This is a genomic window from Zunongwangia pacifica (genome assembly GCF_023499215.1).
GTDB classification, from domain to species: Bacteria; Bacteroidota; Bacteroidia; order Flavobacteriales; family Flavobacteriaceae; genus Zunongwangia; species Zunongwangia pacifica.
This window is the reverse complement of the sequence record NZ_JAKHSK010000004.1, coordinates 173,015-230,685: the sequence shown is the minus strand read 5'-3', so window position 1 is coordinate 230,685 and position 57,671 is coordinate 173,015. Positions and strand designations below refer to the sequence as shown.

General features: G+C 37.0%; 33 protein-coding genes and 1 riboswitch (2 of these 34 running past the window's edge). Of the genes, 10 read left to right on the top strand and 23 right to left on the bottom strand.

What is annotated here, in order from left to right; genetic code table 11:
- On the bottom strand, nucleotides 1–110 hold the 5' portion of the coding sequence (gene bshC, locus L1967_RS04495) for a bacillithiol biosynthesis cysteine-adding enzyme BshC (protein WP_249600528.1). The gene continues 1,507 nt to the left of window position 1, outside the view; only the first 110 of its 1,617 coding nucleotides appear in the window; its start codon is at nucleotides 108–110; its stop codon lies off the left edge, out of view.
- 193 nt (nucleotides 111–303) lie between these two features.
- Between bshC and L1967_RS04490 the strand changes: the two genes are divergently transcribed.
- The 6 genes from L1967_RS04490 to L1967_RS04465 all read left to right on the top strand — a co-directional run bounded on the left by L1967_RS04490 (nucleotide 304) and on the right by L1967_RS04465 (nucleotide 17,588).
- On the top strand, nucleotides 304–2,775 hold the full coding sequence (locus L1967_RS04490; protein WP_249600527.1) for a M14 family metallopeptidase: 2,472 nt from the start codon (nucleotides 304–306) through the stop codon (nucleotides 2,773–2,775).
- 122 nt (nucleotides 2,776–2,897) lie between these two features.
- Nucleotides 2,898–5,714, top strand: a complete 2,817-nt coding sequence (locus tag L1967_RS04485; RefSeq protein ID WP_249600526.1) for a M16 family metallopeptidase — start codon at nucleotides 2,898–2,900, stop codon at nucleotides 5,712–5,714.
- Nucleotides 5,715–6,216: 502 nt separating this feature from the next.
- Entirely contained in the window at nucleotides 6,217–10,140 is a 3,924-nt protein-coding gene (locus L1967_RS04480; RefSeq protein WP_249600525.1) for a hybrid sensor histidine kinase/response regulator transcription factor, read from the top strand.
- Between the two features lie 101 nt (nucleotides 10,141–10,241).
- Nucleotides 10,242–12,623, top strand: a complete 2,382-nt coding sequence (locus L1967_RS04475) for a glycoside hydrolase family 31 protein (RefSeq protein WP_249600524.1) — start codon at nucleotides 10,242–10,244, stop codon at nucleotides 12,621–12,623.
- 328 nt (nucleotides 12,624–12,951) lie between these two features.
- Complete coding sequence (locus tag L1967_RS04470) at nucleotides 12,952–15,975, top strand: SusC/RagA family TonB-linked outer membrane protein (RefSeq protein WP_249600523.1); 3,024 nt, start codon at nucleotides 12,952–12,954, stop codon at nucleotides 15,973–15,975.
- A gap of 17 nt (nucleotides 15,976–15,992) precedes the next feature.
- Complete coding sequence (locus tag L1967_RS04465) at nucleotides 15,993–17,588, top strand: RagB/SusD family nutrient uptake outer membrane protein (RefSeq protein WP_249600522.1); 1,596 nt, start codon at nucleotides 15,993–15,995, stop codon at nucleotides 17,586–17,588.
- A gap of 305 nt (nucleotides 17,589–17,893) precedes the next feature.
- Here the strand turns inward: L1967_RS04465 and L1967_RS04460 are convergent, their stop codons facing one another.
- The 6 genes from L1967_RS04460 to L1967_RS04435 all read right to left on the bottom strand — a co-directional run bounded on the left by L1967_RS04460 (nucleotide 17,894) and on the right by L1967_RS04435 (nucleotide 26,187).
- Nucleotides 17,894–20,116, bottom strand: coding sequence for a TonB-dependent receptor (locus L1967_RS04460; RefSeq protein ID WP_249600521.1), 2,223 nt, complete (start codon nucleotides 20,114–20,116; stop codon nucleotides 17,894–17,896).
- A 195-nt stretch (nucleotides 20,117–20,311) separates the two neighbouring features.
- A complete protein-coding gene (locus L1967_RS04455; RefSeq protein WP_249600520.1) occupies nucleotides 20,312–22,168 on the bottom strand; it encodes a glycoside hydrolase family 2 protein in 1,857 nt (618 codons plus the stop codon).
- Between the two features lie 269 nt (nucleotides 22,169–22,437).
- Nucleotides 22,438–22,971, bottom strand: coding sequence for an NAD(P)H-binding protein (locus L1967_RS04450; RefSeq protein WP_249600519.1), 534 nt, complete (start codon nucleotides 22,969–22,971; stop codon nucleotides 22,438–22,440).
- On the bottom strand, nucleotides 22,962–23,099 hold the full coding sequence (locus L1967_RS04445) for a Rossmann-fold NAD(P)-binding domain-containing protein (protein ID WP_249600518.1): 138 nt from the start codon (nucleotides 23,097–23,099) through the stop codon (nucleotides 22,962–22,964). The genes L1967_RS04450 and L1967_RS04445 overlap by 10 nt, the downstream gene beginning before the upstream one ends.
- Before the next feature lie 384 nt (nucleotides 23,100–23,483).
- Nucleotides 23,484–25,178 carry a ribonucleoside-diphosphate reductase subunit alpha gene (locus L1967_RS04440; RefSeq protein ID WP_249600517.1) on the bottom strand — a complete coding sequence of 565 codons (1,695 nt, stop codon included), beginning with the start codon at nucleotides 25,176–25,178 and terminating at the stop codon, nucleotides 23,484–23,486.
- A 34-nt stretch (nucleotides 25,179–25,212) separates the two neighbouring features.
- Nucleotides 25,213–26,187, bottom strand: coding sequence for a ribonucleotide-diphosphate reductase subunit beta (locus tag L1967_RS04435; protein ID WP_249600516.1), 975 nt, complete (start codon nucleotides 26,185–26,187; stop codon nucleotides 25,213–25,215).
- 138 nt (nucleotides 26,188–26,325) lie between these two features.
- A riboswitch (cobalamin riboswitch) is annotated at nucleotides 26,326–26,464 on the bottom strand.
- 845 nt (nucleotides 26,465–27,309) lie between these two features.
- Here L1967_RS04435 and L1967_RS04430 point away from each other — a divergent pair.
- Genes L1967_RS04430 through L1967_RS04420 form a run of 3 tightly spaced genes read left to right on the top strand, consistent with a single transcriptional unit; the run spans nucleotide 27,310 to nucleotide 31,717 of the window.
- Nucleotides 27,310–28,914: an ABC transporter transmembrane domain-containing protein gene (locus L1967_RS04430; protein ID WP_249600515.1), complete on the top strand. Its 1,605-nt coding sequence runs from the start codon at nucleotides 27,310–27,312 to the stop codon at nucleotides 28,912–28,914.
- 15 nt (nucleotides 28,915–28,929) lie between these two features.
- The gene (locus L1967_RS04425) at nucleotides 28,930–30,312 is read left to right on the top strand and encodes an HlyD family secretion protein (RefSeq protein WP_249600514.1); all 1,383 of its coding nucleotides are present in this window, start codon (nucleotides 28,930–28,932) and stop codon (nucleotides 30,310–30,312) included.
- A gap of 1 nt (nucleotide 30,313) precedes the next feature.
- The gene (locus tag L1967_RS04420; protein WP_249600513.1) at nucleotides 30,314–31,717 is read left to right on the top strand and encodes a TolC family protein; all 1,404 of its coding nucleotides are present in this window, start codon (nucleotides 30,314–30,316) and stop codon (nucleotides 31,715–31,717) included.
- A gap of 168 nt (nucleotides 31,718–31,885) precedes the next feature.
- On the opposite strand, the gene L1967_RS04415 is transcribed toward L1967_RS04420, so the two are convergent.
- The 8 genes from L1967_RS04415 to L1967_RS04380 form a co-directional block, all read right to left on the bottom strand.
- Complete coding sequence (locus tag L1967_RS04415; protein ID WP_249600512.1) at nucleotides 31,886–32,827, bottom strand: glycoside hydrolase family 43 protein; 942 nt, start codon at nucleotides 32,825–32,827, stop codon at nucleotides 31,886–31,888.
- Nucleotides 32,828–32,832: 5 nt separating this feature from the next.
- Nucleotides 32,833–33,747, bottom strand: a complete 915-nt coding sequence (locus L1967_RS04410; protein WP_249600511.1) for an alpha/beta hydrolase — start codon at nucleotides 33,745–33,747, stop codon at nucleotides 32,833–32,835.
- A gap of 2 nt (nucleotides 33,748–33,749) precedes the next feature.
- Nucleotides 33,750–34,871 carry a glycoside hydrolase family 88/105 protein gene (locus L1967_RS04405; RefSeq protein ID WP_249600510.1) on the bottom strand — a complete coding sequence of 374 codons (1,122 nt, stop codon included), beginning with the start codon at nucleotides 34,869–34,871 and terminating at the stop codon, nucleotides 33,750–33,752.
- A gap of 12 nt (nucleotides 34,872–34,883) precedes the next feature.
- Entirely contained in the window at nucleotides 34,884–37,589 is a 2,706-nt protein-coding gene (locus L1967_RS04400) for a glycosyl hydrolase (protein ID WP_249600509.1), read from the bottom strand.
- Between the two features lie 349 nt (nucleotides 37,590–37,938).
- The gene (locus L1967_RS04395) at nucleotides 37,939–40,668 is read right to left on the bottom strand and encodes a hypothetical protein (protein ID WP_249600508.1); all 2,730 of its coding nucleotides are present in this window, start codon (nucleotides 40,666–40,668) and stop codon (nucleotides 37,939–37,941) included.
- Nucleotides 40,669–41,036: 368 nt separating this feature from the next.
- Nucleotides 41,037–44,432 carry a VCBS repeat-containing protein gene (locus L1967_RS04390; protein WP_249600507.1) on the bottom strand — a complete coding sequence of 1,132 codons (3,396 nt, stop codon included), beginning with the start codon at nucleotides 44,430–44,432 and terminating at the stop codon, nucleotides 41,037–41,039.
- A 624-nt stretch (nucleotides 44,433–45,056) separates the two neighbouring features.
- Nucleotides 45,057–46,085 carry a DUF4861 family protein gene (locus L1967_RS04385; protein WP_249600506.1) on the bottom strand — a complete coding sequence of 343 codons (1,029 nt, stop codon included), beginning with the start codon at nucleotides 46,083–46,085 and terminating at the stop codon, nucleotides 45,057–45,059.
- Between the two features lie 134 nt (nucleotides 46,086–46,219).
- Nucleotides 46,220–46,624, bottom strand: a complete 405-nt coding sequence (locus L1967_RS04380) for a carboxypeptidase-like regulatory domain-containing protein (RefSeq protein WP_249600505.1) — start codon at nucleotides 46,622–46,624, stop codon at nucleotides 46,220–46,222.
- A 404-nt stretch (nucleotides 46,625–47,028) separates the two neighbouring features.
- Here L1967_RS04380 and L1967_RS04375 point away from each other — a divergent pair, with 404 nt between their 5' ends.
- On the top strand, nucleotides 47,029–48,051 hold the full coding sequence (locus L1967_RS04375; RefSeq protein ID WP_249600504.1) for a LacI family DNA-binding transcriptional regulator: 1,023 nt from the start codon (nucleotides 47,029–47,031) through the stop codon (nucleotides 48,049–48,051).
- Here L1967_RS04375 and L1967_RS04370 read toward each other — a convergent pair.
- The 8 genes from L1967_RS04370 to L1967_RS04335 form a co-directional block, all read right to left on the bottom strand.
- Nucleotides 48,046–49,662: a UxaA family hydrolase gene (locus tag L1967_RS04370; protein ID WP_249600503.1), complete on the bottom strand. Its 1,617-nt coding sequence runs from the start codon at nucleotides 49,660–49,662 to the stop codon at nucleotides 48,046–48,048. The genes L1967_RS04375 and L1967_RS04370 overlap by 6 nt on opposite strands.
- A gap of 153 nt (nucleotides 49,663–49,815) precedes the next feature.
- Nucleotides 49,816–51,258 carry a tagaturonate reductase gene (locus L1967_RS04365; protein WP_249600502.1) on the bottom strand — a complete coding sequence of 481 codons (1,443 nt, stop codon included), beginning with the start codon at nucleotides 51,256–51,258 and terminating at the stop codon, nucleotides 49,816–49,818.
- A 23-nt stretch (nucleotides 51,259–51,281) separates the two neighbouring features.
- Nucleotides 51,282–52,571: a TRAP transporter large permease gene (locus L1967_RS04360; RefSeq protein WP_249600501.1), complete on the bottom strand. Its 1,290-nt coding sequence runs from the start codon at nucleotides 52,569–52,571 to the stop codon at nucleotides 51,282–51,284.
- Nucleotides 52,568–53,035, bottom strand: coding sequence for a TRAP transporter small permease (locus tag L1967_RS04355; RefSeq protein WP_249600500.1), 468 nt, complete (start codon nucleotides 53,033–53,035; stop codon nucleotides 52,568–52,570). Before L1967_RS04355 ends, L1967_RS04360 begins: the two co-directional genes overlap by 4 nt.
- A 9-nt stretch (nucleotides 53,036–53,044) precedes the next feature.
- Nucleotides 53,045–54,031, bottom strand: coding sequence for a TRAP transporter substrate-binding protein (locus L1967_RS04350; RefSeq protein WP_249600499.1), 987 nt, complete (start codon nucleotides 54,029–54,031; stop codon nucleotides 53,045–53,047).
- Nucleotides 54,028–54,699, bottom strand: coding sequence for a bifunctional 4-hydroxy-2-oxoglutarate aldolase/2-dehydro-3-deoxy-phosphogluconate aldolase (locus L1967_RS04345; RefSeq protein WP_249600498.1), 672 nt, complete (start codon nucleotides 54,697–54,699; stop codon nucleotides 54,028–54,030). The genes L1967_RS04350 and L1967_RS04345 overlap by 4 nt, the downstream gene beginning before the upstream one ends.
- A gap of 839 nt (nucleotides 54,700–55,538) precedes the next feature.
- Nucleotides 55,539–56,693 (bottom strand): alpha-hydroxy acid oxidase, encoded by a 1,155-nt coding sequence (locus tag L1967_RS04340; RefSeq protein WP_249600497.1) that lies wholly within the window; start codon nucleotides 56,691–56,693, stop codon nucleotides 55,539–55,541.
- A 737-nt stretch (nucleotides 56,694–57,430) separates the two neighbouring features.
- Nucleotides 57,431–57,671: the 3' end of a sugar kinase gene (locus L1967_RS04335; RefSeq protein ID WP_249600496.1), read on the bottom strand. The gene runs 782 nt beyond the window's last position; the window shows 241 of its 1,023 coding nt (coding positions 783–1,023); its start codon lies beyond the right edge, outside the window — the gene reads right to left on this strand; it ends in the stop codon at nucleotides 57,431–57,433.

Genomic DNA, 57,671 nt, shown 5'->3' with positions numbered 1-57,671 from the left:
TCAGGAAAACGATTATAAAATGGTGATAATTCTTCCTTTTTATCCAGATAATCCAAAATGAGTTTGGAAAAATAATTGGTTTCGGAATACGAAATACAATCTATCGGCATACACTTTTTTTGAGATTGCAAAGATACCGAAGATATAACTTTTATACACTAAATTTTAGTTAATTCGCCCGTGTGCTCTATCTTTACTCGATAATCGAGAGTTAAATGCCCCGGTACCCTCACAGGATCGGGGTGGCTCATGGGTTTACCCTCAGGCCATTTACTAAAATTAATTAAACCTCTTACCAATTTTATGAAGAATAAAATACTCTTAATTACCTTTGCGGTCCTTAGCTTTTTAAGCGGAAATGCGCAGCTAAAATCGCCTTCAGAATTTTTAGGGTACGAACTTGGAAGTCAATTTTCAAGACATGCCGATGTGGTAAATTATTTTGAATATATCGCCAAAAATTCTCCTTTAGTGACTTATCACACCTACGGGAAAACCAATGAAAGACGCCCACTTACCTACGCGGTGATTTCTACGGAAGAAAATCTTGGGAACATCGAGGAAATTAGAAAAAATCACCTACGCCAAACCGGAATTTTAGAGGGCACCGCCACAATCGATAAAGCCATCGTCTGGTTAAGTTATAACGTACATGGTAACGAAGCTTCCAGTACAGAAGCTTCGATGAAAACACTTTATCACCTTATTACAGAGAAGCAAGATTGGTTAAAAAACACCATCGTTATTATAGACCCTTGTGTAAACCCAGATGGTCGTGATCGTTATGCCAACTGGTACAATCAGGTGAAACAAACGCCTTTTAACACGTCACAAGATGCCGCAGAACATTACGAACCCTGGCCGAGTGGCCGACCAAACCATTATTTATACGACCTAAACCGTGACTGGGTTTGGGCTACACAGGTAGAAACCCAAAACCGTTTAAAAATCTATAATCAATGGATGCCACATATTCATGTCGATTTCCATGAGCAGGGAATTAATAATCCTTATTACTTTGCTCCGGCAGCCGAGCCGTTTCACGATATCATCACTCCATTTCAGAGAGATTTCCAAACAAGAATTGGTAAAAACAACGCTAAATATTTTGATAAAGAAGGATGGCTATTTTTTACAAAAGAGAGTTTTGATTTGCTTTACCCAAGCTATGGCGACACCTACCCTACCTACATGGGAGCAATTGGGATGACGTATGAGCAGGCTGGGCATGGCCGTAGCGGATTGGGAATTGAAACCGACCAGGGCTACACATTAACTTTAAAAGATCGCATTGACCACCATTTTACTACTGGAATATCTACCGTAGAAATGGCTTCAAAAAATGCGGAAGAACTCTCAGAAGAATTCAGTAATTATTTTAGCGATCTTGATCGAAAATATCAAACTTTTGCGCTGAATGGCAATAAAGATAAAATTGATGATTTAAAAGAATTATTAGATCGCCACGATATTAAATACACTACAGCAAATAAAGGTGAAAGAATTTCTGGATATAGTTTTACTGAAAATAAAGATGGAAATTTAACCACTACAGATAACACCTTACTGGTAAGCACACAGCAGCCAAAAGGCCACATGGTTGAAGTTCTTTTTGAACCTACAACAGCGCTAAACGACTCGGTTACCTACGATATTACGGCCTGGAGTTTACCCTATGCTTATGGTTTGGATGCCGTTGCAAGTAAAAAAGCATATGTTGGAAAAAACACTACGAAAACACCGAATATTAATAATACTGTAAATGCTGAAGGTGCCGGGTATATTGTGCATTGGAATAGCCTTAAGGATGCCGAATTTTTAGCGGCCTTATTAAAACAGGAAGTAAAAGTTAGATTTAGTGAACTTCCTTTTTCTTCAGAAGGGGAAAAATTTAATGCCGGTAGCTTAATTATTACCAAAAGTGACAATAAGAACCTTGAGGATTTCAATGAAATTGTGGTTGAAACCGCAAATAAATTTAAAAGAGAATTAACCGTAGCGAATACCAGTTTTGCAACCAGCGGGCCCGATTTTGGTTCTCCAGATGTAAAATTAATCGGTACTCCTAAAATTGCCGTACTTAGAGGTGAAGGGACTTCTTCGCTAAATTATGGGGAGCTCTGGTATTTCTTTGAGCAGGAATTAAACTATCCGGTAACCGCAATTGGCACAGAATATTTCAATAGAATCGATCTTAGTTCTTACGATGTTTTAATCGTTCCTGAAGGGTTTTACAGCGAAGTTTTAGGCGATGCCGGTGTAAATAAAATTCAGGACTTTGTGCATAGTGGTGGCAAATTAATCACCATTGGCAGAGCGGTTGGTTTCTTTGCCGGTAAAGATGGTTTTAGCATTAAAGAAAATAAAATTGAAACCGATAAAGAGGATACTGATACCCCAAATCTTACTCCGTACAACATGAGAACCAGGGAGAGTATAAAAAACAACAGCCCGGGAAGTATTGTTAAAGCTACAGTTGATAATACACATCCTCTTGCTTTTGGGTACGATGACACATATTTCAGCTTAAAATTAAGCAGTAGCAATTTTGGATTACTGAGCAACGGGTACAATGTTGCTTACATGCAGAAGCCAAAAGTTGTTTCAGGATTTGTTGGTAGCGAAGCTTATAAAACGCTGGAAAACTCGGTGGTATTCGCACAGGAAAATATAGGCAGGGGTAGCGTAATTTATATGGTAGATAATCCATTATTCAGATCGTTCTGGCAAAATGGGAAATTGTTTTTTGCCAACGCTTTATTTATGGTGAAGTAGAGTTCTAGATAATAGAGATGAGATTTAAGATATTAGAGCTTAAAGTCTAACCAAGCTTGCTGAATGCTGAATGCTGAATGCTGAATGCTGAATGCTGAATGCTGAAAATTAAATTGTAAGAAATGAAATTCAAAAAAATAGTTACTTTTTTGTGTTTTTTGACTGTTTTTACAGCAAAAGCGCAGGAAGATAATTCACTAAAAGTAAACTTCGAAAGTTTCACACTGTCTAATGGCCTTACCGTGATCCTGCATACCGATCATTCAGATCCTGTAGTGGCCGTTGCGCTTACCGCGCATGTAGGATCGGCCAGGGAGAAAGAAAACCGTACCGGTTTTGCCCATTTATTCGAGCATTTATTATTTCTGGAATCTGAAAATCTTGGTAAAGGCGGGCTCGATAAAATGAGTGCGAGAATTGGCGGTTCTGGTGCTAATGGTTCTACCAGTCGGGATCGTACCAACTTTTTCCAGACCGTCCCTAAAGATGCACTGGAAAAAATGATCTGGGCAGAAGCCGATAAATTAGGATTCTTTATCAATACCGTAACCGAGCCGGTTTTAGCCAAAGAAAAGCAGGTAGTTAAAAATGAAAAACGCCAAAGTTATGATAACCGTCCTTATGGACATACCATGGTTGTGATCGACAAAAATCTATATCCAAAAGATCATCCCTATAATTGGCAGGTAATTGGCAGTTTAGAAGATTTACAAAATGCTACACTTCAGGATGTAAAAGATTTTTATAATCAATGGTATGTTCCTAATAATGTAATCTTAACAATTGCCGGCGATTTTGATAAAGAACAGGCAAAAAAATGGGTGCACAAATATTTTGATGAAATCCCTTCAGGCAAAGAAATAGAAAGACAGGAAAAGCAGTTGGTTGATCTAAAAGAGACCAAAAAACTTTATTACGAAGATAATTTTGCGCGGCTACCCGAATTAACCATGGCCTGGCCCAGTGTTTATTCTTATCACGAAGATTCGTATGCCCTTTCTATTCTTGCTGAATATTTAAGCAGCGGTAAAAACGCTCCGCTTTACAAAAAGTTAGTAGAAGAAAAAGAACTAACAGGATCGATAGCAATGGATAATTATACCGATGAACTTGCCGGAGAACTTATACTACAGGTTAGAGCTTACGAGGGCAAAGATCTAGATAGTGTAGCTGCGGCCATTAAAGAAACTTTTGCTGAATTTGCCAAAAGCGGAATTTCAGAAAAAGACCTTAAACGCATAAAAGCCGGGCAGGAAACCAATTTTTACAATAGCATTAGCAGCGTACTTGGAAAAGGCTTTCAATTAGCCCAATATCAGATTTTTGCTAACGATCCTAATTTTATTAATAAAGAAATGGATAAGCTCCTGGCGGTAAGTCAAGACGATGTAATGCGCGTGTTTAATATCTATATTAAAGACCAAAATTATGTGGCTACGAGTTTTGTTCCAAAAGGAGAAAAAGCATTAGCACTGGAAAATTCTGAACCTGCAGAAATTGAAGAAGAGGAAATCGTTGAAGATGCTGAAGAGGATTTTAATGCATCCCAACAAGCCGATTACGAAAAAACACCTTCCAACTTCAATAGAAGTTTAGAGCCGCCTTATGCCGCAACACCTCAGCTTACAACTCCTGAAGTTTGGAAAGATTTTATGCCTTCTGGCATGCAGGTGTATGGGATCACCAATAACGAAGTTCCTTTAGTAAAATTTGAATTTCAGATGGATGGCGGATTACTGTTAGAAAACCCAAACAAAACGGGAGTCTCTAATTTACTGGCAAAAATTTTAGGAGAAGGCACTGCGAATAAAACTCCGGAAGAATTAGAAGAAGCCATCGCTTTACTAGGTGCCAATATTAGCATTAATGCGGGCAAAACGCAAATTAGTATTTCTGGCAGTACTTTAGCTAAAAACTTTATAGAAACCATTGCGCTGGTTGAAGAAATCCTCTTGCAACCCCGATGGGACGAAAAAGAATTTAAACTTGCAAAACAACAGGTACTTAGTGAGCTGGAAGAAGAAAAAGCAAACCCAAATGTTATTGCGAATCTCGAATTTCAAAAACTGATTTATGGGGAAAGAAGCATATTATCAAAAAATACGCTTGGAACAAAGTTGAGTGTTGAAACTATTAACCTTCAGGATATAAGAGATTATTACAAAGAGAATTTAACTCCGCAACGCACCAAATTTTTAGTGGTTGGTGCGGTAGACCAACATCAGGCTACCGATGCTTTAAAATCACTTTCTGCCAACTGGCCGGCTAAAAATGTGCAGTTGCCTAAGATTCCTGAGCCTGAGCTTCCACGAAAATCGAAGGTATATTTTTACGATATGCCAGGAGCAAAACAGTCTGTTTTTAGATTCGGATCACCGGCAATGGCCGCGACAAATAAAGATTTTTATCCCGCCGAAGTAATGAATTATCGTCTAGGTGGTGGTAGTTTTGCGTCACAGCTTACGCAGCAATTACGGGAAGGTAAAGGTTATACTTACGGCATTAGATCTGGATTTTTTGGAGATAAATATGTAGGCCCGTTTATGGTTTCTACCGGCGTGAGAACCAATATTACAGACGATGCGGCTAAGCTTGTAAAGGAAATATTGAAGGATTATCCAGAGAGTTTCAATCAGTATGATCTCGATGTTACCAAAAGCTACATGATAAAAAGTAACATGCGTAAGTTTGAAACCTTAGATGCTAAACTAAATATGCTAAGTGAAATTAGTAATTACGACCGTGATTACGATTATATTAAACAACGAGAAGATTTAGTGAATAATCTGGATATTCTCGAAATTCAGGATCTGGCAAAAAAATACATCAATCCCAACAGAATGTATTATCTAATTGTGGGTGATGCCGAAACGCAATTAGACAAATTAGAACAACTGGGCTTTGGAAAACCCATCCTTTTAAATCCTAAACAAGAATAATTTTACCAACATCTTACAACTTATACCCCATTCTTAAATTGATAAGAATGGGGTTTTTATTTAAAACCAGATTATAGGATTAATTTTATATAATAACCCGACTTCGATTTAAAATGATCCCGGAGGCTGAGTGAAATATTTGCAAAAGAATTTATATCGAAGCTTCCATTTTGGCAGCATTTCGATACAATTTTTCCTTGAAAATTCACTCAATGATCCAAAATGATTATAATAATCGAATTCAGGCTAATCGTAAACTCCCTAACGCCAAATCCAGGAGGCATTTGTGCTAAAATCATTTTCATTTCGGGGCATCCTGATCCCTATTTTCGAGTAAAAATAAATGTTCAAATAACATTTGTATATTTAACCTAAACAATTAGATGATTTTATGAATCATAAAATAAAGCGCTTCATAAAAACCGCTATCTATTTTTGATTCCATTTTTGCGCTACAACTTAACAGAACAAATTTAAAGTGCATATTTCTAACCCTACACGAATGTATCTTCTTAGAGACTGGTTTCGCCGGACTTTAAAGGTTTTTATCTTTCTAATTTTTTCTGTTGAATTTTTATACCCACAGTCGTCACAGTATGTTTTTTCAGAAATAAATGCAAGCGACGGTTTATCTGGAAACAGGGTACGCAGCATTGGTCAGTTAAGTGATGGCAGGATGGTGATTGTTACAGAAGGGCTGGTAGACATTTACAATGGCACCTCTTTTACCTATATGCATTATAATGAGGATAAAGATTATGAACTTTCAGATTATTCTGGCTATCACCGTCTTTACATTGGCCCTAACGATGGTATTTGGCTGAAAAATACGCATTCACTTAAGTATATCGACATGAAAAAAGAAAAATTTGTAACCCATGTGGAACAAATTTTTCGGAAAATGGGAGTAACTGAAAAAGTGACCGATTTTTTTATAGATCCCAATAAAGATTTCTGGTATAAAGGAGAAAGTGGAAAGTTGTTTTTTAAACCCAAGGATAAAGAAAAGGCTTCGGTTTTTATTAATAAATTACCCGAAGGTGATCCACTTTACGATCTTACGGTGGCTAAAAACCAGGTTTTTCTATTTTATCGTTCAGGGCAGGTAGAAGCTCACAACCTAACTTCCAAAAAAATTAAGGTTTTTCAAAATTCAATCAAAAATGAACCTTATCACAATACCTTACTGGTCGTTCCAGATAAAGAGTACATCTATCAATTAAGAAATGGTGATAGTTTAGGTATTGCGCACCGCTTGAATATAAAGACCGGAAAATGGGAAATGCTTCTTAAAACAGATCATTTTCTAAATACATTAAGCATCGATTGGAACCGTAATATTTGGATTACCACCCCTAAAGGGATTATGAAAATAGATACGTCCTTATCTAGCAAAAAATCCATAGAAAAGCTAAAACTGGTCAATGGAGAAGTTATTAATTCTGAACTCAGCACAATATTTTTTGATAAGAATAAAGGGATATGGATTGGTACATTAAACAGGGGACTTTTATATTATCACCGTGACCGATTTAAATTTAGAAATATTGGGCATCAATTCTTTCCTTTTGCTTCAGAAAAAGATATTGTTATAAACGGTTTTTCTCAATTTAAAAATAACGTTTTAGTAGCTACCGATAACGGACTTTTTTCATACGACCCAAAAATCATGAAAATAGAACGGTTTTCTGGATTTCCAACAGAGATAAAATGCCGGTTTATTTTTACTGAAGGGGATAATTGTTGGATGGGTACTACCAATGGGCTTTATGTGGCTAATGAGCATACTTTCAAAAAATTAAAAACCCCTTTCTTACAAGCTTACCAGTATATCCTCACTCCAGATCATCAATATTTATTAGCCACCAACCTGGGGTTGTTTTTATTAAATCCTAAAAACAATTCAATAGAACCGGTAACAGAAAAATTAGCCCCCATTTTTGATATTTCCAGGATTGATTCTAATCATTATGCCGGGGTTTCTAGAGAAGGCTTATTTATTTTCAATCTTAAAGAAAATAGCATCCAAACAGCCAAAACCAACCCTGAAATTCGTTTTTTTCGCCAAAATAACCAAAAAATAAACGATTTGTATACCGATAATCGTGGGTGGATTTGGACGGCTACGCAGGATGGATTAAGCGTTTGGAAACCAAAACAAAATAAGCTTAAACATTTTTATGCCAAAGATGGATTGGTAAATAACAGTATCCAATCGATCATAGAAGACGATAAACGGCAAATTTGGGTAGCCACTTCCAACGGGCTGTCTTGTGTTCATATTGATGATGAAGAAAAAAATCCTGCCTTCTTTTTTACAAATTATAACCAATATGACGGTGTTGTAGATTTTGAATTTGTAGAAAAATCGGTATTAAAAATGGAAAATGGTCATTTGTTATGGGGTGGGTTGGATGGCTTTAACATTTTTGATCCTGCAAAAAACCGCTTAGAAAAAACAAAATTAGCAAAACCGGTTTTCACCCAATTAGATTTATTTGGAAAACCCGTATCGCCCGGGCAGGAGTTTGATGGAAAAACCATTTTAGACCAAGCCATACAGTATACTTCAGGAATCACTCTTAAGCACAAACAAAATTTCTTCTCGTTAAGTTTTTCAGGATTAAATTACACCAATGTATCCAAAACAAAATATAAATATCAACTTGAAGGGATCGACGAAAACTGGCAGGAAATAGCTCCAGATAAAGGATTAGGGAAAGCTTCCTATACCGGTTTAAGCCCTGGTAATTATATTTTAAAAGTAGTCTCTTCTTCTAACGGAACATTATGGAGTGATGTGGCTCTACTACATATTCACATTTTACCCCCATGGTGGAAAACCTGGCCGGCCTATGTAAGCTACTTCTTATTGATTTTGTTGATCATTTATTTAAGCTTCAGCTTACTCTTAAAATTTCAGAAGGAAAAATTAAAAACAAAACAATCGGAAGAATTACGGGCTTTAAAAGATCAGTTTTTCACCAATGTAAGTCATGAACTAAAAACGCCACTTAGTCTCATCATCACACCTTTAACTTCGATTTTAAAAACCGAAAATGGCACAAACCGTTCTAAATTGGTAAAAATTCATCAAAGTGCTACTGAACTATTGCAATTGGTAAATCAATTACTGGATGTTCGCAAAATTGAAACCACAGGAAAGTTATCTATAAATTCTGACTGTTGCCAGCTTCACCAGCTTTTAAAAAATACCACGCAGCCTTTTAAAGAATTAGCACGGCATAAAGGATTAAATTTCAAAAGAGAAATCCCTAAAGAAGAAACTTTAATTTTTATAGATAATGATAAGTTTAAAAAAATAGTAAGCAACCTGTTATCGAATGCATTTAAATTTACACCGCAAGATGGAAAGGTAACTTTTACCGCCAAATTAGATGGAGATATCCTTAAAATAAAGGTTATAGATAATGGGAAAGGGATTGCAAAAGAAGAAATACCAAAAATCTTTGACCGCTATTATCGATCTGCTCCTGAAAGCGAAAATACCGGAACCGGTATTGGCCTGCATCTAGTAAAAACTTATATCGAATTATTACGGGGAACTATAGAGCTCGCCAGTACGCCCGGTAAAGGAAGTACGTTTGCCCTAAGTATCCCCATCAAGATAAATATTCCTGAACCACCTAAATTCCCGACTTCTTATAAAAATGTGGAGGAACGTTTTTCTATCCTCATTGTGGAAGATCATCCAGATTTTCAGGATTTCTTATTTACTGAACTTCAGGAGGATTTTAATATCTATACCGCAAAAAACGGATTAGAAGGTTTAGAACTGGTGAAAAAACACCATCCCGACCTTGTTATTAGCGATATTATGATGCCCGTAATGTCTGGAATAACATTATGCCATACCATTAAAAATGATATTGAAATCTCACATATTCCGGTTATTTTGCTTAGTGCCAGATCTTCCGAAGAGTCTAAACTAAAAGGTTTTGAAGCGAAGGCCGATGCCTACATTGGCAAACCCTTTAACCTGGAAATCCTGAAACAACGAATTCAAAATCTGGTACAGGAACAACAATCCCGAAAAGAAGTTTTTAAAAATTCGCCTAAAATCAAGCCCGACGAAATAACGATAGGAAAAACGGATAGCCTATTCATGGAAAAAGCGCTTCAGCAGGTTCATAAAAATATGGAGAACTCCGCATATTCTGTTCAGCAATTAAGTAGTGATCTAAATATGGACCGTACCGGCCTTTTCAGAAAAATAAAAGCCATTACTGGCTTATCTCCTACTGCCTTTATCCGCTCTATAAAATTAAAACATGCCCGCCAACTGTTGGAAGAAGGAAAATCGGTTTCTGAAGTCTCTGTTAAAGTAGGTTTTTCAAGTCTTAGTTATTTTGGGAAATGTTTTCAGCAAGAATATGGGAAAAAACCTTCAGATTATAAAAACTGAGAAAATATACCTAAAATTCAACCAATATGATAATTGTTGCAACATTTGCACTACCCATTTTAAGCATTTACAAATAAATTTGAGTCATAAAATTATTCTAAATGACTCATATTAAATACTTTTTAATGGGAATAGCATGTATTGCTTTCACCTGTACTTCCCTTGCTGTTAACAATGATCCTAATTACGAAAAAACCGAATTAGGTATAAAATTAAGCCTAAAAAACGCTAATATCGAGATTCAGTTTTATACCCCTTCTATGGTTAGGGTTATTAAAACACCTAAGAATTCTTCTTTTAAGAAGGAAAGTCTTTCTGTTGTTTTAAAACCTAAAAAAACACCATTTAAAATTGAAGAGGAAAAGAATGAACTCACTTTAAAAAGTGAACGCCTGGAAATTGCTATTAATACCCAGACAGGGAATATAAGTTATACTTTACCCGATGATTCACTTCTTTTAAAAGAGCAAACGGGCAGTCCCCTATTTACTCCGTTTAAAGATGTAGATCAGGACACTTATACAGTAAGCCAAAGCTTTAGTTTAGACCCTAAGGAAACTATTTATGGTCTTGGAATCCTACAAAATGGTAAAATGTCTCAACGCGACCTGGAAGTTAAAATGATCCAGGCCAACCGCGAAGATTATATTCCTTTTTTCCAATCGGTTAAAGGCTATGGCCTATTTTGGGATAATTACTCTCCTACCACCTTTAGCGACAATACCAATGCTACTTCTTTTACATCTGAAGTTGGCGATGGTATAGACTATTATTTTATGTACGGCGGAAATGCCGATGGTGTAATCGCCAACATGCGCCAACTAACAGGTCAGGCTCCTATGTTCCCGCTATGGACTTATGGATACTGGCAAAGTAAAGAGCGCTATAAAAGTCAGGAAGAAACCGTTGGTGTAGTTAAAAAATATCGTGATTTGGGAGTGCCATTAGATGGTATTATTCAGGATTGGCAATATTGGGGAGATAATTACCATTGGAATGCCATGGAATTTTTAAATGAGGAATTCCCCAATCCGCAAAAAATGGTAGACGATATACATGCATTAAATGCACATATTATCATTTCTATATGGGCTTCCTTTGGTCCAAAAACCCAACCTTATAAAGAATTGGAAGCAGGAAACATGCTATTTAACTTTACTACCTGGCCACAGTCAGGTAAAAGTGACTGGCCACCAAATATGGATTATCCTTCGGGCGTAAGGGTTTATGATCCTTATAATCCAAAAGCTCGTGACATCTATTGGAAATACCTTAATAAAGGTTTATTCTCCTTAGGCATAGATGGCTGGTGGATGGACTCTACAGAACCAGATCATTTAGATATAAAACCTGAAGATTTTGACGAAAAGACCTATTTAGGCTCTTTTAGAAAAGTGCGCAATGCTTTTCCTTTAATGACGGTAGGCGGTGTGTACAAACACATGCGCGAAACTACCTCAGATAAGCGGGTATTTATTTTAACACGTTCCGCGTTTGCTGGCCAGCAACGCTATGCTGCCAATACCTGGTCTGGTGACACCGAAGCTTCCTGGAAAACACTAAAAGACCAGATATCCTCAGGATTAAACTTTTCACTTACCGGCATCCCGTACTGGAATAGTGATATTGGAGGTTTCTTTATATGGGAGTTTAAAGACAAATTAGATGATCCAGAATATAGGGAACTCTACGCTAGATGGCTTCAGTTTGCAACCTTTACCCCAATGATGCGATCTCACGGAGCCGATGCGCCACGCGAAATTTATCAATTTGGTAAAAAAGGAGAACCCGTTTATGATGCTCTTGAAAAATATATTGATTTACGCTACAGTTTACTTCCGTATATCTATTCTGAAGCCTGGCAGATTACAAATCGGCAATCGAGCTTAATGCGCGCTTTGGTAATGGATTTCCCTAAAGATGAAAAGGTATTAGATCTTAATGATCAATATATGTTTGGACATTCCTTTTTAGTAGCTCCCGTTTGCAAATCGATGTATACTGAAGATAAAAAAGAAAACTTTCAAAAAGAGGGCTATCGAAAAGTGTATCTACCAAAAGGAACTGAATGGTTTGACTACTGGACCGGAGAGCGTTTTTCTGGCGGACAAACAATCAATAAAAAAGCTCCTATAGATGTTCTTCCTTTATATATAAAAGCAGGAAGCATCGTTCCCGTAGGCCCCAAAGTTGATTATGCTGAAGAAAAAGACTGGTCTAATCTACAAATAAATATATATCCCGGTACTGATGCTGAGTTTACTTTATATGAGGATGAAAACGATAATTATAATTATGAAAATGGAGCCTATAGCGAAATAAAATTTATTTGGAACAATGACAAACAGGAGTTAACGATCAAAAATCGTAAAGGAAATTTTGACGGGATGCTGAAGGAAAGATCATTTCAACTACATATAGAAACAACTAAAACCACAAAACAAATCACTTATAAAGGTGAAAAGATGGTAATCGCATTTTAAATCATAAAAAAAATACACTTAAAAATATCCCCTCTACTTTAAGTTAAAATTTATAACCCGATCCGGCTTTGCTTTCCTATTTAAAATTAGGAAGTGACAAAGCTGGGGTTATGATAAGTTTTTAAAATGATGGCTTAGCGCTTAAATTTTAAAAAACCAAATAAGCTACCAAATACTTATTAATGTCTCTTGGCAGGACATCTTACCTACGATTAAAAAAAAGCATGAAAAACGAAAAGGTTTTCGCTTAAATCATTAACATAATGATATGATTAAGACCAAAACTTTAAAGATTAACCAATAAACTATTAATTTAAATCATTTTTTTATGTGTAAATTTTATTTTTTTGCTCATTACGCCATTTCAAGGTACACTCTCGCCTTGCTTGCCGTAATGCTTGTATTTTCAAATTATGACGCCCAGGCGAATATTGCAGAGATCGCAGGTCATAATTTTCAAGAGCCAATAACCGGTACAGTAACCTCTAAAGAAGATGGTATGCCTTTAGCCGGTGCTAATATTATAGTAAAGGGTACACAAACAGCAACGTCTACAGATTTTGACGGAAACTATACTTTGGACGCGCCAGAAGGAGCTGTTTTGGTAGTAACCTATGTAGGCTTTGCTACTCAGGAAATTACGGTAGGAAACGATAGGGTAGTGAATATTTCCCTGGAAGAAGACACCAATGCCCTGGAAGAAATCGTACTCATAGGCTATGGAAAACAAAAAGCAGGAGATGTGACTAGTGCTGTAGCCAATGTGAAAGCCGAAAATTTTAACAAAGGCCAACTTACTGATGCCGGACAGTTAATACAGGGAAAAGTTGCGGGATTGGCAGTTACCAATGCAAATGGCGATCCTACCGCAACAAGCTCTATAAAATTAAGAGGAAATAATACCCTATCTGGTGCCTATTCGGATCCGCTGGTACTTATCGATGGTATTCCCGGGGCGTTAAATACCGTTGCACCAGAAGATATTGAAACTATTGATGTTTTAAAAGATGGATCTGCCGCTGCAATTTATGGGGTAAGGGGAACTAACGGTGTTGTTTTAATTACCACCAAAAAGGCAAAAGGTGCCAAGATAAATACGGTAGAATATTCGGGATATGTAAGTACGGCAAAGATCGCCAGAAAACTGGATTTCTTAAGTGCAGAACAGTTTAGGGAATTATACCCGAAATCTGATTTAGGCGCCAATACCGACTGGTTAGACGAAATTACCAGAACTCCTATAACGCATGTTCATAATGTTACGCTTAGAGGAGGCAGTTCACAAACCAATTATATTGCAAACATTAATTATAACTCGCAAGAAGGTGTATTCTTAAAGTCCAACAATCAAACCTTTAGAGGACGTTTAGAAGTAAACCATAAGATGTTTGACGATAAACTCCACCTTCGCTTTTCTTTATTGGGAAGGGAAAATAAATATACTTCTACCGGAGCTGGAGGTAGCTTTAGATCTTGGATCTACTACCAGGCTATGCGTTATAATCCTACAGCCCCCATTAAAAATGAAGACGGCAGCTGGTACCAGAACATAAGTAAATTGGGATATGAAAATCCGCTTTCCCTAATTAAAGAATCCGATGGAAATGTAAAAACCTCTGAAATGAGGTACGTTGGGACCATTACCTATAATCCTATAGAAGCACTCACAATAAACGGGAATTTCTCTTTAAGAAGAGAACCAAGTACTAACGGTTATTCTGAAACTTTAAATCATGTTTCAAATATCAGGGATGGTTTTGCAGGTTATTCTACTATAGGGGGCTATACCGATACCGATAGGCAAATGGAATTAACAGCAACCTATAACAAGGATCTTGAAGATCATGAATTCTCGGTTCTTTTAGGATATAGTTATTTAAGTAATGAAAGAGAAAAGTTTGATATGAATAATTATGGTTTCCAGGACGATTATTTTGGAGGATGGCATAATATAGGGGTAGGAAATGCCCTTCAGGAAGGTTTTGCAGGAATGGGATCTGAAAAATTTAAAAAGAATCTGATTAGTTTCTTTTCTCGTGCCACCTATTCGTATAAAGACAAATACCTACTTATGGCCAGTATTCGGCACGAAGGAGCCAGCCAGCTCTGGGGAACTAATAATGCGTGGGGAACGTTCCCGGCAGCTTCTATTGGTTGGAAAATCACCAATGAAGATTTTATGAGTAGCCAAAATATTTTTAGCGAAATTAAATTGAGAGCAGGATATGGGGTTACCGGTTCACAACCTGCCGATTCTTTTTTAGGGATTGCAATGCTTAAATATGGTGATTATGCCTATGTAAATGGTCAATGGCTAAGAACTATTGTGCCCGCCTCTAACCCCAATCCCGATTTAAAATGGGAAGAAAAAAGAGAAACCAACCTTGGGATAGACTTTTCTCTTACCAATGGCCGGCTTTCTGGTTCTATAGATGCGTACAAACGAAATGTTGTAGGACTTTTATATTCTTATAATGTTCCTATGCCTCCATACCTCTATCCAACAATTATGGCCAACGGAGGAAATATGGTGAATCGCGGAATTGAAGTTTTGATTAATGCAACACCCATAAGAACTGAAGATTTTAGTTGGAACAGTACTATTACCTATTCTACCAATGATAATAAATTAAAAAGCTTAAATGGAAGTGTATTTAAAACCGATTACGATTATTTCGATGCCGGAGATGTGTATTACGAAGGACAAACCACAAGATCACATCGCGTTCAGGTAGGAAATCCTATTGGAAATTTTTATGGATTTAAAGTCACAGATGTAGACCAGGATGGAAAATGGATATATGAAGATGCCAATGGTGATAAAGTAGCTTATGACGATTTTAGCCATGCTCCAGAAGACCGTCATTATATAGGGAACGGTATTCCTAAATGGTATGCCGGTTTTAATAACACTCTTCGTTATAAAAAACTGGATTTAACGGTTAATATGAGAGGTGCCTTTAATTTCCAGATTATAAACGAGGCTAGAATGAATTTTGAAGGTACTCAAAATGGATATAGAGACAACCGTCTTACTTCAGTTAATGATAAAGTATTCGGAAAAACAACACTTAGCCCGGAAGTACAGGCAGAATATAACAGTTATTATGTGGAAGACGGGGATTATTGGAAAATCGATAATATCGCCTTAGGATATACGATTGATAAGTTTAATACTGAAATTATTAATTCCTTAAGGGTATATGGATCAGTAAATAATGCATTTACCATAACCGGATATAATGGTATCGATCCAGAAGTAAATACTTCAGGATTAAATCCAGGGATAGACCGCAGGGAAAAATTCCCTACCGTAACCACCTTTACTTTAGGTCTTAGTGCCAGATTTTAACTTTAAAAAGCAATCTAATGAAAACAAATAAAATAATTATAGCCATAGGTATTTTACTGGTAATAGGTAATATATCGTGTACTGACCTTTATGACGATAGCTATGGGAGTGTAGTAAGTGAAAAATTCACTCCCGAATCTGAAGAAGATATTAGCGCATTAATAAATGCAGCTTATGTGCCCTGGCGTAAAACAATGCTTTTATGGAACGGCGTGGTTAGAGCACAGGAATTATGTGCCGATCAGGATGTGATCCCCGCCCGTATCGGGATAGGATGGCTTGATGGATATATTTATAAAAGATGGCATCAACATGCCTGGACTACTAACGACGATAGTGTTTACCAATCCTGGAGCAGAACTTTTGAAGGGATTAATACCGTAAACCGATTATTGTATCAAATCGATGAAGGTGTTATCACTTTACCCGATGAAAATACCCAAAGTGCCTTAATATCAGAGTTAAAAGTACTAAGGGCTTCTTACTATTACATCCTGGTAGATCTTTATGGCAATGTTCCTATTGTGACCGATTACGGAGATACAAATTTACCACAACAGTCAAAACGTTCTGAAGTTTTCGATTTTATCATTCAGGAGGTTACAGATAACATCAATAATTTATCTGAAGAAGCCAGAGGCTATTATTACGGTCGAATGAATAAATGGGTTGCTCATACCTTATTGGCAAAAATGTACCTTAATGCTGAAGTTTGGAAGGGAGAAGCCATGTGGCAAAAGTGTATCGAAGAATGTAACACGGTAATGGCCTCTGGGCATTATAATTTAGAAGCCAATCAAAAAAATATATTTATTACCGAAAATCAAGACTCCAGAGAAATTATTTTTGCCCTACCGATGGACGAAAAATATGTAACTGACTGGAATGCATTCGATTTCCACATGTACACATTAGCACAGGAAAATCAACAAACTTACGATATGACCTATGCTCCCTGGGGCGGTGTTTGTGCAACGCCGCAGTTTATAGATTCTTTTAACCCTAATGATAAAAGACTAAAGGACAATTATATAAAAGGGCAACAATACGCTTTATCTGGAGAGGCCTTATCGATAAACTATACTAACTCGGTGCCTTCTATCGACGAATCTGATAAAGACGATGGCTATCGTTGGGGGAAATTTGAATATAAAATAGGTTGTACCAACAGGCTGAGTAATGATTTCCCGGTTTTTAGATACGCTGATATTTTACTGATGAAAGCTGAAGCTTTAATGCGTTCTGGACAAGCCGGAGCAGGGGAATTAGTGAGCGAGGTGAGAATGAGAGATTTTGATTCTTCTCAGGAAGCTATGGTTACCGATGCCGAACTTACCATGGGCAGTAATTATAACTATGGACGCAGGGATAGCTATTCCCAAACCTTTGAAGGTGGAGCAGATATTACGTATGGTCGGTTTTTAGATGAACTTGGATGGGAATTTTGTCAGGAAGGCAGACGACGACAGGATTTAATAAGATTTGGGGTTTTTACCACAAAATCCTGGTTTTCCCATGACGCTTCTGATGCTGCTAAAAAGTTATATCCTATCCCCTACGATGTTATGCTTACCAATAGTAATTTAAAACAAAATCCCGGGTATAGCGAATAATCGGAAAAATAAAAACTAGTCAAAAACATCCATTCTTTAAAAAGAGTGGATGCTTTTTTCATTAGTTAATACCTTTAAAATTTATACCAAACCTACTATAAGATTTATAAAAAATGTTATCATCAAGATCATGAGGTAAACTACTTCAGGGCAAGTGTGCGAGGTATAAATCTGGAAATCTTTTACAGTTTCGAGAGTGGTTAAACCATTTAAGCTATTGCAAAAACAACCCTTTTAGAAATTAAAACGTATTAAACACATCCAAAAAATGAATCTCAAATTATTAAAAATCAAGCTTTTATTATCTAAAATCGATACGAAATAATACCTTTTAAAAAGAAAGGGGTACCTGGTGTAAAATGAATTTCTTCTACCGGCTTATCTTCAAAAGCTAATCTTGATGTTGTTGCAAATTGCGTTTCATTCCAATCGGTATCAAAAATATTCTGAATAGCAAGTCCAAAATCAAAATGATTCCAACGATAGCCTGCATTAAAATCAAAAACGGTGTATCCCTCTGCAATAATAGAATTATCTTCATTGGCAGCTCTGGAATTCATGTGCCTTACATGTAAACCTCCGTAAATTCCTGAAGGATGGATAACATTTATTCCTGAAGTAAATGTAAAATCGGGAGCGAGTGGAATATAATCTTCTCCGTCAGGTTCATCCTTCGCTCTTGCTAAAGTGCCGTTAACATCCAGATCATAATTAAGCCAATTAAATGGCTGGTAACGTAAACTAAAATCAATTCCTTTTCGTACTGTTTTCCCACTAGGCTCTACAACAGCCTCGTCACCAACATATACAAACTCCTGTTCCAAATACAGGTACCAAAAAGCAGTGTTCAGAATAAGCTTAGGCACCGGTTTCCATATAAAGCCAAGATCGCTCCCGTAAGCGGCCGGTAAAATCTCCTTTCCTGCTTGTTGAACAACGACCCGGGTATCGTTGGAATGAAAACTTTTACCCGATTTTAAATACAACTGAACATTGTCTTTTAAATTATAAAGAATATTTAGTTTAGGGCTTAATATTGCTTTATTTTCAGCAGTATTTATATACGCTTCAGTCAAACCATCTTCATACATAAATTTGAAGTAGTCTAATCGTAACCCTGGATTTAGTGTCCATTTTCCGAAGTGAAAATTTGCATTGGCAAAAACCGAATAGTTAGTTTCATTAATATTACCTAAACTTAGCGAATCTAACACTTCTTCTCTATTTAAGGTATGCGATAATTTGTTATTCCTGCTTTGGTCATTACGAAGCGCTATTCCAAATTCATAATCACCATTAACCTGATCTTCATAGAATTTATGCTTATAGGTATTGGTTACGCCGTAGATTTCTCTGGTCTCACTTTGCTTAATCTGGTCTCCATTTTCAGGATCGTTCAGAAAAAAGGTGAAATTTGAATATAAAAGGAAATCATACCTAGAATAATACAAGGTTGTAGACAACCCCGATTGTTTATCGATCTGATATTCGTTATTTAAAATAATATTTTTTCGGCTGGTTTCCCCACCTTCAGTATCGTCTATGGCGCCAAACCTTGAAATTAATCCGTTGTCTAATGCTCTTTGTGGAATTTGCCCAGAGGCATCCCACTCACTGTTAAAATAAGAAACAATTGCTTTAAAACGGTTTTTGGCAGAAAGTTGACCAACGTATTTCCCCATTAGATTAATTCGGGTAAATAACTGCGGAGAATCAAATGCACCATCGGTGCCTAAATATTCTGAAGCGATGTAGGCTGATTCCTTTTCTGAATCCAATATTTTAAACATACCTACCAAACGCTGTGTATTAAATTGGCCGATTTCAGCTTTGATGATGTTATCTTGTAACTGATCTTTAGTATTAAAAGATACAAAACCGGCAGTAGAGAAATTACCTTTGCTAGTCGTATAAGGTCCTTTTCCAAATTGAACTCCAGCTACAGTTTCAGGAATTATAAAATGAAGATCTGAATATCCTTGCCCATGTGCATGAGAAACTAAATTTACTGGCATACCATCTACACTCACATTAATATCGGTGCCATGATCAATATCAAAACCACGAAGAAAAATTTGTTCAGCCTTTCCTCCTCCAGCATGCTGACCGATAAACAAACCTGGAACATATCTTAAGAGATCCTGAGATGAATTTACAGGATTTACACGCGTGTTTATTTCAGAAAAGATGCTTAATGCATTAATTTTTGGTGCTATCACTATTTCATCTATAAGATTCATCTTTGTTTGAAGCCTTACGGTATAATTTTGCTTGGAATCAACTTTAAAATACGCTGTTGTATAGCCCAGATGATGAATTTTAATACTATCGTTTTTTGAAGCTGCAATGATAAAGTTCCCCTGAGTATCGCTATGCGTATGTTGACCGCTTTCGATATTTAGAATATAAGCTTCACTTATAGCATTGTTCTTAGAATCAGTAATTTTCCCTGAAATGGTAATTTGACCAAAAGACAAAAAAGAGCATAAAAAAAACGCTAAGAATAGCGTGTAGGATTTTGAGGCCATAAGGTTTAGATTTTCATCAAAAATAAGCTTTTAGATGAATTCCTCTGTACAGAAAAGTGTAAAAATTATAGTGCTCACAGTTAATTAAATCTACAATAGAACCTATATATCCTTCAAAAAATAAACTCAAACTACTAAGTAAAAAGGCTAATCCTAAAACCGATTAGCCTTTTTAGTATGCTTAATGATATTTTTCTACTCCTGATCTTCTTTTTCTTTTTCATCGTAGTACTTTTTAAGTACGAAAAAAGCTTTTTTCTTATTTCCCTGATTGTCTATTAAACCTTTACGGTTCCAGCCTTCCTGAAATTTAGGATTATTACGCTTTGGTGATCTAAAATCTACCAGTATCCATGGTGACAATCCCATAAAATTCTCTGGCATATTTTCCATCATTTTAAGGGTTTCTTCAAAATACCATTCCTGAAATTCTTCACTCCATCGAGTTTCTTTATCGGCATGAAATCCGCCTTTTGCCCCTGCCCCGGTTTCGCTGAAAAATAAGGGCTTGTTATAGGCCGTTTCCCATTTTGATTTTACTTTGGCGTGAGGTAAATCACCATACCAGCCCAAATATTCATTTACAGAAACAATATCGGTATACTCGCCAAGCGGATCGTCTATATAGTTTTTACCTCGATTATAACCAACTTCCAAAGCCGCTGAAATTAATCTTGTATTATCCTTTTCTTTAGCATGCATCACCAAACTTTTCATAAACCTGGTTCGGGCTTCACTAACAGGAGTTTCGTTACCAACAGACCAGATTATTACAGATGCTCTGTTTTGATCTCTAATGATCATTTCATCTAATTGCTTTTTGGCTTTCTTTAAAACCCCCTCGTTTTTAAAGTCGATTGTCCAGTACACCGGAATTTCACTCCACACCAAAATCCCTAAAGAATCTGCGGCACGCGTCATATATTCATTGTGCGGATAATGCGCTAAACGCACCATGTTTACGTTAAGATCGCGAGCCCAACCTAAAAGTTTATCGGCATCGGCGCTATTTTTAGCTCTACGAGCTTCAGGAGCAATTTCTTCATGAATACTAATCCCTCTCATAAAGATTTTCTTGCCGTTTAGCAACACCTCTTTACCAGCAACTTCTATTTTTCTAAAACCAATCTTATCGGTCAGGATATTTTCTCCCAAAGTAAATTTTACTTCGTAAAGCTTTGGATTTTCCGGAGACCATAATTCTAATTTTTTAGCATCAAAGTTAAAAGAACCTTCAGAAGCATTGCTTTCAACTTTCTCTTTAAGTCCAATTTCAGGAATTTCAATAGTGATTTTTTCTTCGGAAGAAGTATTAGGGCCATTCAATTTAAAATACCCTGAAATATTAAACTTCTTGCGCTTTATAGATTTTTCAATATCCTGCGACTGCTCTAAATGTATGGCGTATTGCTGAATGAAATTTTGTGGTGTAATCACTAATTTTACATCACGGGTAATGCCGCCGTAATTCCACCAATCGGTATTTAAAGTAGGAACCTCATCGGCATAACGTTTATTATCTACTTTAACAACCAGAAAATTCCCTTCATCTTCCAGCATTTCCTGCGAAATTTCAAAGTTAAATGGTGTAAATCCGCCTTTATGCATACCCAGCTTTTTACCATTTAAATACACATGGGCCTCATAATTTACAGCACCGAAGTATAAAAAAACACGTTCATTTTTATCTAATTTCGGTTTATCAAATGTTCTTTGATACCAAACGGTGCCTTCGTAATACTTAAAGACATCGTCCTGCGAATTCCAATCGCCGGGAACCTGAATGGTATAATCATCGCTGTAACCATGCTCTTTTCGATCGGTTTTGCCATGGGGTTCCGGATTATTCCAATAAGCTTCAGGATCTTTTTCTCCTTTCTCCTTATATCTATAATCATAAAAACCGGTTTCATAAGGATCGATAATGTAATGCCAGGTGCCGTTTAAAGAAACCTGTTTACGATTATGTGTGTTTACGATTAAATTTTCCTGGGCAAAAGCCGAGACAGAAAGCAATACTAAAAAAGCAGCAATAATTTTTTTAAATATCATTTGAGACAGAATTTGATTAAAAATGCTTTTCGGACTGAAATAAATAAAATCCAAAAAAATAAACGTATTTTTTACATTTACTAATATAAAAAAATTCCGGTATCCCTAATCGATATATTTAATAGAACTGCTATAATTATTATCTAAAAAATCAAATACAAGAAAAGTTAATATTTGAAGTTTCTGCTTATGTCTTTTGATTTGCGACAAACAAAAAACTCCTGCTAAAAAATCAGCAGGAGTTTTTATCCAATTCTTTTTAAAAACTTCTAAGAGCACACTTTTGCTAAAGCTTCAGGTATTTCATGTTCTCCTTTACTCATTTCGATAACTTTTCCGTAGGTTTTTGGATTTTTAAGAACCTCTAAAACCGTTTCTGCAACGGCCTGCCTTGGGATTTTCGAGTTTACTTCATCTGGATTATCAGTCATTAATACCTTACCGGCTTCATCGTCATCAGTTAAAGTTACCGGACGTAAAATGGTATAATCCAAAGCACTTCTCTTCAGCTCTAAATCGGCATAGTGTTTCGCGATGTAATAAGGTTTCATTCCGTCTACTTTTCCCCAATACGAACGATCGTCGCTATGCGAAGCACTCACCATTACAAAACGTTTTATGCCTTGTTTTTCGGCCTGGTTAATCGCCTTTATTGCTCCGTCTAAATCTATTTCCATTGTTTTATCGTGACCGGTTTTTCCACCAGAACCAGCGCTAAACACCACGGCTTCGTAATTTTTAATGACATAGCCAATAGCTTCAGGCGTATTCTCTAAACTTTCTACTACTGTAGCTACGCCCATCTCTTCAAAAAGCGGTTTTTGCTCTTCTTTTCTAATAAAGCGGTAGGCTCAAAATCTTTAGAAGCACTCATCGCTTTTGCAATACGTTGACCAACTTTACCATGGGCCCCAATAATTAAAACTTTCATATCAATTTTTCTTTTTCATTTATTTTCAAGGTAGTTTTAATTTTAAAGAATCTATTTTAAAATTCTATTAAACTATTAGCTATTAAGAAAATCTTATACTTATTCATTCAGCAAACCCTTTAAAAAATAGACCACTGCTGTTGGACAGAAATTGTACTAAGAAACACTACACTATTTAAGTTTTTATAAGGTATCTACTTTTAATAAACCTAAATAAGCAGAAAGTAAACAACCTCGGCACAAGCCCAAGAGGCAATCGATAGAAAAAAACTTTAAATTCCGGCATCCTGATTGCTAGCGGGAAGGGATATTAAAGCCTTTGGCGATGTCAATAAAAAAACCCATCTGAAAAAGATGGGTTTTTTATACTATTTAGGATTGAAATTAAGCTTCACAGCTAGAACAGTTCACAATGTTTGAAACAAATTCTTTAGAAACACTCTGACTTCTTTGATAATATAAAGTTTTTACCCCTAATTTCCAGGCTTCAATCATTAACTGGTTTACATCCCTTACCGGAACGCCAGCAGGAATATTAAGATTTAAACTTTGTGCCTGATCAATAAATTTTTGTCTTACCGATGCCTGCTGAATGATCTCTAACTGGCTAATTTCTTTAAAGGTCTTAAAGATATCTTTTTCTTCCTGAGTTAAAGTTTCTAAATGCTGCACACTGCCATGGTGTAGCATGATGCTTCTCCAGGTATCTTCGTTATCCAGACCTTTTTCTTCCAGTAATTGTTTCAGGTATTTATTCTTACGCATAAAGTTTCCTTTTGCAAGCCCCGCTTTATAATAATTACTGCTGAAAGGCTCTATTCCTGGTGAAGTTTGCCCCAAAATCGCTGAAGAAGAGGTTGTTGGCGCAATTGCCATTAAGGTTGTATTTCTTAAACCATAACCTTTAAGCATTTCGGGCTCTCCATAAATGGTTGCCAGTTCTTTACTCGCTTTGGTGGCTTTTGCACTAATATCTTCAAATATTTGGTGTGTTAAACCTTTGGCACGCATTCCTTCAAACGGAATTCTGTTTTTCTGTAAATACGAATGCCATCCCATCGCTCCTAAGCCAAGTGCACGGTGATTCTTCGCAAATCTGTTGGCTGAAGCTAAATAATGATTTCCTTCGGTTTTTGCGATAAATTCCTGAAGTACTCCGTCTAGGAAATAGATCGCCAATTTAACCGCTTCAGTATCTTTCCACTCGTCATAAAGCTCCAGGTTCATCGAAGATAAACAACAGATAAACGATTCATCTTCGGTAGAAGGCAGCGCAATTTCAGAACATAAATTACTGGAATGGATCGTTCTATTTTTATCCTTGTAAACCTGTGGCTTAAAACGGTTAATATTGTCTTTAAATAAAATATAGGGTAACCCTTTTTGTTGGCGGCTTTCTAAAACCTTTGCCCAAATTTCACGTTTTTCCATATCCCCTTCGATCATCTCCTGCATCCAGTAATCTGGTACACAAACCCCGTAAAATAAATTCTGAATAGGATTCCCGATATTCTTAATTTCAAGAAACTCTTTAATATCTGGATGATCGATATCTAAATAGGCGGCAAAAGCCCCACGACGCACGCCACCCTGAGAAATGGTGTCCATGGCGGTATCAAACAACTTCATAAAACTTGTCGCCCCACTACTCTTTCCGTTATCGGTAACCGCACTACCACGACCTCGTAATTCACCAAAATATCCAGAGGTTCCACCCCCTATTTTGGTTTGCATAATTACTTCGCCCAGTTTATGGGTAATTCCTTCAATATTATCAGGTACATAAACATTAAAACATGAAATGGGTAATCCACGCTCGGTTCCCATATTTGCCCAAATTGGTGAACTTAAACTCATCCAACCACGCTCGATCATTTCGATAAAAGCTTCGGCTAATTCTGGCTTATACAATCTTCTGGCCGAGGCATTTGCGATACGCTCGATCGCCGATTTTACAGTTTCTCCTTTTAGTAAATATCCACGATTAAGGATTTGCTGACTTTCGTCATTAAGCCACCAAAGTCTTTTGTTTTTTGGTTCATCTACGATTAAAGGCTGAGTTTCTACGTTCGTTGTCATGGGAGTTTCGGGTATTTAATGTTTGGCGATTATTTTAAAAAAGGTCTGATGCAGTGATACTTTTATCGTGCTTAGTGTAATCTACTGGACGTCTGGCAAAGAAATCATCTAAACTATTGGCAAAAACTTCTTCTTCAAACCACAGCATTGGCTGATACTCTGCTACAGTAATATTGTATTGCTTGGGAAGACCGATACTTTTTAAACTATCATCTAATCTGAATTTCATAAAATCCATCAGATTTTTTTTATTGATATTCTCTAATTGCCCATTTTCAAAGATCCAATCCAGAATTTCTTCTTCTACTTCAATAGATCGTGTCACAACATCAGTTAATTTCTGGATCATTTCTTCATTAAAATAATCTGGATACTCTTCACGAATCTGGTTAATGATGTAAATCCCTGCATTGGCATGAATTTGTTCATCTACTGAAGTCCATGCGATAATATTGCTCACATTCTTCATTACCCCTTTAAAGCGATTAAAGGATAATACAATAGCAAACTGACTAAATAGGGAGACGTTTTCAATCAAAATTGAAAATAAAATCAGCGAAGACACATAATCCTTTGGATCTTCAGCTTTGGTATGCTCTAAGGCTTCTGTTAAATAAGCGATACGCTTTTTAATTGCAGGTACTTCTACCACCTTGGCAAACTCATTATTATAGCCCAACACTTCTAAGAGTCTGGAATAGGCTTGTGAATGTCTAAATTCACATTCAGCAAAAGTACTTCCTAATCCGTTAAATTCCGGTTTTGGTAAGTGTTTGTATAAATCACCCCAAAACGATTTTACGGCAACTTCAATTTGCGCGATTGCCAGTAAACTTTTCTTTACCACATCTTTTTCACCGGCCGTTAAATGCGAATGAAAATCCTGTACATCTGCGGTAAAATCTACTTCAGAATGTACCCAAAACGATTGGTTAATGGCATCTGTAAAATCTAAAACTCCCGGATACTCAAAAGGCTTATAATTTAGCCGCTTGTCAAAAATACTCATACTGCTGTTGTGTTGTTAATGAAACAAAAAACCAAGAGCATAAAATGAAATGGAAGGATGCTTATTATTCGATAAAAGTTTTATTCAAAAAAACATCGAATTTTAATCTCCAAGACCATTACTTTTTATGCGAAAGTAAAAGTCATTGAAACGAAAAAAGGTATTCTGGCTTATCAGCAACGCTAATTTACAGTTGCGCAACAGCTCATGATTTGCACATGATTCCCCCTTAAATTTTAATGAAATTTCGTTCAATAATTTCAAATCAAAATTACAATCTAAGAGCATACTTTTCTCAGAAATTTCATCATACTTATTCACAATTTTGTGAACAATTTAGAAACCACTGATTTATAAAGTTTTACATTTAATTTTATAAAATACTGAAAACAAGAAAGTTGAATTTTAAGCAACAATCAATTGTTTACAAAAAATAAAGACTTTTATAAATCAAAGGTCTTGATAATTAAAAAAATATAAAGAATGCTATTTTGGGAAAGAAACGCCAATAGCGCGGCACAAATATAGAAAAAGCTATGATTGAAATTCGTTATTTAAACCTTAAAATTTTATAAAATTAAAGAGGTAAATCCACTCGCCTAGTTTTAAACTTGTTAAAAACCATTTTACTTTAAAATATCAAATGGCTCCGCTTCAAATCATATATCCAGACCTATAATTTTTGCTATGGTTAGTATTCATTGAGAGGTATAACATTGTTTGTTCTTTATTAGCACTCCTTAAGCAAGCCATTAGGCAATTATGAGAACATTTTTTTCAAATAAGCTTTCTAATCATTTAATCTGAATTATCAAGTAAAAGAATTGCGATACAATCATTACTAAAAGAATAAATCGTAAGTTTATATTTTCTATGCTTTTCCCTTAAAACCCTTGGTAAAAAGGGGAGTAAAGCAAAATTTTAGTACTTATTAAGAAATTCTAATGGTATTTTAATCTCGATATAAAGATTTTTTAATAATCCCATTCTATTTTCGCAAGCAGCTAAAGGAATGTTATAAAATTCTGAAGCTTTAGACAAGAACGCAACTTTTAATTACATTTACAGATTCGAAAACCTATATTAATCATTTTTAAATAGTTACAAATCATTTAATTATATATGGCCAAAAGTTCAATTTCACCCTGGACTAAACTATGGAATCTGCTAAAACTCGAAAAACGAGATATTTTACACGTTTTATATTATGCGATTTTTGCAGGTATTATTAGCTTAACCCTACCTTTAGGGATACAGGCAATTATTAATCTTATCCAGGGCGCTGAAGTTTCTACCTCCTGGATTTTATTAACCTGCCTGGTAACTCTTGGCGTGGCATTTAACGGAGCCTTACAAGTTTTACAACTAGATCTGGTAGAAAATATTCAGGAAAAAGTATTTACCCGCGCCTCTTTCGAATTCATTTACCGCTTTCCAAAAATGCGGGTTCGGGAATTAGAAAATTACTATCCCCCAGAACTATCCAACAGATTTTTTGATGTGCTAACACTTCAAAAAGGATTACAGAAATTGCTATTGGATTTTCCCGCGGCAGTAATCCAAATTATTTTTGGTCTATTATTATTGTCTTTTTACCATCCTTTCTTTATTGCTTTTGCTATTTTATTGATCGTTCTTATCTACATCATCTTTAAATTTAGCCTTTCTAAAGCTTTAGAGACAAGCATTCTGGAATCTAAAAAGAAATATCATATTGCTTTTTGGATTCAGCAGGTAGCCGCGAATTTTAGGACCTTTAAAATTTTTCCAGATGAGTACGAGCAAAATAAAAACAATACGCTTGTAAAAAAATATCTGGAAGAAAGACAGTCACACTTTGGTACTGTAAAAAACCAGTATAAACAAATGGTGGTTTTTAAAGTTATTGTGACTTTAGGACTACTTTTAATAGGAGGTTTACTGGTGATTAATCAGCAAATGAATATTGGGCAGTTTGTTGCTGCTGAAATTATTATTGTACTCGTTATAAATTCCGTAGAAAAAATAGGCCTTAGCCTGGAAACTATTTACGATGTGGTTACCGCCGTTGAAAAAATTAGTGAAGTAACTTCTAAAAAATTAGATCGTAAAACAGGTGTTCATGAAAACGATGTGCAACTTTTCCCTATTAAAATAGAAAACCTTCATATCGAAGAGAGTGTGATCCCAGATTTAGTGGTAAACGAGGGCGATCTTATTAATATTGTTGGTGCAGAAATTGTTGTGAATGACTTTTTCCATTACCTCTCTGGAATGAAGAAAACTAAAAAAGGACGAATTTTCTTTAACCGTGAAGAAATTGCCAATATTAATCTGGATAACTACCGTAATAAAATCGCATTACTTTTAAATACCGACAGTATTTTTGAAGGCACCATTTGGGAAAACTTAACCCTTAGCAACCCTAATATGAGTTCAGACAGGGTCTACCAGATGCTGGAAGATTTTAACATATTGGATCATATTAATAAACTCCCAGATTCTTTAAATACGTATATATTTTCCGGTAATAAAAAAATTGGAGCTAAAACAGCGAAAAAGATTTGCCTTATTAGAGCCTTGCTAAAAGATCCTAAATTTTTAATGATTGAGAAAGGATATATTCTTTCAGAAAATGATCAAAAAGCATTGATGAAACACATTAAAATAGATAAAACCTGTGTTTTCCTTGCCGATGATGCGCATCAATTAAACGAATTTGAGCCTCTATACATAAAACAGAAATAAAAAATTAAATCATAAATGCTTAATCTTTCTAATACAAAATTGGGCGAAAAGGTAAACTTTGAAGAGTTTAGCGCTTTTTCGCTGATCGTGAAAAGAAGCCACCACCAGCTTCTTTCCAGGATACTATTAGGAACTTTTGTGTTTTTACTAGTTCTACTGTTTTTCCCCTGGACGCAAACTATTAGCAGTAGAGGTTACGTAACTACCCTAAAACCTGATCAAAGACCACAAACACTGCAATCACCTATCCCCGGGCAAATCCAAAAATGGTACGTTCAGGAAGGTGATTATGTTGAAAAAGGAGATACTATTTTACATATTACTGAAGTAAAAAATGAATATTTTGATCCGCTTCTGGTAGAAAGAACAGGAGATCAGTTAGCTTCCAAAAGCAACTCATTCGAATCTTACGGGCAAAAAATAGAAGCCCTGCACCGACAATTACAAGCAATACAGCGCGAAAGAATATTAAAGTTAGAACAAACCCGAAATAAAAGAAAACAAGCCGATCTTAAAATTAACAGTGATAGTATTTCTTTAGAAGCTGCCAAAGTAAACCTAAGCATTGCCGAAAGGCAGTATGCTCGTACCAGCGAGTTATATGAAGAGGGCCTAAAATCGAGACTGGATTTAGAAACCAAACAATCTAAATTTCAGGAATCCCAGGCCAAGGTGATCGATTTGGAAAATAAATTACTAAGCAGTAAAAATGAATTGCTTAATGCGATCATGGAGGTGAATCGTATAGAAGCCAATTATATCGATAAAATTAATAAAATTGAAGGGGAAATATCCACCGCAAATTCATCAAGGTTTGATGCCGAAGCACAGGTTTCTAAATTAGAAAATTCACTCTCTAATTATGAAATTAGGAAAAATATGCTGTATATCCGTGCTCCACAAAATGGCTATATAAACCGTGCATTAAAACAAGGTATCGGTGAGACCTTTAAAGAAGGTGAGAAACTGGTGACCATTATGCCATCAGACATCGATATTGCCGTAGAAACTTATGTAAAACCCATCGATTTACCTTTAATAAGTATCGGTGATCATGTAAGAGTACAATTTGATGGCTGGCCGGCAATCGTATTTAGCGGTTGGCCTAATGCTTCCTATGGTACTTATGGCGCAAAAGTAGTGGCGATAGAGAATTTTATTAGCGACAATGGTAAATATAGGATTTTGCTTTCTCCAGATCTAAAAGAACGTGAAAAACACGCATGGCCAGATGCCTTACGTGTAGGCTCGGGTGCCAGGACGCTGGCTTTACTGGACGATGTTCCTATTTGGTATGAACTTTGGCGAAATTTAAATGGTTTCCCGCCAAACTACTATACCAACGCAGATAAAGAAAAAGACGGAAAGAAAAGTGATTCCAAAGATGCTAAGGAGTAATATGCGAAAATTCATTTGTTTATTTTTCTTTTCTTTTTTTGGTATTTTCTTCGGAAATGCACAAGAACAGGAATCTGAAATCTTCACGCTGGAAGAGTTCCTGGCCATGGTAAAACGATACCATCCCATTGTAGCCCAGGCCAATCTGGAACTTTCTGGAGCCGAGGCTAAATTATTAAAATCCAGAGGGGCTTTTGATCCTAAACTGGAAGGCGGAATGAAAGAAAAAAACTTTCATGGCACCGAATATTATTCCCTTTGGCACGGCACTTTTAAAATTCCCACCTGGTACGGAATCGATCTTAAAGCAGGCTACGAACAGAATGAAGGATATTACCTAAACCCAGAAAACAACACGCCAGATGATGGTTTATGGAGCGCCGGCGTGAATATAAGCCTTGCTCAGGGATTGCTTTACAATGAAAGGATGAATAACCTTAAACAGGCAAAGATCTTTCAGCAACAATCTCAATTAGAGCGAAATATTCAGGTAAACCAGGTGCTGGCCGATGCCACAAAAGCTTATGCCGATTGGGTTTACTATTTTCAAAATACATCGGTTTACGAAGAGTTTTTAGAAAATGCCCTCATTCGGTTTGAAGGTATTGCCACTTCCAGCCGACTTGGGGAAACACCCGCTATAGATACTGTAGAAACCATGATTACAGTACGAAACAGAAAATTAGATCTTAAGCAGGCTGAACTGAAACTTCAAAAAGCAAAACTGGCTTTGAGTAACTACCTTTGGATAGAAAATATTCCCATAGAACTGGAAGACCGAATGAAACCGGCTCCTGAAATTCTGGATATCCCTTCAGTTTTAGGGATCGAGCAATTATTAGGTAATGCTACGGCAATAGAAAATCACCCTAAGTTACAATCTTTAAATTACGATTTAGAAGCTTATGACCTTGATATTAGGCTAAAAAGAAACAAACTTTTACCAAAAATTGATGTTGAATATAATTTTATTTCCGAAGAAATCGACGAGCCAGATTATATAAATACCAACAATTATAAAGCCGGAGTTAAAGTAAGCTTTCCTTTATTTCTACGGAAAGAACGCGGAGATTTAAGGCTTTCTAAAGTGAAAAGGGAGCAGGCAGAATTTAAACTATCTGAAAATGCCTGGAAATTAAGCAACAAAATAAAAGCTACCGAAAGAGAAATACTTAGTTTACAAGAACAAATGACCATCGTGACCAATATCGTAAGCGAAAGTGAAATTATGGTGGAAGCCGAAAAACGCCTTTTTGAAATGGGCGAAAGTTCTATTTTCTACATCAACACGCGAGAAAATAAGCTTATTGATTATATCTTGAAAAGGAACAAAATCAATAACGAATTAAATCTTGCTATCGCAAAGTTATTTGAAACTCTTAGAATTGAGTATGAGAATGATTAATTTTTAAGTAAGAGGCTTAGAGCTTAGTTATTGATGGTTTAAATTACACAATATTACACCAGAAATTTATCAATATCAGGTCAAAGTCGATTAAATACAACACAGACTTCACAGGTTTAATCCAATATAGCTATCGGGACTATGAGGTCTAAAAAGTTTAATTACATTCTATTTTTTATCGATACTTTTTAATTTCTCCAACTGGGCTTGAGTAATTTTTATGGCTGTACCATGCCGCGTTCCTTTAGGAAAAGTAATTTGATCTGAAATATCGGTCCAGTTTTTTAGATCTTTTGAAGCAACGGCACCGTATTGATGATCGGTATATTTATCAAAATAAACAATATATTGATTGTCTATTTTTAGCATAGTTGGCCCTTCTGCCCAATATTTTCCGGTAATGGGTTTACTGGCATCACTGTATGGACCGGTTAAATTTTCAGCGAAAGCAACTTTTAAATTCTTTTGTGCAGGCTCTCTGGTTTCATCTTTTAAAATCATAACATATTTTCCATCATGCCAGCTAATACTGGCATCAATCACATTGAATCCAGGCTCATATAAAAGTTTCGTTTCAGAATAATCTTTAAAATCTTTGGTAGTTACATAGTACATGCGGTGATTGTAGCCACTATCCATATCAGATTGCGTTTCAGGAAATTTACCCGGAATTGTTGTAGCCCAGTAAATCATATATTCGTCTTTCTTCTGATCATAAGTAATTTCAGGTGCCCAACAATTTCTAGCGGTTTCTTCATCTTCCATTACGGGAATCAATTCTTGCGGTGACCAGTTGATCAAATCTTCAGAAGAGGCATAGCCAATCCCGCGTTCTGTCCAACCCGTAGTCCAAACCATGTGATATTTATCATCACCACCTTTTATAATACAGGGATCACGCATCAATTTCTGCTCACCAACTTCAGGGGTCAATAAAGACTTATCGTTATGTAAAGTTTCCCATTTTAATCCGTCTTTGCTATAGGCATAATGTAAACCATGTTCCCCATTTCCTTTAAAATAACTGAATAGATACACCTCTTTTTGGGCATTACAAGAGATAAAAAAGCAAAGAAGAATTATGGAACTTAAAAACTGATTTAATTTCATGGAGTTTAAATTTTATAATGATGCAATTTAAGCCAGTTTAATAAGCTGGTGGTCCAGGTATTATTGGTGAGTTGTCTTCCCATCCCGAAACCGTGACCACCATTCTCAAAAATATGAATTTCAGTGGGAACCTTGTTTTCCTTCAGAGCTTTTAAATACTTAAGGCTATTTTCTACCGGAACGGCATGATCGTCCATCGCGTGAACCAAAAATGTTGGTGGTGTATTTTCTGAAACCTGAGTTTCATTCGAAAAATATTCGACTAATTCTTCTGAAGGTGTTTTTCCCAGCAAACGCTCTCGGGAACCCAGATGGGTAATTTCATTAGTTAAACTTACTACCGGATAAACCAATATTGAAAAATCCGGGCGGGCACTTTCCTTTATCGCTTCAGGATAAACTTTTTCATTAAAATGTGTGGAAAGGCTTGCCGCTAGATGCCCTCCTGCCGAAAATCCCATAATCCCGATTTTATCTGGATCAAGATTCCATTTTTCAGCATTACCTCGCAACAATCTTACGGCTCGCTGGGCATCCATCAATGGCACTACAGATTTATTCTCCATAATATGGTCATCAGGTAAACGATATTTAAGCACAAAAGCTGAAATCCCTTTAGAAACCAGCCATTCTGCCAGTTTAAATCCTTCCTTATCGATCGCCAAATGACTATAACCACCCCCGGGAAAAATAATAACGGCGCTTCTTAACGAATCTCCCTTTGCCATATAGGCATAAAGTTTTGGTTCCTTAACTTTGCTTACGCCTATTAAGTGATCGCCATCGAACTTTTGTGCTTCCTGATATTCGTTGTTTTCTATACTTCCGGGAATTGTATCTTCCCAAAGCAGCATCTCAAAATCCTGAGCTTTACTATGAAAAACACTAAAAAAGAGAAACAGAATAAGTAATTTTCTCATCCTTAAAATTGAATTCTATAAACTTCAGCTCCGGCCAGTAAAAAGCAACCTAAACCATAATCTTCAAAATCTGGCGTTTTATCATACGATAAAGGTTGCCCATCTTTTGGTTCTTTTCCGGTAGATTGCACCCAACCTAAAAATCCGTTTTCGTGAAGTCCATCTTTTACCATTGCATTCCAGGCTTTGGTAATTACCGGCATGTATTTTTCTTTATCTAAAATTCCGTTGTTTACGCCATAAGCCATCCCATAAACAAACAGAGCGGTACCAGAAAGTTCTTTCCCCCCAAAGTGGCCTTCGTCATGTAAACTTACATTCCAAAAACCATCTTTACGCTGCACTTTCACCAAAGCTTCAGCCATCGCTTCAAGATCTTCTTTGTACTGTTCTTCGTGTACAGTACCTTCAGGAATAATCGACAACACTTTTGCTAAAGCTCCTATCACCCAACCGTTTCCTCTACTCCAATAAGAATCTTCTCCGTTTGGTTCAGTATACGGCGGATCAAAATCTGCATCTCTCCACCATAATCCATCTTTTTCATTAAAAAGTCCGTTACCTCCAATAGCATTCCTTGTATCCATATACATTTGGTACATCTTTTCGTAGTAACGAGAATCGTCCTCTAAAACACCCATTTTCGCAAAAACCGGCATTCCCATTTGTATGGCATCAATCCAATCCCAATCGCCAGTTTGCGGTGTTGCCAAAAACTTTTGCATACAGGCCCTGGTATTTTTTAACTTTTTTGGATCTGGTTGTAAATTATAAAGATCAATATACGTTTGGGCAGCACAGTAATCATCGGCATTACGGGTTTCATTACCACTTCTAAATCCCCAATTATGGAAATTTGCCCAATCCAAGGCATAATTATAATATTCGTCTTTAGGCATAATTTCGTGCAATGCCATTAATCCTTCATAATACACGCCACGCGTCCAGATATTACTTGGCCGTTCTTTATTCGTAATTATGGTTTTACCTACATCTGGCCATTTTTGCATAAAATAAGCATTGGCAAGTTCCATATCTTTTAAAACCTGATCGCGATCAATCTGCTGCGCAATACTTAGCTGCGAACAAATTAAAAGACAAATAAACAGACGAATATTTTTCATAGTAATTTTATATTATTTTATGGTTTTTAGGGGAATCAGTTTTACCAGACTTATTAAACCAGAAGGCATGGGATTCCATTTAGTAGCATCAAATTTTTCGTAATCTTTATTCACAATATTGATCTCGTAAAAAGTCTTCCACTCTTCTCCCCTCATTTCCTTAGCTCGCAATCGATTCGCAGCAAGGTTGGTCACTTTAACGGTTAATTTATTTTCGCCCTGCTTCAGATCTCTTAAAATAACTTCAAAAGGAACCGACCAATAACGACCAACGTACTCGTCATTTAACCAAACCTGGGCACTTTCTCTTACATCGCCAAGATCGAGTTTCCAGTATTCTACATTTTCATCTGGATTTTTAAAAGTGGTTTCATAAATCCCTGTTCCAGAAAAATTAGCGGCTGTTTCATCGATTTCTGTCCAGCTTTTTAGCTCTGAAAGTTCTTGGGATTTTGGCACTTCTGGCCCTCCGTTTTCAAAACTCAGTTTCCAGTTTTCCAAAACAATACCATCGCCCGCTGTTTCAAAATAGTTCCATGCTGGTGCATTAAAGCTTTCGGCTGTTTTTACAATAATCGATTGTCCGGGTTTAATTTGAAGTTTTACCTGTAGTTTATTTGCTGAATTTTTAGTCTCTGCAATTCCCAGATTTCGATTCAGCGGATCTAAAATTAAAGCTGATTTTTCTTCAGAATTTAATGGAATAAACTCATCGATTGTTTTTGAAGTATGATTAACGAGAAAATAAATCTTACCTTCCTCATCTGCCCTTCTGATATATTTGAGTCCATTTTCCACCAAAGTCTCAGGATGGATATTGGCTGATTTCAGGCTAGATTTTACATCGGCTGAAATTTTTATTTTCTCATTTAGTTTATCCAGTTTGCGGTTAGCCGACTCGTAATCTTTAAATCCCGGGACACTTTCAGGTTTGGCTTCAAAAATAATCGTAGCTCCGGCTTCCTTTAGCTCCACTAACTTTTGCATTGTTTTAAGCGGAATAAACTTGGCTTCAGGAATAATTAAGCTTGAAAAAGTTCCGCCGGGTAATACTAGTTTCCCATTTACCACTTTAGCCTGCTCGATATACCGATCTGAAATAAAATCGATTCCGTAGCCATTTTTCATCAAATCGGTCGATAATTTATAAAAAGGCGTATGGGTTAACCACTCTTCTAAAGAATGAATTTTAAGCTGAACAAACAGATTGGCATTGTAATACGAATTCCAGATATCGTAAATAGGCCAATACACCAGGTTTTTGTTATCGCTATGCCCTTTTTGCAGCATAGACTGCACATTAGATAGATATGAAAATAAGCCGGGAGCATCTTCCCAAATGGTGTTTTTGGGACTAAAATTAACTGAGGCATAAAACTTCCAGCCTGGCCAGCCAGCGCGTTCTGGTGAATACGTAGAGCCGTGTAAAAATATATGGTTTACACCATTAAGCAGTAATTCTTCAGCCTCTGGTTTTGTTTGGGAAAGCGCTGTTTTAAAATGTTCCCGAAGCCAGGTAAAAGACTCAGACGAAATTAAAGGCCTTCCTGCCACATGACTTGCCGAGGATGAAAATTTAAGCATCACAGGATCGGCATCACCTTTTCTGATATTTGCAGAATCCCTTCTAAAACCGGGAATATCGAAAGGCATCGAACCAAAAGTTTCACATTCTGGAATATCTGCAGAGGCATACAAATCGATTAAATTTCCCGGAGAACCGTGCGCCTGCAACCGGCTTTTCATCCCGTTTTCATTGGCCCAGGCTGTCCAGGGATTATCAAATTCTTCCAGTAAAATATCAGAGATCGTTTCGCGAAAATCGGCTTTTACGCGGTTTCCAATTTCATCATCTTTTTTTAGCAATAATTTATCAAGATGTTGCACTAAATTATAACCTCTTCTTTTTTCGAATTGCTGCAGAAAATCTTTGGTGAAATCTGTCCCATAAACCTCGTAACTATCATTAAAAATTGCCCTTGGTTTTTCGCTAATCTTAGCAAATGCTTCATTAAAAGGTTTTAAATAATTGTTTAGCGCATCTTTTGAAAAATGATCCAGAGTAAAACCTGCGCCACCGGGAGCAGCTCGCTTTACTTTTTGCCCTGTTTTACCAAGAAATAAGACATAAATTGTATAATTCTGCCTTTTCGCTTTCCATTTTAAATCGGTCTTATTTTTTACATTTTCAGTGATAATTTCTGAATTTCCAGCTTCATCAAAAGTAACCACAGCCTGAAGAAAAATCGGATTTTTCTCGTCTTTTGGCAGTAAAGAACCTTTAAAAGTATCTCCTTTTTCGAGTTCTATTTTATTAACCACTAATTTTGAAGCCGCATCATCTACACTCACCTGTTTACCGCCATAAGGCCAGCCCGTTCCCAATACCATATCCACTCCTAAACCTAAACTGTCACCGGTTTTTATGGTAAAATCTAAAATCTCAAGATATTCTGGAGAAAGAAAATCTAAAAAATGGTCTTCTTCACCTTTTGCACCGTAAATTGGCGTAATTTCTACACCGCCCAAGCCGGCTTTTTGGAATTCGATTAAATGTTCGCGGATGTTTTTTTTATCAACCGCGCTTCCCATCCACCACCAACGCGTCCAGGGTTTCGTTTCCTTTTGCTGCACTGGCCAATATCGCTGATTTTGAGCACTTAAATCTATACTGATAAGAATTATTGCTGAAAACAATAAATCACGAAAAATCTTCATTATAAACTTCAAATTTTGAAAAATCGAAATCGTTTTCTCATTAAGTGGTGAAAATAACCGAAATCCCTGAAGCAGGCATCCTGTCCTATCCTGAAAATCCGGGAACAAACAGGTACTTTTCCAGCACGCATATCTTTTTCCTAAGTTTTTCAGCTTCGTTCATTAAAAACTATGATATAAGCCTACTCATTTGATATTGTAACTATAAATATCTGAATTTTTCGAGTGATGCCCAGTACCTTCTAAATGATAAAAATTGATATAAAATATTGATAATTATAATGTTCTATTGAACAGAAATCTACGCATCCGTAGCATGTCGCCTCTATAATTAACGATCTTACTTATATTAATCTTCCACCTCGTAATCTAATGTTTTGTACCCTATTTTACCATCCTTAGAAATAACCTCAACAATGATTCTTTTCTTTCCAGGACTATCGTTATTGGGATAGTTCACCATTATCTTCTTCCCCTCTTTAATCTTTAGATCAGGATTCCAATATATTGTAACGTCGTTGTCACCGGGTAAGGTTACTTCATTGGGTTCATATTTAGGAATATAGAATTCTTTTTTAGGGGCAAATAAAGGAATACTGGTTTTTAAAATCCCTTTTGATTTCGTTGCGGTATAAAATCCGTTCCCACTATAGGTATAAATAGCCAGAATGTTTCCCATACTTGGGGTCAACGACATATCTGAAAATGGATATACACGACGGTAAAGCGGCATAAAATTCTTTGTAATACCATCAAGAATCTCAACACTCTTTACTTCACTTGGTGGCAGGTTAGGCAAAAATTGATAGGCGTCTGCCAAAACCGGGATACCATCAACCAATACGATGGTTTCCATACCTCCCGTAACCACTGCTTTTTGATACCTTACACCGGTACTGTCTTCATATAAACGAAAACTGATTTTGTCTCCAAAGGCTTGTCGTAGCACACCATACAATCCATGACTGTATTCATTCTCATTTTTTTCAATCGCTTTACCATCTATAACTACATCTGGCTTTCCGTAGGTATCCAATACTTTTTGACGTTGCGGAGTGAGCTTATAATCACTAATAAATACTTCTTCTAACTGATTAACATTAGGATCGTAATCAAAATAATTACCACGTTTACGTTCTTCGTTTGTTTTATTTAAAGTTGTTTGTATGGAATCCTTTTGGTTGGTAAAAGTATAACTACGGTCATATTGAATCTTTGGTTTAGATAACACATCGAGACTTAGGCTATAATTTCGGTTTTTACCCGCATCATTTTTAGTTTGTAAAACAGCCCTAACACGCCTGCCTTCCATTGGCGGTAATAAAAATTGAAATTTTCCCAGGCTATCCGTTTTCTGATTATAGAAAGTTTGCTCTTCTCCAAATACCATTAAGCTTACATTCACATCTTCTTTCATTTTATCTTTATCAAAAAGTGCTGCAATCTCCCCTTTTATACCTAAAGTAAATTCTGGCAAGAAATTCATCTTTTGGTCATTGGGAGGGGTGTTAAAGGTATACCCTCTCCAGCCCTGAGTTAAAAGAAGATTGTCGAGTTCAACGGGATTTATAAGTTTAGTGCCCTTAAAATAGAAGGAGGGCTTCTCTACACGTCCGCGCAATTCTGAAGAGAGCATAAAATAGGACCAGATGCTATGCTCATTGGTTAACTCTTCAGGAATCACCAAAACTGATGCACTACCCGTCCAACTCGTATCTATAGAAAGTTCTTGAGAGTTTAGCTGAAGATTTACCTCTTCCCTGGTTTTATAAAGATTTTTAGGCAATATCATATCGAAATTAAATGTTTCTGCCTTTAAATCATTAAAAAATAAACGTTCAGCTAAGGGATTTTTTTCTTTGTCTTTAAGGGTAAATACTAAAATTCCGGTGGGTAAAGATTCTTTTGAAAAATATAAGGTTTCCTTTCCTTCTTCCATTTTACGGACTATTTCCCCTATTACCATCCCTCTACTACTTACTGCAACGAGCACTGAATCAGTCTTAAATTGAGTGGAATTTAAATGCACCGCTATATTTCCCCCTATCTGATTCACCGAAAGTGTACTCCCTTTTTCAGTTACTGAAGGAAATGTGTAGGTAAGCGGTATGTCGTGATAAGGGTTTGCCAGCGCTACCCTGTAGGTTGTTGTCTCATTTGGAAATACGTAAACCCTTCCCATCCCCAGCTTGTTGCTTTTAAAGGAAGTGACCAGATTGTCCTGAGCATCATAAATAGTCCCTGAAACCGCGACTCCGTTTCCATTCTCATCCAGTGCCTTAAAACCTAATAAGTTGCTCATCCCACTAATTAAGTTTCCTCCTTCAGGCAAAAACTGAATATCGACCGCCGGCCGGGTAAGTGATAAAGTTTCCCTCCATTCTTTACCGGAATCTGTTAACATTTTAAAATGTACCCATTTGGTTTCTTCTGGAAACTTTTCCTCCAACAGGAAATTATCAGAACTATTTTTACGGATTGTGCGCTTTTTTACCTGATCATCATACGTTATTTCCAGTTGAAATTTTAAACCTACCTCACTATCCAATAACTTTGGATTGAACAAAAAACGAGTAGCATCTTTTGTATCGGTTTCAAGCTTCTTTACAAGACTGTTCGGCAAATTATTTTCTACAATCTTTAGATAGGTAGTAAATATAAAATCTGTTCCAAAGTTTTGATCCCATTGGGTATATGCCCTTAACTGATATATCCCCGGGGTATAAAAATCTTCGATATCGATAAAATTACTTCCTAATCCATCGCTGAGTTTGATGAGTTTTTCGCCCACAATAGTCTCAAATGGATCTATCAATTCAACCCTTAAAATACCGCTTAAAGCTGAAAGCACATTGTCTTTGGCCTGAGTCACTATTCCCCTAAACCAAACTGTCTCGCCCTGCGTATAAGTTTTGCGATCTGTCTGAATATAAATCTTTTCGGCTAATGCTTCTTGTGCATAAATATCCTGCTGTGCTATAGTCGGCGAAACTTTACTTATAATTATAAAAATGCAAAGACTTGTTTTAAATTTCAGTAATAAAGCGGTTAAGTGACTCTTTGGTATTTTTCTATACATAACATTTACTTTATAGATTAAAAAGCTGCAATGATCATATTTATACAGCTATTGATACTTTTATTGCAATTTCACTACTGAACTGTAATCGATATTAAAACCGAACTTTAAACAATTGACATTCAGACTAGCTTAAAAGTTTTCGGTGGCTTTTATGTGTTCTGTCCAAAAGCACTGGAATCCAGCAACCCCCAGGCAATCTTGCTAGGTAATAAATAGGAAACCGATGATAACCTGCACATCTGCTTTACTTCGTATAAAAACCAAATTTCCGAGACAATTCCATTAGAACCATCGGAACCTAAATGCCTTACCGAGATGGCTTTTTACTGTTTAACTGCCCATACGCCAATAACCCTGAATTCACTTTAATAGGAATATAAACTTGGATGATCGTTATTTCGAGAGACCAATAATCGCTTTTTACCGGATGTATGTTTTAAAACACTAAGGGATTTTATGTCCCCATCTAACCAAAGTTTACCCGATTTGGGCACCAGGTTGAAATTACCCTGATCAAATGAAAGCATCGACCCGAAGGAGGCATCTATTGATCCCTGGCTTACCCTAAACGGGAACAAATTGCCGGCGATAAGAACCTCAGCGGTACCGTCACCATCAAAATCTGAATACACAAAATCCTGAATAGCCGAATCTTGAACGGGCTTGGGCAATGCTTTTAAACTGAAAGTCTCATCCCCATTATTCTCTATAAAGGCCGAGGCCAGTGTAAAAATCTCTAAAGTAAAACGGGGTTCTATATTATTCGTTTTTAAAAATTCATCGGTATTGGTTTTTGCATAACTATCGTAAGACACGTATTGTTTCTTTAAGGCAGAAACCTGTGACATTAATTCATCTCGTGTAGGCCAGGGATAGCTTATCCCATCGATGTAATAAGTTAAGATGGGATCTATACGCCCATTATTATCAATATCCTGAATGTAATAGCGCATGGGCTCTGTGACCGAAGCTTTAAACTGATTGTTTTCTCCAAGGTTACCAGCCACAAAATCGATATCACCATCTCCGTCAAAATCACCTTTTTCCAGACTAAACCACCATCCGTTTGAGTTTCCAAGGCCAGCTGCATTGGTCTGATTTTTTAAAACACCTTGATCGTTTTTAAAAATGCTTACAGGCATCCACTCCCCCGTTAAAACCAAATCGGGCCAGGTATCATTATCCAAATCTACCCATTCTGCATCGGTCACCATGCCTACCTGCTCCAAATCATTACTTCGGTTAATGCTAAATTTTACTGTAGTTCCTGTACTTTCATTGGTAAGCAAGGTACTTCTAGGCGACATTGGATAATTTCCACCTGAAATTCTTCCACCCACAAACAGATCTAAATCTCCATCTTGATCATAGTCCGCAGCTTTTACCACACCGCCGCTAAATTTCATATCAGGTAACGCATTTTCTATTTTGCTGAATTTACCATTACCTGCATTAAGGTAAAATCGATCCTGATAATAGGCATCTCCATTAAACTCTTCATTCCCTCCGCTTACCACGTATAAATCGAGATCCCCATCGGCATCAGCATCAAAAAACAGGGCATCATAATCCTCATGTATAACATCTTCAGCAGTATCCCACGGCTGATTGGAATTGAAATTTTTAAATTTCCCGTTATCAAGCCCTAAATATAGCTGAGAGGCCTGACCACTTGCCCCTAGGAAAAAAATATCGTCATTACCATCGTTATTGACATCGCCTACAGCTACCTTCCCACTTGTTTTAGAGACCTGATACGGAATAAGACTTTCGTAATCAAAATCGACATACGAATTTTCCTGATGTACAAAATCTATATTGGAAGTCGATGTGATATCCTTAAAAAAGGACTCTGAAGGAATACTATCGTATTGATAAGTCTCGATTGCATCTGCTTCGTTTAATGAAAGTAGTTGATTGGCCTGCACATTTTTAATACGGCTAAGCTTTTTAGAAGGCCAGATCACATCTAGGCTTTCCAAACTTTTAGCCTGCCCCAAACCGATCGTCATTTTAGGGTCTACCGAAGACTGAAATCCCCTTATATAATAGGCTTCCTGATAAATACGGCTTCCGTCTCCAAAATGAAGGACAACTTTAGTGCCCAAAGCTTGTGTATTTTTGTCTTTCCCTTTGAATGTGAGAGAAATAAAATTATTGGAAAGTTGCTCATTTTCGTGGTTTTCATAAACCAAAACAGGATCGTTAAGATTGTTAATGATTAGATCTAGATCTCCATCATTATCAAAATCGGCATACGCCATAGCGTTAGAAACTGTTTTAAGATTAAGTCCCCATTCTTCCGTTTTATTTTCAAAGAGTAATCCGTCTACATTTTTATACGCATAATTAGAAACCTTAGTAGAAGGAATTTTACTGATTAAAAGCCCTAAATCGAGTTTTTCACGATTTGCCTGAGCACGAGCATAGGCCTCATGAACCGTATAATTATTAAAATCAAGGTTGCTGTAATCTCGAAGATATCCATTAGTTATAAAAACGTCTTTAAGACCATCATTATCATAATCGGCAAATAAAGGCGCCCAGCTCCAATCGGTATTAGAAATCCCGGCAAGCTGTCCCACCTCTGTAAAGCGCATAGTTCCCTCTGGGTCCAGACCTTTACTCAAATGCAGATTATTACGCATATACTGCTTATGGTAACCACTGTCAATAAGGCGTTGCACCTTATTGTATTCATCTGATCCTTTTAGTACTTTTTGGCGATAATTGTCTTCAGGAAGCATGTCTACAACAAACAAATCGGGATTTAAGTCGTTATTAATATCGGCAACATCAGATCCCATAGAATATTTTGAAAAATGAGCAAAAGAAGTCTTTGAAGTTTCGGTAAAAGTACCATCACCATTATTTAAATAGCAAAAGTCCTGTTCAGAATAATCATTAGTCACAAAAATATCGGGGTATCCATCTTTGTTTAAATCACTGATTGCCGCACTAAGACCAAAGTTGATACCGGTACCATCAATTCCTGCTTTTTCAGAAACCTCCACAAATTTATTACCTCGATTTTCATAAAGCTGATTGCCATAATATGGATGACGCTTGCTACGTAACATAGTAACGTTATAAAATATATTATAAAATTTATTGGCATGATTAAGCAAGAATAAATCGAGATCCCCATCCAGATCATAATCTAAAAAGTACGCCTGCGTGCTAAAAGTACCTACAGCATCTACACCATACTCTTTGGCCTGCTCTTTAAAGGTGGGTAAACCATCTGCTCCAATTCCCTGATTTATAAATAACTGATTTGATCTGGGTTTATAATCACCAATCAGTGGCTTTGCCATCCCTTCTTGAGGGGCGTTACCAGAATAACACACATAAATGTCTAGAAGGCCGTCACCATTAATATCTGCCATGGCCGTCCCAGTTTTCCAACCATCTTTCTCCTCTAATTGAGTTTTTGCAGTGACATCTTCAAATTTTAAACCGCCTTTGTTTAAGAACAGTTTATTTTTAACCTGGTTCCCAGAGAGATATACATCAGAAAGGCCATCATTATTAACATCGCCTACGGCTACCCCACCACCATTATAGATATATTCGTAAGTAATGATGTTGTTTTCTTGGGTTTCCGTGAGTGTATTTTCGAAATCAATACCGGTTTGAGCAGAGCCTAGAAGACTAAATAAAGGAGAATCAACTTCCGCTGCTAATTTTTTATCATCACTACTACAAGCGGTAAAAATTAGGGATGCTAACAAATAAATTCTTAAAATTTGAGTATTCATAAAAAGTATTCTTTGAATATCATAAAGCTACAATCCCTATAAAGACATATCTTTCGAGGAAATTTTAGGAGAAATCATGAAAAATCAAATATAATGTTTTTAATATTTTTTAACATTTAAATTTAAAAATTGTTAAAAATAAATAAGGACGTATTTTGCTCAAATTAGGGGAATATATCGTTCAAAAATGGTGATAAATGTTAAATAATTACTTTCTCGGGCAGATAAACTACTTCAGGGTAAGCCCATGAGGCATTAAAATTACTTTTATTTTGAGGCATCCCGATTCCGGTAGCTATCAAAACGGAACCAAAGCCTTTAATCTCAATTATCAAATAAATTTCAATAATATCTTAAGTTCAAGATTCAATATATTTTATCATCCTTATTCGCATTGAAGATTATGCTATAGCAATTTTAGGATGAGCGTGATAAATGCATTATCGATAACGCACCTTTCATATTCTTTTTATATGGAATATAAGTTCTCTGATTAAGCAATGCTCTAAGAAGAGGATAACCCGTAATGCTTAAATTATACTACACAAGCATAGTAAATGACGTAGGACTTGATATTTAGAGACCTGTAATAAAAAGACCAATAAGCTTAAATAAAGACTATTTTTAGTTTAATTCTCCTTTCTCCTGAAGTGTTTTTAAATGATCATCCAAACTATTTATAAATTCTTCTTTGTTTGACAATCCGTTCTTTTCCTGCTGCCATGCTGCCAAAATGTAATAGGAGATTTTATTGGTCGTTGGTTTAAATATTAGCAAATGATCGTATGGTCCTTCTTTAATGTTTTGTATTTCTGAAGTTTTATAAAGAATGGCCATTCCCAATCGATCTTTATCGTTTACAAGCGTTTGTCTTCCGTAAGTAGCGATATACCCCCATTCACCATCCTTACTTTCATTCGTTATTAAAGGAATATCCTCAAATTTTACAATTCCGGTCGTTAATCCTTTTATTTCTGCGGAAGGTTTCAAGCTAATCTTACTAAATCTTCCTTTAGGATAAATGCTGAATGTTGCACCAAGATCTATAGAATCTTCTCCGGTTTTCCAGTCGTCATAATCGATAAATACTGAAGAACTTTCTGCATTATTTTCTACGGAAGCTACTGTTTTTCCCACATTTCTGAAATGAGCAACAGAGTCGTTTATATATCTTCCATAACCACCTAATCCTAAAGACTGGCCTGCTTTTAGAATATCCTGTCCCCAGGCAGCATCGTGATGGTAATCTTCATAATTTTTTTGTCCTACATAGGGTAAAACTATAGTATCTGTTTTCTTTCCCCAAATATCGATAGCATTTCTCCAGTCCAGATAAAGCCGAAATCCAACCTGACTATTTTCCCAACCAGGACCTTCGTATCGTATATAGTATGCATGATCGCTATGCCCTTCTGGCAACTGCAACGAATCCACATTTATAAACTCGCCTCCCCCAAATTTTTCAGGTTTCCAATCGTCACCCTTTCTAATCGATAATTCGGCATAGGTTTTTGCATTCTTATCTGGTTTTTGCCAGGTATTTGTGTTTTGATTTTCTTTAGGTTGTGTAGGGATAGATTCTTCTTTCTTTTCTTTACACCCAGCAAAAATTAAAGCTAAAACAAGAAAGGCTGGTAAAATAATTCTTTTCATAACTCAAGTTCTTAATTTGATAGAAAGTCAAAGAGAAGCATGTAAATACAAGCTTCTCTTTTAACTATCAATCAACTTAAATAATCTAAACATCTACTAACTATTCACAAATAGGATATTGTTTAAAATCTGATCTATTTTTCAATTTTCAGAATTCGGGATTTTCTCTTTTCTACCTCCTTATCATAATTCACAACAACAACATTTTCTTGTTGGTTTACTTCTTTTTGTAATGTTAACCGAAAATCAGTCGTTTTAGAAGCATCAATCGTTTTCGTAGCAAAGCCAATATAACTAATCACAACTTTTGAATCTGCCGGAATCTGCATTTCGAAATTTCCTTTAGCATCAGTAGTGCTTCCAAAACTGGTATTCGGGACAAAAATATTTACACCTTTTAAGGCTCTTCCCTCAACTGAAGTGACGTTACCTGATATGGTTTTAAACTCCTGCGCACTCATTTTATTAAAAAAGCCTATTCCTAGCATTAGAAAAAATGCCATCAAAAATTTGCTATAACTTTTATCTACTCTTTTCATTACTATTTTATATTAATTTACCAATCAAGTTTTTCCATAGCATCTATAAAACTAGCATATCATTACTATTAACGATAACGTTCTCGTAAAAAGATCTAAATGGTCATTTTTTCAACAATTCTATTTCCACCAAACGCTCTATTCTCTAGATCGAAATTTAGAGTTTTAGAGTCCCAAAATCGTTAATTCCCAGATTTTGCTGTAATCGATTACACTAAATTATAGTTTAATTATTAATATGCCAAAAAAATCATCTTAAAATTAACCAGTAAAAAATTTTAATATCAAAATATAATGATCTTTCAATACTGATAATAATCGGACCTCAACACTGGTTATTAAATCGAATTCTTATATTGTGGCATATTTCATTTAAAATTAAATTTAATCTTGGATTAAAGTACATGGCAGAGAAGGTTACCATTTATGATATTTCTAAAAAGCTTAAAATAAGCGCGGCTACTGTTTCAAGAGCGTTAAACAACAATCCAAAGATTAGTGAAAAAACTCGTGAGCTGGTTCTAAAAACTGCTACCGAAATGAATTATAAGCAGAACAGGTTAGCGCAAGCTTTAAAAAGTGGACGTACCAATAATGTTGGCGTGATTGTCCCTTTTATAAATCGTAGTTTTTTTTCTAGTGTAATTCGCGGTATCGAGGAAGAACTTTCCCCACACGGATATCACGTGATTATCTGCCAAACTCATGAAGATGTAAATAATGAAATTAAGCAAATTGACACTCTTTTAAATACCCAGGTCGATGGTATTTTTATGTCGGTGGCAAAAACCACTCAAGATACCACACACATTCAAAAAGCATTAGCCGAAAATACACCTTTAGTCTTTTTTGATCGTAAAAAGGACGTTAAAGGTCTAAGCTCTGTAGTAATTGACGATTTTAAAGGCGGCTATCTTGCCACTAAACACTTAATTGAGCAGGGATGTAAAAAAATCGCCCATTTCTCAGGTGATCTTAATGTAGAAATATACAAAAACAGGCGTCAGGGATACTTAAAAGCTTTAAAGGATAACGGCATAACACCTTTAAAACGCTTTAGTTTACCAGTAAATAGTAAGTTGGAATCGGGAACTTCTGCTGTAAAAGATCTTTGGAAATTTGATGAGAAACCTGATGCTATCTTTTCTTCGAGTGATTATGCTGCTTTAGGAGCTATTCAGGAATTACGACAAATGGGAATTAAAATTCCAGAAGAAGTTTGTGTGGTCGGTTTTAGTAACGAACCTTTTACTAAGTATATGGAGCTTCCCATTACCTCTGTAGACCAAACCCCTTTTGAAATGGGTAAGATTGCAGCACAGGTATTTTTAGAGCAAATAGAAGGGAGTAAGACACTAACTATTGAAAAGAAAGTTGTGCTTACTCCCGAACTTTATATTAGAGATTCTTCTAACCGTAAATTATAAGGAAACGCCTCTTTTCCAGGGGATAAAATCGTTTTGATCGTTTTGATCGGCTTTGGCAATGGTTTCTCCGCTGGCTACATTAATGATATATTCCAGGATTTCCTCGCCCATTTCTTCAATGGTTTTTTCGCCTTTAATCACAGCACCGGTATCAATATCGATAATATCGGGCATTCTTCCTGCTAAAATGGAATTGGAAGCCACTTTAATCACCGGTGCAATTGGGTTTCCGGTGGGTGTTCCCAATCCGGTGGTGAAGACTACTACGTTAGCGCCCGAACCTACCATCGCGGTGGTACTTTCTACATCGTTCCCGGGCGTGCACAATAAATTTAAGCCAGGTTTGGTGACATATTCTCCGTAATCTAAAATATCCTGAATGGGGGAAGTTCCGCCTTTTTTGGCTGCTCCGGCAGATTTCATCGCGTCGGTGATTAAACCGTCTTTGATGTTTCCGGGAGAGGGATTCATATCGAAACCGGAACCGGAAGCTTCAGCGGCATCTTCGTAAGCGCGCATCAATTTCAGGAAACGTTCGGCTTTTTCGTCATCAACACAACGATTCACCAACTCCTGCTCTACTCCGCATAACTCCGGAAATTCTGATAAAATAGGTGAACCGCCTAATGCGGCCAGTAAATCGGATGCATAGCCTAAGGAAGGGTTTGCTGAAATTCCGGAGAAACCATCGGAACCACCACATTCTAATCCTAATTTCAGCTTAGATAAGGGAGCGGGTTGCCGCTGAATTTCATTGGCTTTTTTGATCCCATCAAAAGATTCACGAATAATCTTATTCAGCATCTCATCAATGGTGCCTTCTTGTTGCTGTTCGTAAATTAAAACAGGTTTATCTAAGTCGGGATTAATCGCATCTAGCGCATTCTGAAAAATATCGATCTGAAGATTCTGACAACCTAAACTCAGCACGGTAGCTCCGGCCACGTTGGGATTATTGACATACCCGGCGAGTAATTTTGATAATGACACCGCATCCTGACGAATACCACCGCAACCGCCCTGATGGGTGATAAAACGGACCTCGATATTATCGAAAATCGGCTCTTCATCTGGTGTTTTATCTTCACTTAATTCAATATTCTCTCCGCTAATTAAATTACGAAGTAACTTGCGTTGCTTGCTTGATTTATGAAAAGAGAGTTCTTTTTCAAAAACGTCTTTTAGCAATTCTACATTTCTGTTTTCACAAAAAACCAACGGAAAAAACAACCATACATTTTGCGTTCCTACCTGTCCGTCGTTACGATGGTAGCCCATAAACGTGCGGTCTTTCCACTTCGACACATCGGGTGCGGTGTACGAAACCGTTTCTGTTTTTCCGGTCGTGGTACTGGCCTGGTGTTTTACATTATCTACGGTGAGCACATCACCGCGTTTAATGTTAGAAGTCGCTTTTCCCACCAAAACGCCATACATATAAATCTTACTTTCTGGTTCTAGATCGACCATCGTGATCTTATGCTTGGCTTTTACATCAGACAAAATAATCACTTCTTCGCCTTCAAAATCCAATCGATCGCCTTGCCATAAATCGGTTAACGCAATGGCGACATTATCTTCGGGATGTACTTTTATTAATTTGTTCTTCATCTTCTTCAATTTTTAGTGCTTCAAAGTTTTGGGCTTCGTAGGGTTTTTATCGTCTTCCAGACCTCAAAAATTTTAAAAACTCTGTTATTTTTTGTTCCAGACCTCACAGGTTTTTGAAACCTGTGAGGTCTAAAATGGTCTAAAATTGCAGGTTTACTTCCCTGCAAATTTTTTATAGCCTTCTTCTATGCCTTTGGTTTCAATTAATTCCAATGCCGTCGCAACCTGATCTTTCAATTCGGAGATTTTGGTTAAATCCTGATCCCAAAATTTTTCGTTTTTCAGCGCCTGCTCGCTTATTTCCTGATAACTATGCAACTCCCATATCCGTTTTAATTCGGCTACCACACTATCATCGTCATTAATGGGCAGGGTTTGGTTGTTCCATTCGCCTCTGTAAAAACGAATTAAACAGGCAAAAGCAAAGGTTAAATGTAAAGGTAATCGATTACAATCTTTTTGAAAAGCTAATAAGCTGGGCAACACTCTCACCTTAAATTTTGAAACGGAATTTAAGGCGATACTCGCCAACTGATGCTTGATAAACGGATTTCTAAACCTGTCCAACACTTCTTCTGCGAAGGTTTTTAATTCTTCTTCAGGTAAAGAAAGTGTGGGGATAATTTCGTTAAAAATGGCTTCTTTTACAAATGCTCCGGTAAATTCGTGATCTACGGTTTCTTTTACGGTTTCATTTCCGAAGAGTAAAGAAAAGGGAACCATCGTGGTATGCGCGCCGTTTAAGATTCTAACTTTTCGGGTTCGGTAAGGTTGCATATCTTCAACCACCAAAATATTTTCATCGATCTGATCGAACGGAATTTTCGCTTTTAACGCGTCCCCACCTTCTATTACCCACAGTAAAAATACTTCTGCGGAAACGATTAATTTATCTTCTAGTTCTAATTTGCTTTGGTAAGCATCAATATCGTCTTTTGGATAGCCGGGAACAATACGATCTACCAACGTGTTATGAAAACTGTTGCTGGTATTGATCCACGTTACAAAATCGGCCTCCAATTTCCATAATTCGGCATATTGAAGGATAATTTTTTTTAAGGTATCGGCATTGTAATTGATTAATTCACACGGAATAATGGTTAATCCTTTTGCCGAATCTCCTTTAAAATACTGAAATCTTTTATACAACAAAGCGGTTAATTTGGCCGGAAAACTGTTGTGCGGCGCTCCTTCCAGGGTATCGGATTCATCATAAGCAATCCCGGCTTCCGTGGTATTCGAAATAATGAATTCTAAGCTTTCTTCTTCGGCTAATTTTAAATATTCGTCATAATTTTTATAAGGATTTATTCCTTTTTGAATACAGGAAATGGTGCGTTGCTCCTGAATTTCTTCGCCTTGCTTCACTCCTTTCATAAACAGGTTGTACAACCCGTCTTGTTCATTCAGTAGTTCTACCAATCCGCCTGCTAAAGGCTGAATTACGGCGACACCGGCATTAAAATTGGCTTCTTTATTTAATTTATCGATCACAAAATCTACAAAGGCCCTTAAAAAGTTTCCTTCGCCAAACTGTACCACTTTTATGGGTAAAGTTTCTGTGATATTGGCATTTTGTCTGGTTAATCTCTTCATTTTGTATAAATTCTCTAAGTATTTTATTCAAATAAACTTGGTAACCACAGGCTTATTTGTGGCACATAGGTTACTAATAATAGGATAATTGCCATTACTACATACAACGGCAACAATGGTTTTATTACTTTTTGAATGGTGGTTTTGGCCACGCCAACTCCAATAAATAATACCGATCCTACCGGTGGCGTACACAGGCCTACACATAAATTCATCACCATAATCATCCCAAAGTGTACGGGATCTACGCCTAAATTCTGCATAATGGGTAAGAATATGGGTGTAAAAATTAAGATGGCCGGCGTCATATCCATAAACGTCCCAACAAATAGTAATAGCAGGTTAATAATGATTAAAATCACGTATTTATTTTCACTCAATCCTAACAGCGCGTCACTTACGGTCTGCGGGATATTTTCAAAAGACATCACCCAGGACATTCCCATAGAGGTGGCGATTAATAACAACACAATCGAAGTGGTCACGACCGAACTTAAAAAAATCGTATGTAATTTTTTGAAATTGATTTCCCGGTAAATGGTAGCCAGGATTAAGGTGTACAACACGGCAATTCCTGAAGCTTCGGTTGCGGTAAAAATCCCGGAAACAATTCCGCCAATCACGACAACCAACAATAATAAACTGGGTAAAGCATCTAAAAAGGTGCTGGCAATTTTCTTGGCACTGGTTTTTTCTCCCGGTGGATATTTTTTCTTTTTAATCCAAACGGCGGCGACTAACATTAGGGCCAACCCCATTAAAATCCCGGGAATATAACCGGCCAAAAATAAACTGGCGATAGAAACGCCACCACTGGCCAATGAATAAACGATTAATACGTTGGAAGGCGGAATAATTAATCCCGTGGTAGAAGCGGTAACATTAATGGCGGCGCCAAATTCTTTGGAATAATTTTCTTTTTCCATCGGTGGACCTAAAATCCCTCCTATCGCAGAAGCTGCGGCTACGGCAGAGCCAGAAATGGCTCCAAAAAGCATCGCGGCAATCACATTTACATAAATCAACCCGCCGGGCATCGAGCCAATGAGGGCTTTCGCAAAATTAATGAGCCGATGGGCAATCCCTCCCTGATTCATAATTTGTCCCGCGAGAATAAAAAACGGAATCGCCAACAGGGAAAAACTGTCTAATCCTGTGGCCATTCGTTGTGCCATTGTGGTAAAGGCGGCCAGCGAATCTATAGAAACGGCTAAAGTTAGTAAACAGGAAATACCAATAGACCAGGCTACGGGAACTCCTAAACTTAGCAGAATTAAAAACGAAATGACCAACAATAATATTTCAGCAATCATACCAGATATTTTTTAGGGTTGAACACTTCATTTAATTTATAAACAATAATGAGTAACCCACTAATAGGCAACACCGCATAGACTACCGATAAGGGTAAATGCAAGGCTGCGGAAGTTTGCCCCAACAAATAACTGATGTACACCAAATTACCACCGCCAATAATCAACGCAAACAGACTAAACAGCATAATGAGTATGTTGATGCCTATTCGCAAACGAATACGATTGCGTTCATTTAACTTGGGCGGAAGGATATTAATGGCTAAATGTTCTTGTTGCCCTGAAGCGTAAGCGGCTCCTAAAATACCGATCCAAATCATTAAATATCGGGCAATCTCTTCGGTTACTGAACTTGGATTTTGCATCACATAACGGGAAAACACCTGCCATAGCACGGCAAGCACAATAAAAGCCATTAAAAGGACCAGGATGCTTCCCAAAATTTTATCTAAGCTTTTTTTCATAAATCAATATTATTTTACGGCTTGAATGGCTTCAATGGTTTTCTTCATCTCTGGGTCTTTCTTGAATTCATCATACATTGGCTGAACCATATCCCTAAATTGTTCTTTTTCGGGATAGGTCACTTTTACTCCCGCTTTTTTAATTTCTTCTAAGGCGTGCATTTCAGCTTCGCGCCAAATCTTTTTTTCATATTCTGAAGATTCCATCGCGGCCTCCTTCACCCATTTTTGCTCTTGTTTAGAAAGCTTGTTCCAAACTACAGTGCTCATTAAAAGTTCATCGGGAAGCGCAGTATGCTCATCGACCATATAATATTTACAAACTTCGTAATGGTAGGATAGGTAAAAACTGGGTAGATTATTTTCGGCACCATCAACAATGCCCTGTTGCAAGGCGGTGTATAATTCTCCCCAACTTACGGGAGTGGGCGAACCGCCTAAATATTTTACCATATTAATCGCGGTCTGGCTTTCCATTACCCGTATTTTCTGCCCTTTTAGATCTTCAGGTGAGTTTAATGGCTTGGTGCTGTAAAAGCTTCTACTGCCAGCATCGTAAAAAGTAAGTCCTTTCAAACGATTTCGTACACTGGCCTCTAATAAGTTTTCGCCTATTTTACTTTCTAACACTTTAAACCGATGTTCGCGATCTTTAAATAAAAAAGGCAAACCAAAAACCTTTAATTCGGGAGCAAAATTTTCGACCACTCCGGTAGAAACTTTCGTCATTCCCAAACTACCAATTTGTAGCAATTCTACCAATTCTCTCTCGGTGCCTAGCTGCTGACTTGGATAAATGGCGACGGTCAGTTTTCCGTTCGATTTTTCTTCAATACGATCGGCCATAAACTTCATCGCCTTATGGACGGGATGGGTAACATCCAGCCCGTGTCCCAGGCGAATGACTTTGGTTTTTCCTTCTTCTTTACAAGCTGAAAAAACCAAAGCAAAAGCCAGTAGCATACCTACTGTTATTTTTCTTCTGGTTGAAATCATTTCTTTAAACTTTCTACGATTTGAATGGCTTCTTTCACCTTCGCTTCTACTTTCTGTATATCGAAACTGCCGTCTTCTTTTTTCTGAAATAATTTAGAACCGATGCCTACGCAATGAACGCCGGCCTCAAACCATTCTTTTAAATTTTCCTGGGTTGGAGAAACACCGCCGGTTGGCATAATGCTGGACCAGGGTAAAGGCCCTTTTACGGCTTTTACAAAGGAAGGTCCACCGACTTGTGAACCGGGAAAAATCTTCACGACTTCCGCACCTAGTTCTTCAGCATAATTAATTTCGGTAACGGAACCGCAACCCGGCATCCAGGCGACTTTCCTACGGTTGCAGGTTTTGGCCATTTCTGCATTGATTAATGGGGAAACGATAAAATTGGCGCCTAACTGAAGGTATAAAGCGGTAGTTCCGGCATCGATCACCGAACCTACGCCCAACATCATTCCGGGTAATTCTTTGGTGGCATATTTTACCAATTCGGCAAAAACCTCGTGGGCAAAATCCCCGCGATTGGTAAATTCGAATACACGAGCGCCGCCGTCATAGCAGGCTTTTAAAATATCTTTACAGGTTTGCACATCGGCGTGATAAAACACAGGAACAATTCCTGTGGCTTTCATTTGCTCTGCTACTGCTATTCTTGAATATTGTGCCATTTGATAATGGTTATAGGTTAATTTATTGTTTTTTAATTGAGTGTTTTCTAGACCTCACAGGTTTTTGAAACCTGTGAGGTCTGTTATATTCTATTCTCTCTTTTCTTGTCAGGTCGAGTGAATTTCAATGATCATTGAAATTTGTATCGAGACCTTATTCCTTACTACTTTTCTCTCTACTTTTTTTCATTGCCAAAAAAAGTAGCAAAAAAGTCTAGTCTTATTTTTATTTCCTTGAATTGTTAGTGAAATAGATTATCCTGCGCAAGGGAAACCGTTTCACTAGTCCCTTGCTCCTCCATCCACCGCTGCACTATTTCCCTACAATTACTACGGAATTAAAAAGTAGGACCTTTTTTATTCATTTTCAAATCATCTTTCTTTCCTCGGTTGAACGAGATCTCTCTCCCGATAGCTATCGGGATTGTCGAGATGACGCTCGTCTATTTTCTAACTTCTTACTTCTAAATTCTAGCTTCAGTTCTTGCTTTGGCTTCGATAAAATTGCTCCTACGTCGCAATCACTCAGCCGCCGCTAAAATTCTCATTCTGTTTTGTCTCTTCTGTTCATTTTGTCTTGATACAAAACGAACCAAAAAATCAAGGCTTACGAACACTTATCTAAATTTATCGTTCGATGCCTAAATTTTAGGAACTCGCTAACGCTCAAACAGCCTAAAATTTCACGGCATTTTCACTTCAAATTTGACGATAAGCTTTCGATAGGCCGTTTTAGCTCTAGTCTTGATTCTTGGTTCTTGGTTCTTGCTTCCAGAATCAAGACTTTCTTATCTCTTCTCTCTTTTCTACCTTATTACTTCTAAATTCTAACTTCAGTTTCACTTCTCTTTTACCAAATATTTCGGTAGATCGGTTACTTTTTCGCAACAGACTTGTTCCAGTACTTGTTGCAGTTGCATTTTAAGCATTGCGATGGTATGGTCGCCACCTTGATCGCCTAAAGCGCCCACGCCATACATAAATGATCGTCCTAAAAAGCTAAAATCGGCACCGCTGCTCATTACCCGCGCGATATCGGGACCGGAGCGGATTCCACTATCCATCATTACCGTGATGCGGTCTTTATATTTTTCAGCGATATGCGCAAGAGGTTTGATGGTCGATTCGCCAGCATCTAACTGTCGACCTCCGTGATTGGAAACAATAATTCCGTCGAATCCTAAACGGATGGCTTCTTCTGCATCTTCATCGGAAACGACGCCTTTTAATACGAGTTTCCCTTTCCATAAATCACGCAATGGTTTTATTTTTTCTTCGTTTAACCGACCGGAAAAAGTGGCATTCATCCACGCACCCAATTGTTTAATGCTCATCCCTTTATCCATATATTTTTTCATCGTGGCAAAGTTGGGTGCGCCGTGTTTTAGGGTTTGCATTGCCCAGCTTGGTTTTCCCATTACTTGCCATACATTTCTGAAATTCATTTGCGGTGGCATTGCCAGGCCGTTTCTAATTTCTTTTGGTCGGTATCCAAAAGTGGGAACATCACATAAAATCACTAAAACGGGAACTTCAGCGGCTTCAGCGCGTTTTAAAATATCGTCACGCAGCCAATCTTCGGTAGGATGGTATAACTGAAACCACGCGCGACCTTCAGTGAGTTCACTCGCCCGCTCGATGCTGGTGGTGGTTACGGTACTTAAAATAAACGGAATGTTGTGCTTTAAAGAGGCCTTGGCTAAAATTTCGGGAGCATTGGGCCACATTAGGCCTTGCAACCCGATGGGTGAAATGCCAAAAGGCGCATCGTATTTTACGCCGAACAATTCGGTTTCTAATTTTGAATTACTGTAGTTTTTGAGGTATCGTGGTTTTAACTGAATTTCCCTGATTTCATCGGTATTTCTTTTAATATTGATATTCTCGTTACAGCCTCCGTCCAGATATTCAAAGGCAAAACGGGGCATACGTTTTTGCGCACGCTCCCGAAGCGATTCGATGGAAGGATATTCGGTGTTAAATGGAAAGGCCATTGTTTTTTATTTATAGCTTACCGCTGTTTATTTTCAGCTTTTTTGTTATTTATAATTCTTCAGCATCGCTTTGGCTTCTCAGCCGCTGCTAAAAGAGCGTTCAAAGTTGAAAAGTTTAAGATTGAAAGTTGTGATTTTCATTTTCAAATTGACACATTTTCAAATCATCTTTCTTTCCTCGGTTGAACGAGATCTCTCTCCCGATAGCTATCGGGATTGTCGAGATGACGCCCGTCTTGGTTCTTGACTCCTGTTTCTTGTTTCCAGAATCAAGACTCTATATTCTCTTCTCTCTATTTCTCTCTTCTAAATTCTAACTTCAGTTCACGCTTTGGCTTCGATACAATTGCTCCTTTGTCGCAATCACTCAGCCGCCGCTAAAATTCTCATCCTATTTTGTCTTTTCTGTTCATTTTGTCTTGATACAAAACGAACCAAAAAATCAAGGCTTACGAACACTTATCTAAATTTATCGTTCGATGCCTAAATTTTAGGAACTCGCTAACGCTCAAACAGCCTAAAATTTTACGGCATTTTCACTTCAAATTTTACGATAAACTTTCGATAGGCCATTTTAATTCTAGTCTTGGTTCTTGTTTCCTGTCTCTTGATTCCGGAACCAAGACTCTATATTCTCTTCTCTCTTTTCTACCTTCTTACTTCTAAATTCTAACTTCGATTCCCGCTTTGGCTTCGATACAATTGCTTCTTCGTCGCAATCACTCAGCCGCCGATCGTTATCGTTTTATCCTTCCGCCGGTGCTGCCTTGGATGACTTCTAACACTTCTTCAGGGCTTACGAGATTCGCGTCGCCTAGAATGGTATGTTTTAACGCACAGGCGGCATTGGCGAAATTCAGGGCTTGCTGATCGTCAAAATGGATCAGGCCATAAATAAGTCCCGCAGCATAGGCGTCTCCAGTGCCAATTCGGTCCACTACATTGGTGATTTCTAATTGTTGGGTTTCTATATATTCG

Coding starts and splice junctions, on each gene's coding strand:
- L1967_RS04490 (WP_249600527.1), top strand. CDS start 304: ATGAAGAATAAAATACTCTTAATTACCTTTGCGGTCCTTAGCTTTTTA.
- L1967_RS04485 (WP_249600526.1), top strand. CDS start 2,898: ATGAAATTCAAAAAAATAGTTACTTTTTTGTGTTTTTTGACTGTTTTT.
- L1967_RS04480 (WP_249600525.1), top strand. CDS start 6,217: ATGTATCTTCTTAGAGACTGGTTTCGCCGGACTTTAAAGGTTTTTATC.
- L1967_RS04475 (WP_249600524.1), top strand. CDS start 10,242: ATGACTCATATTAAATACTTTTTAATGGGAATAGCATGTATTGCTTTC.
- L1967_RS04470 (WP_249600523.1), top strand. CDS start 12,952: ATGTGTAAATTTTATTTTTTTGCTCATTACGCCATTTCAAGGTACACT.
- L1967_RS04465 (WP_249600522.1), top strand. CDS start 15,993: ATGAAAACAAATAAAATAATTATAGCCATAGGTATTTTACTGGTAATA.
- L1967_RS04460 (WP_249600521.1), bottom strand. CDS start 20,116: ATGGCCTCAAAATCCTACACGCTATTCTTAGCGTTTTTTTTATGCTCT.
- L1967_RS04455 (WP_249600520.1), bottom strand. CDS start 22,168: ATGATATTTAAAAAAATTATTGCTGCTTTTTTAGTATTGCTTTCTGTC.
- L1967_RS04450 (WP_249600519.1), bottom strand. CDS start 22,971: ATGGGCGTAGCTACAGTAGTAGAAAGTTTAGAGAATACGCCTGAAGCT.
- L1967_RS04445 (WP_249600518.1), bottom strand. CDS start 23,099: ATGAAAGTTTTAATTATTGGGGCCCATGGTAAAGTTGGTCAACGTATT.
- L1967_RS04440 (WP_249600517.1), bottom strand. CDS start 25,178: ATGACAACGAACGTAGAAACTCAGCCTTTAATCGTAGATGAACCAAAA.
- L1967_RS04435 (WP_249600516.1), bottom strand. CDS start 26,187: ATGAGTATTTTTGACAAGCGGCTAAATTATAAGCCTTTTGAGTATCCG.
- L1967_RS04430 (WP_249600515.1), top strand. CDS start 27,310: ATGGCCAAAAGTTCAATTTCACCCTGGACTAAACTATGGAATCTGCTA.
- L1967_RS04425 (WP_249600514.1), top strand. CDS start 28,930: ATGCTTAATCTTTCTAATACAAAATTGGGCGAAAAGGTAAACTTTGAA.
- L1967_RS04420 (WP_249600513.1), top strand. CDS start 30,314: ATGCGAAAATTCATTTGTTTATTTTTCTTTTCTTTTTTTGGTATTTTC.
- L1967_RS04415 (WP_249600512.1), bottom strand. CDS start 32,827: ATGAAATTAAATCAGTTTTTAAGTTCCATAATTCTTCTTTGCTTTTTT.
- L1967_RS04410 (WP_249600511.1), bottom strand. CDS start 33,747: ATGAGAAAATTACTTATTCTGTTTCTCTTTTTTAGTGTTTTTCATAGT.
- L1967_RS04405 (WP_249600510.1), bottom strand. CDS start 34,871: ATGAAAAATATTCGTCTGTTTATTTGTCTTTTAATTTGTTCGCAGCTA.
- L1967_RS04400 (WP_249600509.1), bottom strand. CDS start 37,589: ATGAAGATTTTTCGTGATTTATTGTTTTCAGCAATAATTCTTATCAGT.
- L1967_RS04395 (WP_249600508.1), bottom strand. CDS start 40,668: ATGTATAGAAAAATACCAAAGAGTCACTTAACCGCTTTATTACTGAAA.
- L1967_RS04390 (WP_249600507.1), bottom strand. CDS start 44,432: ATGAATACTCAAATTTTAAGAATTTATTTGTTAGCATCCCTAATTTTT.
- L1967_RS04385 (WP_249600506.1), bottom strand. CDS start 46,085: ATGAAAAGAATTATTTTACCAGCCTTTCTTGTTTTAGCTTTAATTTTT.
- L1967_RS04380 (WP_249600505.1), bottom strand. CDS start 46,624: ATGAAAAGAGTAGATAAAAGTTATAGCAAATTTTTGATGGCATTTTTT.
- L1967_RS04375 (WP_249600504.1), top strand. CDS start 47,029: ATGGCAGAGAAGGTTACCATTTATGATATTTCTAAAAAGCTTAAAATA.
- L1967_RS04370 (WP_249600503.1), bottom strand. CDS start 49,662: ATGAAGAACAAATTAATAAAAGTACATCCCGAAGATAATGTCGCCATT.
- L1967_RS04365 (WP_249600502.1), bottom strand. CDS start 51,258: ATGAAGAGATTAACCAGACAAAATGCCAATATCACAGAAACTTTACCC.
- L1967_RS04360 (WP_249600501.1), bottom strand. CDS start 52,571: ATGATTGCTGAAATATTATTGTTGGTCATTTCGTTTTTAATTCTGCTA.
- L1967_RS04355 (WP_249600500.1), bottom strand. CDS start 53,035: ATGAAAAAAAGCTTAGATAAAATTTTGGGAAGCATCCTGGTCCTTTTA.
- L1967_RS04350 (WP_249600499.1), bottom strand. CDS start 54,031: ATGATTTCAACCAGAAGAAAAATAACAGTAGGTATGCTACTGGCTTTT.
- L1967_RS04345 (WP_249600498.1), bottom strand. CDS start 54,699: ATGGCACAATATTCAAGAATAGCAGTAGCAGAGCAAATGAAAGCCACA.
- L1967_RS04340 (WP_249600497.1), bottom strand. CDS start 56,693: ATGGCCTTTCCATTTAACACCGAATATCCTTCCATCGAATCGCTTCGG.